At 74.9% G+C, this 40,867-nt stretch carries 37 protein-coding genes; 31 read left to right on the top strand and 6 right to left on the bottom strand.

All coding sequences use genetic code 11. The annotated features are described in order from the left end of the window. Positions 1-105: 105 nt before the first annotated feature. Positions 106-966: a PAC2 family protein gene (locus ACI8AF_RS24215; protein WP_456542326.1), complete on the bottom strand. Its 861-nt coding sequence runs from the start codon at positions 964-966 to the stop codon at positions 106-108. A 213-nt stretch (positions 967-1,179) separates the two neighbouring features. Between ACI8AF_RS24215 and metH the strand changes: the two genes are divergently transcribed. The 7 genes from metH (at position 1,180) to ACI8AF_RS24180 (ending at position 10,824) form a co-directional block, all read left to right on the top strand. Continuing rightward, positions 1,180-4,983: a methionine synthase gene (metH, locus tag ACI8AF_RS24210; RefSeq protein WP_456542325.1), complete on the top strand. Its 3,804-nt coding sequence runs from the start codon at positions 1,180-1,182 to the stop codon at positions 4,981-4,983. A gap of 269 nt (positions 4,984-5,252) precedes the next feature. Beyond that, the gene (locus tag ACI8AF_RS24205) at positions 5,253-6,173 is read left to right on the top strand and encodes an ABC transporter ATP-binding protein (RefSeq protein ID WP_456542324.1); all 921 of its coding nucleotides are present in this window, start codon (positions 5,253-5,255) and stop codon (positions 6,171-6,173) included. 26 nt (positions 6,174-6,199) lie between these two features. Beyond that, positions 6,200-7,000, top strand: coding sequence for an ABC transporter permease (locus ACI8AF_RS24200; protein WP_456542323.1), 801 nt, complete (start codon positions 6,200-6,202; stop codon positions 6,998-7,000). Positions 7,001-7,058: 58 nt separating this feature from the next. Continuing rightward, positions 7,059-8,258, top strand: a complete 1,200-nt coding sequence (locus ACI8AF_RS24195; protein ID WP_456542322.1) for a sensor histidine kinase — start codon at positions 7,059-7,061, stop codon at positions 8,256-8,258. Further along, on the top strand, positions 8,255-8,860 hold the full coding sequence (locus ACI8AF_RS24190; protein WP_456542321.1) for a response regulator transcription factor: 606 nt from the start codon (positions 8,255-8,257) through the stop codon (positions 8,858-8,860). The genes ACI8AF_RS24195 and ACI8AF_RS24190 overlap by 4 nt, the downstream gene beginning before the upstream one ends. Before the next feature lie 36 nt (positions 8,861-8,896). After that, on the top strand, positions 8,897-9,592 hold the full coding sequence (locus ACI8AF_RS24185; RefSeq protein ID WP_456542320.1) for an HAD family hydrolase: 696 nt from the start codon (positions 8,897-8,899) through the stop codon (positions 9,590-9,592). Next, positions 9,592-10,824 (top strand): glycoside hydrolase family 32 protein, encoded by a 1,233-nt coding sequence (locus ACI8AF_RS24180; protein WP_456542319.1) that lies wholly within the window; start codon positions 9,592-9,594, stop codon positions 10,822-10,824. The genes ACI8AF_RS24185 and ACI8AF_RS24180 overlap by 1 nt, the downstream gene beginning before the upstream one ends. A gap of 1 nt (position 10,825) precedes the next feature. Here ACI8AF_RS24180 and ACI8AF_RS24175 read toward each other — a convergent pair whose 3' ends face one another. Beyond that, positions 10,826-11,800, bottom strand: a complete 975-nt coding sequence (locus ACI8AF_RS24175) for a RecB family exonuclease (protein ID WP_456542318.1) — start codon at positions 11,798-11,800, stop codon at positions 10,826-10,828. 95 nt (positions 11,801-11,895) lie between these two features. On the opposite strand from ACI8AF_RS24175, the gene ACI8AF_RS24170 reads away from it, so the two are divergent. The 10 genes from ACI8AF_RS24170 (at position 11,896) to ACI8AF_RS24125 (ending at position 22,727) form a co-directional block, all read left to right on the top strand. After that, positions 11,896-12,741 carry a tRNA (adenine-N1)-methyltransferase gene (locus ACI8AF_RS24170; RefSeq protein WP_456542317.1) on the top strand — a complete coding sequence of 282 codons (846 nt, stop codon included), beginning with the start codon at positions 11,896-11,898 and terminating at the stop codon, positions 12,739-12,741. A 128-nt stretch (positions 12,742-12,869) separates the two neighbouring features. Further along, positions 12,870-14,648 carry a proteasome ATPase gene (gene arc, locus ACI8AF_RS24165; RefSeq protein WP_456542316.1) on the top strand — a complete coding sequence of 593 codons (1,779 nt, stop codon included), beginning with the start codon at positions 12,870-12,872 and terminating at the stop codon, positions 14,646-14,648. A 159-nt stretch (positions 14,649-14,807) separates the two neighbouring features. Continuing rightward, complete coding sequence (locus ACI8AF_RS24160; RefSeq protein WP_456542315.1) at positions 14,808-15,689, top strand: septum formation family protein; 882 nt, start codon at positions 14,808-14,810, stop codon at positions 15,687-15,689. Between the two features lie 38 nt (positions 15,690-15,727). Continuing rightward, positions 15,728-17,233, top strand: coding sequence for a depupylase/deamidase Dop (gene dop / locus ACI8AF_RS24155; protein ID WP_456542314.1), 1,506 nt, complete (start codon positions 15,728-15,730; stop codon positions 17,231-17,233). A 98-nt stretch (positions 17,234-17,331) separates the two neighbouring features. Next, positions 17,332-17,541, top strand: a complete 210-nt coding sequence (locus ACI8AF_RS24150; protein ID WP_456542313.1) for a ubiquitin-like protein Pup — start codon at positions 17,332-17,334, stop codon at positions 17,539-17,541. A gap of 344 nt (positions 17,542-17,885) precedes the next feature. Continuing rightward, positions 17,886-18,284 carry an endonuclease VII domain-containing protein gene (locus ACI8AF_RS24145; protein WP_456542312.1) on the top strand — a complete coding sequence of 133 codons (399 nt, stop codon included), beginning with the start codon at positions 17,886-17,888 and terminating at the stop codon, positions 18,282-18,284. 114 nt (positions 18,285-18,398) lie between these two features. Continuing rightward, positions 18,399-19,241 carry a proteasome subunit beta gene (gene prcB, locus ACI8AF_RS24140; RefSeq protein WP_456542311.1) on the top strand — a complete coding sequence of 281 codons (843 nt, stop codon included), beginning with the start codon at positions 18,399-18,401 and terminating at the stop codon, positions 19,239-19,241. A gap of 4 nt (positions 19,242-19,245) precedes the next feature. Then, a complete protein-coding gene (prcA, locus tag ACI8AF_RS24135; protein WP_456542310.1) occupies positions 19,246-20,172 on the top strand; it encodes a proteasome subunit alpha in 927 nt (308 codons plus the stop codon). A gap of 61 nt (positions 20,173-20,233) precedes the next feature. Next, on the top strand, positions 20,234-21,592 hold the full coding sequence (pafA, locus tag ACI8AF_RS24130) for a Pup--protein ligase (protein ID WP_456542309.1): 1,359 nt from the start codon (positions 20,234-20,236) through the stop codon (positions 21,590-21,592). 37 nt (positions 21,593-21,629) lie between these two features. Beyond that, positions 21,630-22,727 (top strand): FAD-dependent oxidoreductase, encoded by a 1,098-nt coding sequence (locus tag ACI8AF_RS24125; RefSeq protein ID WP_456542308.1) that lies wholly within the window; start codon positions 21,630-21,632, stop codon positions 22,725-22,727. Here the strand turns inward: ACI8AF_RS24125 and ACI8AF_RS24120 are convergent. Next, complete coding sequence (locus ACI8AF_RS24120) at positions 22,682-23,791, bottom strand: DUF3866 family protein (RefSeq protein ID WP_456542307.1); 1,110 nt, start codon at positions 23,789-23,791, stop codon at positions 22,682-22,684. The genes ACI8AF_RS24125 and ACI8AF_RS24120 overlap by 46 nt on opposite strands. A gap of 55 nt (positions 23,792-23,846) precedes the next feature. Here ACI8AF_RS24120 and ACI8AF_RS24115 point away from each other — a divergent pair, with 55 nt between their 5' ends. The 8 genes from ACI8AF_RS24115 (at position 23,847) to ACI8AF_RS24080 (ending at position 31,983) form a co-directional block, all read left to right on the top strand. Beyond that, positions 23,847-24,827, top strand: a complete 981-nt coding sequence (locus ACI8AF_RS24115; RefSeq protein WP_456542306.1) for a helix-turn-helix transcriptional regulator — start codon at positions 23,847-23,849, stop codon at positions 24,825-24,827. Further along, complete coding sequence (locus tag ACI8AF_RS24110; protein ID WP_456542305.1) at positions 24,824-25,819, top strand: helix-turn-helix transcriptional regulator; 996 nt, start codon at positions 24,824-24,826, stop codon at positions 25,817-25,819. Before ACI8AF_RS24115 ends, ACI8AF_RS24110 begins: the two co-directional genes overlap by 4 nt. Before the next feature lie 10 nt (positions 25,820-25,829). After that, positions 25,830-26,030 (top strand): hypothetical protein, encoded by a 201-nt coding sequence (locus ACI8AF_RS24105; protein WP_456542304.1) that lies wholly within the window; start codon positions 25,830-25,832, stop codon positions 26,028-26,030. A gap of 75 nt (positions 26,031-26,105) precedes the next feature. Continuing rightward, the gene (gene tatA, locus ACI8AF_RS24100; RefSeq protein WP_456542303.1) at positions 26,106-26,432 is read left to right on the top strand and encodes a Sec-independent protein translocase subunit TatA; all 327 of its coding nucleotides are present in this window, start codon (positions 26,106-26,108) and stop codon (positions 26,430-26,432) included. A gap of 25 nt (positions 26,433-26,457) precedes the next feature. Next, positions 26,458-27,393, top strand: a complete 936-nt coding sequence (gene tatC / locus ACI8AF_RS24095) for a twin-arginine translocase subunit TatC (protein WP_456542302.1) — start codon at positions 26,458-26,460, stop codon at positions 27,391-27,393. A 17-nt stretch (positions 27,394-27,410) separates the two neighbouring features. Next, positions 27,411-28,313, top strand: a complete 903-nt coding sequence (locus ACI8AF_RS24090) for a diacylglycerol/lipid kinase family protein (RefSeq protein WP_456542301.1) — start codon at positions 27,411-27,413, stop codon at positions 28,311-28,313. A gap of 90 nt (positions 28,314-28,403) precedes the next feature. Then, complete coding sequence (locus ACI8AF_RS24085) at positions 28,404-31,250, top strand: DEAD/DEAH box helicase (RefSeq protein WP_456542300.1); 2,847 nt, start codon at positions 28,404-28,406, stop codon at positions 31,248-31,250. 97 nt (positions 31,251-31,347) lie between these two features. Continuing rightward, on the top strand, positions 31,348-31,983 hold the full coding sequence (locus tag ACI8AF_RS24080) for a DUF4333 domain-containing protein (RefSeq protein WP_456542299.1): 636 nt from the start codon (positions 31,348-31,350) through the stop codon (positions 31,981-31,983). 21 nt (positions 31,984-32,004) lie between these two features. Here ACI8AF_RS24080 and ACI8AF_RS24075 read toward each other — a convergent pair whose 3' ends face one another. After that, positions 32,005-32,925 carry a 5'-3' exonuclease gene (locus ACI8AF_RS24075; protein ID WP_456542327.1) on the bottom strand — a complete coding sequence of 307 codons (921 nt, stop codon included), beginning with the start codon at positions 32,923-32,925 and terminating at the stop codon, positions 32,005-32,007. A 77-nt stretch (positions 32,926-33,002) separates the two neighbouring features. On the opposite strand from ACI8AF_RS24075, the gene ACI8AF_RS24070 reads away from it, so the two are divergent. From ACI8AF_RS24070 to ACI8AF_RS24055, 4 genes are read left to right on the top strand one after another with little or no spacing between them, the layout of a single operon-like run. Continuing rightward, a complete protein-coding gene (locus ACI8AF_RS24070; protein WP_456542298.1) occupies positions 33,003-34,148 on the top strand; it encodes a M24 family metallopeptidase in 1,146 nt (381 codons plus the stop codon). Next, positions 34,123-34,599: an Lrp/AsnC family transcriptional regulator gene (locus tag ACI8AF_RS24065; RefSeq protein ID WP_456542297.1), complete on the top strand. Its 477-nt coding sequence runs from the start codon at positions 34,123-34,125 to the stop codon at positions 34,597-34,599. Before ACI8AF_RS24070 ends, ACI8AF_RS24065 begins: the two co-directional genes overlap by 26 nt. A 1-nt stretch (position 34,600) precedes the next feature. Then, positions 34,601-35,056, top strand: coding sequence for a nitroreductase/quinone reductase family protein (locus ACI8AF_RS24060; RefSeq protein ID WP_456542296.1), 456 nt, complete (start codon positions 34,601-34,603; stop codon positions 35,054-35,056). Between the two features lie 45 nt (positions 35,057-35,101). Next, positions 35,102-37,222: an intein-containing Rv2578c family radical SAM protein gene (locus ACI8AF_RS24055; protein ID WP_456542295.1), complete on the top strand. Its 2,121-nt coding sequence runs from the start codon at positions 35,102-35,104 to the stop codon at positions 37,220-37,222. 7 nt (positions 37,223-37,229) lie between these two features. On the opposite strand, the gene ACI8AF_RS24050 is transcribed toward ACI8AF_RS24055, so the two are convergent. After that, a complete protein-coding gene (locus tag ACI8AF_RS24050) occupies positions 37,230-38,072 on the bottom strand; it encodes a hypothetical protein (protein ID WP_456542294.1) in 843 nt (280 codons plus the stop codon). 259 nt (positions 38,073-38,331) lie between these two features. Here ACI8AF_RS24050 and ACI8AF_RS24045 point away from each other — a divergent pair, with 259 nt between their 5' ends. Together ACI8AF_RS24045 and ACI8AF_RS24040 are read left to right on the top strand one after the other, a co-directional pair. Continuing rightward, entirely contained in the window at positions 38,332-39,507 is a 1,176-nt protein-coding gene (locus ACI8AF_RS24045) for a carboxylate-amine ligase (protein ID WP_456542293.1), read from the top strand. A gap of 9 nt (positions 39,508-39,516) precedes the next feature. Next, positions 39,517-40,377 carry a lysophospholipid acyltransferase family protein gene (locus tag ACI8AF_RS24040; RefSeq protein ID WP_456542292.1) on the top strand — a complete coding sequence of 287 codons (861 nt, stop codon included), beginning with the start codon at positions 39,517-39,519 and terminating at the stop codon, positions 40,375-40,377. 110 nt (positions 40,378-40,487) lie between these two features. Here the strand turns inward: ACI8AF_RS24040 and ACI8AF_RS24035 are convergent, their stop codons facing one another. Continuing rightward, the gene (locus ACI8AF_RS24035) at positions 40,488-40,709 is read right to left on the bottom strand and encodes a hypothetical protein (protein ID WP_456542291.1); all 222 of its coding nucleotides are present in this window, start codon (positions 40,707-40,709) and stop codon (positions 40,488-40,490) included. Positions 40,710-40,867 lie beyond the last annotated feature (158 nt).

The following is a 40,867-nucleotide window of genomic DNA, read 5'->3' as shown; positions in this document are numbered from 1 at the left end:
CCCCCCCCCGCCCCCCCCCCCCCCCGCCCCCCCGACCCCCCCCCCCCCCCCCCCCCCCCCCCCCCCCCCCCCCCCCCCGGGGGGGGCCCCGCCCCGGCGATCAGCTCAGTTCGCGGAGCCCCGCCGGCGGAGGTAGCGCTCGAACTCGCGGGCGATCGAGTCGCCGCTGGCCCGGGACAGGTCGTCCTCGGTGGCCCGCTCCTCCAGGGAGCGGACGTACTCGACGACCTCGGCGTCCTCCTGGGCCATCTCGTCGACGGTGCGCACCCAGTCCTCGGCCTGCTGGGGGAGCACGCCCATGGGCACGGTGAGCTCGAGGACCTCCTCGACCCGCTGCAGCAGCGCCACGGTGGCCCGCGGCGACGGCGGCTGCGAGACGTAGTGGGGGACGGCGGCCCAGAAGCTGATCGCCGGCAGGCCGGCCTGCACGCAGGCGTCCTGGAAGACGCCGAGGATGCCGGTGGGCCCCTCGTAGCGCGAGGTCTCCAGGCCCCAGCGCTGCGCGGCCTCGGCGTCGTAGGCCGAGCCGGTGACCGGCGTCGGGCGGGTGTGCGGCGTGTCGGCGAGCAGCGCGCCCAGGCCGACGACGGTGTGGACGTCGAGCTCGCGGCAGATCTCGATGAGCTCCTCGCAAAAGCCCCGCCAGCGCATGTTCGGCTCGATGCCGCGGATCAGCACGATGTCGCGCTGGCTGCCCTCGGGGCGGGCGACGGAGATGCGGGTCGTCGGCCACTCGATGCGGCGCGAGACGCCGCCGACCAGCGACACCGTCGGCCGGTTGACCTGGAAGTCGTAGTAGTCCTCGGGGTCGAGCGCGGCGAGGGGCGTGGCGTCCCAGATCAGCTCGAGGTGCTCGACGGCTCCGGTGGCGGCGTCACCCGCGTCGTTCCAGCCCTCGAACGCGACCACCGCCACCGCGTCGGTCAGCCGGGGGAGGTCCTCAGGGGTGGACTTGGGGTCGATCACCTCTCCGAGCCTACGTCGGCCGGACCCGCCCCACCGGGTCCCGTGAGGTGCGTGGGGCAGATGCCCGGGAAGGTTCGCCCGACAGGTGGACGGGAAGTGCGATCATGGGTGGGTTGTTCGGGGACGACGAGGCGCCGACCGCCCGTCGAAGTGCCGGAGCCCTGGCGCCCGATGCCGCAGTGGACACTGCCCGCACGACGACCGAGGACCACGATGCCCCCCTCCCCAGCCCTCCGACCGGATGCCACGGCGGAGCTGACCGCCCTGCTCCAGCAGCGGATCCTCGTGCTGGACGGCGCGATGGGCACGGCGATCCAGGCCGAGCGCCCCGACGAGGCCACCTACCGCGGGGAGCGGTTCGCCGACTGGCCGACCCCGCTGGCCGGCAACAACGACCTGCTCAGCCTGACCGCACCGCAGCTGGTGGCCGGCATCCACCGGCAGTACCTCGAGGCCGGCGCCGACGTGGTCGAGACCAACACCTTCAACGCCAACCGCATCTCGCTGGCCGACTACGGCATGTCCGCCCTCGCCGCCGAGCTGAACCTGGCCGCGGCCCGGCTGGCCCGCGCCGAGGCCGACGCGATGACCGCCCGCACCCCGGACCGGCCGCGCTACGTCGCCGGCGCCCTCGGCCCGACCAACCGGACGGCGTCCATCTCGCCCGACGTCAACGACCCGGGCGCCCGCAACGTCACCTACGACGAGCTCGTCGAGACCTACCTGGAGCAGGCGAACGCCCTGGTCGACGGCGGCGCCGACCTGCTGCTGGTCGAGACGGTCTTCGACACGCTCAACGCCAAGGCGGCGATCTTCGCCCTGGAGACGCTGTTCGAGGAGCGCGGCCGCCGCTGGCCGGTCGTCGTCTCCGGCACGATCACCGACGCCTCCGGGCGCACCCTGTCCGGGCAGGTCACCGAGGCGTTCTGGCACTCGGTGCGGCACGCGCGGCCGCTGCTCGTGGGCCTCAACTGCGCGCTGGGCGCCGCGGAGATGCGGCCCTACCTCGCCGAGCTGTCCCGGGTCGCCGACACGTTCGTCTCCTGCTACCCGAACGCCGGGCTGCCCAACGCCTTCGGCGAGTACGACGAGACGCCCGAGCAGACCGCCGCCGTCGTGGGCGAGTTCGCCGAGAGCGGCTTCGTCAACCTCGTCGGCGGCTGCTGCGGCACCACGCCGGCGCACGTCGCCGCGCTCGCCGCCGCGGTGGCCGGCAAGGCGCCGCGCACCCCGGCCGCGGCGCGACCCGCGCTGCGGCTGTCGGGTCTGGAGCCGCTGTCGGTCACCGAGGAGAGCCTGTTCGTCAACGTCGGCGAGCGGACCAACATCACCGGCTCGGCCCGCTTCCGGAACCTGATCAAGGCCGGCGACTACGCCACCGCGCTCACCGTCGCCCGCCAGCAGGTCGAGGCCGGCGCCCAGGTCATCGACGTCAACATGGACGAGGGCATGATCGACGGCGTCGCGGCCATGGACCGCTTCACCAAGCTCGTCGCCACCGAGCCCGACATCTGCCGGGTGCCGCTGATGGTCGACTCCTCGAAGTGGGAGGTCATCGAGGCCGGGCTCAAGACGACCCAGGGCAAGCCGATCGTCAACTCGATCTCCCTCAAGGAGGGCGAGGAGAAGTTCGTCCGCGAGGCCCGGCTGTGCCGCAAGTACGGGGCGGCCGTCGTCGTCATGGCCTTCGACGAGGACGGCCAGGCCGACAACTTCGAGCGCCGCACCCAGATCTGCCGGCGGGCCTACGACATCCTCACCCGGCAGGTCGGCTTCCCGGCCGAGGACATCATCTTCGACCCGAACGTCTTCGCCGTCGCCACGGGCATCGAGGAGCACGCCCGCTACGGCCTGGACTTCATCGAGGCCACCCGCTGGATCAAGGAGAACCTGCCCGGCGCGCTGGTCTCCGGCGGCATCTCCAACGTCTCGTTCTCGTTCCGCGGCAACAACCCCGTGCGCGAGGCGATCCACGCCGTCTTCCTGTACCACGCGATCGCGGCCGGCCTGGACATGGGCATCGTCAACGCCGGGGCGCTGGAGGTCTACGACGAGGTCCACCCCGAGCTGCGGGAGCGGATCGAGGACGTCGTGCTGGCCCGCCGGCCCGACGCGACCGAGCGGCTGCTGGAGATCGCCGGCGACTTCGCCGGCAACGGCGAGGTCAAGGAGGCCGCCGCCGAGGAGTGGCGGTCGCTGCCGGTGGCCGAGCGGATCACCCACGCCCTGGTCAAGGGCATCGACGAGTTCGTCGAGGCCGACACCGAGGAGCTGCGCGCCGAGATCAGCGCCCGCGGCGGCCGGCCGATCGAGGTCATCGAGGGCCCGCTGATGGCCGGCATGAACGTCGTCGGCGACCTGTTCGGCGCCGGCAAGATGTTCCTGCCGCAGGTGGTGAAGTCGGCGCGGGTCATGAAGAAGGCGGTCGCCTACCTCATCCCGTTCATCGAGGCGGAGAAGCAGCCGGGCGACGCCGAGCGCAGCAACGGCAAGGTCGTCATGGCCACCGTCAAGGGCGACGTCCACGACATCGGCAAGAACATCGTCGGCGTCGTCCTGCAGTGCAACAACTACGACGTCGTCGACCTCGGCGTCATGGTGCCGGCGCAGAAGATCCTCGACACCGCCAAGGAGGAGGGCGCCGACATCGTCGGGCTGTCGGGCCTGATCACCCCGTCGCTGGACGAGATGGTCAACCTGGCCACCGAGATGGAGCGGCAGGGCTTCGACATCCCGCTGCTGGTCGGCGGGGCGACGACGTCGCGCGCGCACACCGCGGTCAAGGTCGCCCCGCGCTACCACGGTCCGGTGATCTGGGTGAAGGACGCCTCCCGCTCGGTGCCGGTCGTGGCGTCGCTGCTCTCCGACGAGCAGCGGCCGACGCTGCTGGCGCAGGTCGAGGCCGACTACGAGGCGCTGCGCGAGCGGCACGCCGCGCGGGAGGACACCCGGGCGCTGCTGCCGATCGCCGCGGCCCGCGCGGCCGCCCCGCCGATCGACTGGAGCGGCTACACCCCGCCGCGGCCGCGCATGCTGCTGCAGCAGACCAGGGACGTCTGCACGGGCCCGGGCTGCGACCACCGGCACGGCGACGCCGCGACCCAGCACGTGCGGGTCTTCCGCGACTACCCGCTGGAGGAGCTGCGCGCCTACATCGACTGGCAGCCGTTCTTCCACGCGTGGGAGCTGCGCGGCCGGTTCCCCGACATCCTGCACAACCCGGCCAGCGGCGAGGCGGCGCGGCGGCTCTACGACGACGCGCAGGCGATGCTCGACCGGATCGTCGCCGAAAAGTGGCTGACGGCCAACGGCGTCGTCGGCCTGTTCCCGGCCAACGCCGTGGACGGCGACGACATCGAGGTCTACACCGACGAGTCGCGCACCGCCGTCCGGGCGACGCTGCACCAGCTGCGGCAGCAGACCGAGGGCCGCGACGGGTCGCCGCGCAAGTCGCTGGCCGACTTCGTCGCGCCGAAGGAGTCGGGCCTGCGCGACCACGTGGGGGCGTTCGCGGTCACCGCCGGGCTCGGCTCGGCCGAGCGGGTCGCCGAGTTCAAGGAGGCCAACGACGACTACAGCGCGATCCTGCTCGAGGCGCTGGCCGACCGGCTGGCCGAGGCGTTCGCCGAGCGGCTGCACGAGCGGGTGCGCCGCGAGTTCTGGGGCTACGCCGCCGACGAGCACCTGGCCAACGACGAGCTGATCGCCGAGAAGTACACCGGCATCCGCCCGGCGCCCGGCTACCCGGCCTGCCCGGAGCACACCGAGAAGCAGACCATCTGGGAGCTGCTCGACGTCGAGGCGAACACCGGCATCGAGCTCACCGAGAGCATGGCCATGTGGCCCGGCGCGGCGGTGAGCGGCCTGTACTTCTCCCACCCCGACTCGCGCTACTTCGTGCTGGGCCGCGTCGGCCGCGACCAGGTGGAGGACTACGCCCGCCGCAAGGGCTGGACGGTGGCCGAGGCGGAGAAGTGGCTCTCACCCAACCTCGGCTACCGCACCGAGGACGAGTGACCCGGCGGGCCGCCCGACGGTGAGACGGCGACCCGCGCGGTGCGGCCGCCACCCGCACCGCACGCCGCGAGGGTCGCGACCACGCGGCGCGGGTCGCCGCGGCGGGCGCGCACGGGCCCACCCCTGACACGTGTCACGGGTCGGCCGTGCCGACGGCGGTGCAGGTCGTGAGCGACGGCACCTGTGCCGGGCGGGAGCCGGCGGCAGTCTCGGGGTGACGGCAGGACCGGCCGGAGGAGCGCCGGCCCGCACGATCCCCAGGAGGCACGATGCGGCTCGTCGAGGACCCGGCCGTGGAGGTCCGCGACCTGCGCCGGCGGCACCGCGATTTCGAGGCGGTGCGCGGCATCTCGTTCGAGGTGGGCGCGGGTGAGGTGTTCGCCCTGCTCGGCGTGAACGGCGCCGGCAAGACCTCGGCGCTGGAGGTGGTCGAGGGGCTGGCGCCGGCCGCCGGCGGCTCGGTGCGCGTGCTCGGCGCAGACCCGCTGCGCGAGCGGGCCGCCGTCCGCCCGCGCCTGGGCGTGCTGCTGCAGAGCAGCGGCCTGCCCGGCGACCTCACCGTCGGCGAGACGGTCCGCACCTGGGCGCGCACGCTCACCGATCCGCAGCCGGCCGACGAGGTCCTCGACGCCGTCGGCCTGGCCGACCGCGTGGGCGTGCGGGTGCGCAGCCTGTCCGGGGGCGAGCGGCGCCGCCTCGACCTGGCGCTCGCCGTCCTCGGCCGGCCGCGGGTGCTCGTGCTCGACGAGCCCACCGCCGGGCTGGACCCGGAGAGCCGCCGCGCCGTGTGGGCGCTGGTCCGCCGGCTGGTGGCCGAGGGCACCGCCGTGCTGCTCACCACCCACCACCTGGAGGAGGCCGAGCAGCTCGCCGACCGGATCGCGGTCATGCGGGCCGGCCGGATCGTGCTCAGCGGCACCGCCGAGGAGATCGCGGCCAGCCGGCCGGCGAGCATCCGCTTCACCCTGCCGCCCGGCGCACCGCCGCTGCCCGGCCTGCCCGGCGCCGAGCTGGCGGCCGGCGCGCCGCGGGTCGAGCTGCACGCCAAGCACCTGCAGCCGGCCCTCACCGCGCTGCTGACCTGGGCCGAGGACGCCGGCGTCGCGCTCGGCGGCCTGCAGGCCCGCAGCGCCTCGCTGGAGGACGCCTTCCTCGCCGTCGCCGACGGCGCCGAGCCGGCCGCCGCCTGACCCGGGGCCCGAGAGGAGACGACGACATGACCACCCTGACCACCGCCGGCCCGTCCCGCGCGCGCCGCACCTACGCCCTCGCCGAGGCCGAGACCCGGCTGCTCGTGCGCAACCGCACGGCCCTGTTCAACTCCGTGCTGCTGCCCCTGCTGCTGGTCGCCGCCGTGCCGGCGCTCGGCCTGGAGGGCGACGGCCCGCTCGGCCCGCGGCTGGCGGTGAGCGCCGTCGGGATCACCCTGGTGTTCCTCACCTACTACAACCTGGTCACCACGTTCGTGGCGCGCCGCGAGGAGCTGGTGCTGCAGCGCATGCGCACCGGCGAGCTCAGCGACGCCGAGGTGCTGCTCGGCACCGCCGCGCCGACCCTGCTGGTCACCGTCGGCCAGGTCGCGCTCGTCCTGGCCGGCACCGCCGTCATCGGTGAGTGGGCGGCACCGGTGGACGTCGTCCTGCCCCTGGCCGCGCTGCTGGGCGGGGCCGCGCTGATGGTGCTCCTGGCCGCGGCCAGCGCCGCCTTCACCCGCACCGCGGAGAGCGCGCAGATCACCACGCTGCCGCTGGTGATGGCGGCGACCGCGCTGTCGGGGCTGTTCTTCCCGCTCTCCACGCTGCCGGAGCAGCTGGGCACGGTCGCGCGGCTGCTGCCGCTCACACCGGTCGTCGAGCTGGCCCAGCTGGGGCTGGCCGGCCGCACGTGGGACGGCGAGCTGGTGGACGCCGCCGGCGCCTGGGCGGCCGCGCCCCTGCCGCTGGCCGTGCTGGCCGGCTGGCTCGCCGTCGGCGCGGTGGTGGCGCCCCGCGTGTTCCGGTGGGCGCCGCGTCGATGAGGGTCGGCCGATGACGGCGGCGGAACCCGCGGGCGGTCGGTACGGCAGCATCCTCGCCGTGCCGACCGTCTCGCGCTGGTGGGAGAGCCGCTCCGACCCGCAGCGGCTGGACCTCTACACCCGCTGGTCGTTCTACGGCTGGCTCGGGCTCACCCCGCTGCTCGGGCTGCTCACCACGGCTCCCGCGGCCGCGGCTGCGGGAGCCGTGGCCGGGCTCTTCGTCGCCGGCTCGACGGTCGTCGGGGTGCTGGGCGTCCTGATCGCCCGCGCCGGCCTGGCGGCGCCGCGGGGGACGGCGGCGCCCCGCCGGCTGGTGGCCGGGGCCGCGGCCGCGGGGCTGGCCACCGCCGCGGTGGCCGTCGCGGCCATCCGCCACGCCGAGAACGGGCCCCTGGAGTGGGGCGTGGCCCTGCCGTGCGCGATGGTGCTCACCGCCTGCTCCCCGTTCTGGCCGGCCCGGCTGCTGGCATTGCTGGCCGCGGGGGTCGGCGTGCTGGTCGGCGGCGTCGCGCTGGCGACCAGGGGTGACCCCGCGGTCGCCGTCGTCCTCGCGGTGGTGTTCGGCACCACCACCGCCGCGGTGGCGACCGCGTTCCGCTTCTCCGTGTGGGTGCTCGACGTCGTCGTCGAGATGGACCGCACCCGCGGCGTGCAGCTGCAGCTGGCGGTGGCCGAGGAGCGGCTGCGGTTCGCGCGCGACCTGCACGACGTGATGGGCCGCAACCTCTCGGCGATCGCGGTGAAGAGCCAGCTGGCCGGCGAGCTGGTGCGCCGGCAGCGGCCGGAGGCCGCCGACGAGCTCACCGACATCAGCCGCATCGCCGAGCAGTCGCTGCGGGAGGTCCGCGACGTCGTCCGCGGGTACCGGACCGCCGACCTGGCCGGCGAGCTGGCCGGCGCCCGGTCGGTGCTCCGCGCCGCCGGCGTGGACTGCCGGGTCGAGGGGGAGGAGCACGGCGCCGGGCTGCCCGAGCCCGTGCAGACGGCGCTCGGGTGGGGGGTGCGGGAGGCGGTCACCAACGTGCTGCGGCACAGCCGGGCCGGGACGTGCACGATCACGCTGGCCGTCGACGACGGCACGGCGCGGCTGCGCGTCGTCAACGACGGGGTCGGGCCGGACGTCGCCCGGTGGGGCGACGGCCTCTCCGGCCTGGCCGAGCGGCTGGCCGGCGCCGGCGGACGGCTCGACGCCGCCGCGGCGGGCGACACGTTCGTCCTCACCGCCGCGGTGCCGGTGCACGGGCGGGTGACGGCGTGATCCGGGTGCTGCTCGCCGACGACGAGAACCTCATCCGCTCGGCCCTGGCGGCGCTGCTGGCGCTCGAGGACGACATCGAGGTGGTCGCCCAGGCCGCGTCGGGCGCCGAGGCGCTCGCCATGGCGCGCGCGCACACCCCCGACGTCGCCGTCCTGGACCTGCAGATGCCCGACCGGGACGGCATCTCCGTCGCCGCGGAGCTGGCCGGGCTGCTGCCCGGTTGCGCGTGCGTGATCGTCACCGGGCACGGCCGGGCCGGGCACCTCAAGCGGGCGCTGTCGGCCGGGGTCCGGGGCTTCCTCCCCAAGACCGTGCAGGCCGGCGTGCTCACCGACGTCGTCCGCAGCGTCCACCGCGGTGGCCGGTACGTCGACCCCGAGCTCGCCGCCGAGGCGATCAGCGCCGGGGACAACCCGCTCACGCCCCGGGAGGCCGACGTGCTCGAACTGGCCGCCACCGGGGCGCCGGTCGAGGAGATCGCCGCGCGCATCCACCTGTCGCCGGGCACCGTCCGCAACCACCTCTCGGCCGCGGCGACCAAGCTCGGTGCGCCCAACCGGCACGCGGCCGTGGCGGCCGCCCGCCGGCACGGCTGGATCTGAGGAGGCCGGCCGGGCGCATCCGTACCCTGGACGCCGATGAGCACCGCGCAGCCGCTCCGGGCGGTCCTGTTCGACATGGACGGCACCCTGGTCGAGAGCGAGGAGCTCTGGGGTGACGCGCTGGCCGCGCTGGCCCTCCGGCACGGGGGAGAGGTCTCGGCGCCGGCGCGGGCGCGCACCGTGGGCACGAGCATGCCGGTCGCGCTCGGCATCCTCTACGACGACCTCGGCCTCCCGGCCGACGAGGAGCAGCTGCTCGCCGACACCGAGTGGGTGGAGGACCTCATGGTCGAGCTGCTCGACCGCGACCTGCGCTGGCAGCCCGGCGCCCGCGAGCTGCTCACCGAGGTCCGCGCGGCCGGCATCCCGACCGCCCTGGTGACGACGACGCCGCGCCGGCTCGCCACCGCGGTGCTCGGCCGCATGTCCGACGACCTCGGCACCGACTTCGCCGTCACCGTCTGCGGGGACGAGGTGCCGGCCGCCAAGCCCGACCCCGCGCCGTACCGCCAGGCGATGGCCGCGCTCGCCGTCGCGCCCGAGGAGTGCGTGGTGGTCGAGGACTCGCACGCCGGGGCGAGCGCGGGCCTCGCGGCCGGCGCCGCGGTGCTCGGGGTGCCGTCGCTGCAGCCGCTGCGCCCGGCGCCCGGGCTGGTCCTGCGCTCCTCGCTGGTCGGCGTCGGCCTCGACGAGCTGGCCGACGTCCTCGCCGCGCGCGACCTGGCCGCCTGATGCCCGCCGCCCGGCCGCGCCTGCACTTCACCGCCGGCTCGGGGTGGATCAACGACCCGCTCGGCCTGACCCACCGGGACGGCACCTACCACCTCTGGTTCCAGCACGTGCCCGGCTCCGCGGAGTGGGGCCCGGCCTGCTCCTGGGGGTACGCCACCAGCCCCGACCTGCTCACCTGGTCGGAGGGCGCGATCGCCCTGGCGCCGGGGGAGGGGGACGGCGGCTGCTGGTCGGGCAGCGTGGTGACCGGCGCCGACGGCGGGCTGCGCCTGTTCTACACGTCGGTCGCCGAGCCCGACCTCGGCGTCGGCCGGGTGCGCACCGCCCGGCCGGCCGACGCCGCGCTCACCGCCTGGCGCAAGGACCCCGGCACCGCGGTGGAGCTGCCGCCGGGCGTGCGGGCCCGCCAGTTCCGCGACCCGTACGTGTTCGCCGAGGACGGGCGCTGGTGGATGCTCGTCGGGGCCGGCCTGGACGACGGCACCGCGACCGCGCTGACCTACGTCTCCGACGACCTGGTGTCCTGGCGGCACGTCGGCCCGCTCGCCGCACGGCACCGGGACGAGACCGACCCGGTGTGGACCGGCGCCATGTGGGAGTGCCCGCAGCTGCTGCGCGTCGGCGACCGCCACCTGCTGGTCGTCTCGGTCTGGGACGACGGCGAGCTGCACTCGGTGGCCTGCGCCGTGGGCCGCTTCGCCGAGGGCCGGTTCACCGCCGCCTCGTGGCACCGGATCGGCTGGGGGAGCGCCCACTACGCGGCCTCGGCGTTCCGCGACCGCGACGGCCGGCCCGGGCTGGTGTTCTGGCTGCGCGGCATCGCCGACCCGGCCGGCGGCTGGACCGGCGCGACCAGCCTGCCCTACCTGCTCGGCCTCGACGGCGACCGGCCGGTGCTCACCCCGCACGACGCGGTGGCCGAGCGCCGGACGGCGCCGGAGCCCGCGGCCGCGCTGGAGGCGGTCTGGCGCCCCGCGGCCGGCGGGGACGAGCTGCACCTCGCCGACGCCGACGGCGGTCCACCGCTGGCGCGGATGCGGTGGGACGGCGACCGGGTGGTGGTGGCCGGCGCCGTGCTGCCCCACGCCGGCGGCGAGCTGCGGCTGCTGCTCGACGGTCCGGTGCTGGAGGTCTGCGGACCGGCCGGCGTGCTGGCCGTGCCGGTGGCCGGCGGCTCCGGTGCCGCCCGGCCGGTCGGCGCCGGCGGCCTGACCTGGTGGACCCTGCGGTAGCTCAGTCGCGCTCGACGATCGGCAGGGTGGCCCAGCCGGCCCGCGCGGCGGCGTCGGCCGGGAACGGCGGAGGCGTGCCCCCGAACGACGGGCACAGCGCCTGGTGGTCGCACCAGCCGCACAGCCGGCTCGGGCTCGGCCGGAAGTCACCGGTGGCGACCGCGCGCTCGATCGCCGTCCAGATGGCCTGCAGGGTGCGCTCGAAGCGGACCAGCTCGCCCTCGTCGGGGGAGTAGGTCAGCGCGTCGCCGTCGCCGAGGTAGATCAGCTTGAGCTGGCTGGCGACGACGCCGCGCACCCGCCAGAGCACCAGCGCGTAGAACTTCATCTGGAACAGCGCCTTGGCCTCGAAGGCCTCGCGGGGCATCGCGCCGGTCTTGTAGTCGACCACCCGCAGCGCGCCGTTGGGCGCGACGTCGAGCCGGTCGACGTAGCCGCGCAGCAGCAGCCCGTCGGGCAGCGTCACCTCGACCAGCTGCTCGCGGCCGTCGGGCTGGATGCGGGTCGGGTCCTCCAGCCGGAAGTAGGTCTCGACCAGCCGGCCGGCCGAGGCCAGCCACGCCTCGAGCGGCTCGGCCGGCGCGTCGTCGCCGCCGCCCTCGGTGAAGAGGTCGGCGATCTCGGGATCGGCGCGCAGCTCCTCCCAGGCGGGCGCGATCAGCTCCTGGGCCGCGGCGGGCGTGCGCTGCGCCGCGGGCAGGTCGTAGAGCTTCTCGAGCACCGCGTGCACCAGCGTGCCGCGGACCGCCGCCCGGCTCCTGCGCTCGGGCAGCCGGTCGATCGTGCGGAAGCGGTAGAGGAGGGGACAGGTCTTGAAGTCGGCCGCCCGGCTCGGGGAGAGCGAGGGCCGGCGCGGGGTCGCCGTCGTGTCGACCGTCGGGTCGACGGGCGCGTCCGGGGAAGAGGCAGCGCCGTCCTCGGGCTGCCCGGTCTGCACTCGGCTGCCGTGCGCCGAGTCCTGCGCCATCGCCGTCATGCCTCCGAGGCTAGGTCGCGGCGCCGACAGTTCCGAGCCCCCGGGCCGCAGCAGGGGACAGGGGTCACACCCGCCCCGCCGTACGCTGGCCTCCCGTGACCACGGAGCAGGAGACCGTCCCCGGCTCGTTCGCCGCCGGCGACCGGGTGCAGCTGACCGACCCGAAGGGACGGCTGCACACCGTCGTCCTGCAGCCGGGCAAGCAGTTCCACACCCACCGCGGGGCGATCGAGCACGACGACCTCATCGGCGCCCCGGAGGGCTCGGTCGTCTTCTCGACGGCGAACACCGGCTACCTGGCGTTCCGGCCGCTGCTGGCCGACTTCGTGCTCTCCATGCCGCGCGGCGCCCAGGTGATCTACCCCAAGGACGCCGCCCAGATCGTCGGCTTCGGCGACATCGGCCCCGGCATGCGGGTGCTCGAGGCCGGCGCCGGCTCCGGCGCGCTCACCTGCTCGCTGCTGCGCGCGGTGGGCGAGCGGGGGTCGGTGACCAGCTACGAGCGGCGCGAGGACTTCGCCGACGTCGCCCGCGCCAACGTCGGCGCCTTCTTCGGGGAGGTGCCCGGCAACTGGTCGCTGCGCCTGGGCGACCTGGCCGAGCACCCGGCCGAGGAGGTCGTCGACCGCGTCGTGCTCGACATGCTCGAGCCCTGGGCGGTGCTGCCCACGGTCGCCGCGGCGCTGCGGCCCGGCGGTGTCCTGATCGGCTACGTGGCGACGACGACCCAGCTGTCCACCTACGTCGAGGCGCTGCGCGAGCAGGGCGTGTGGACCGAGCCGCACGCCTGGGAGAGCCTGCTGCGGCCGTGGCACGCCGTCGGGCTCGCCGTCCGCCCCGAGCACCGGATGGTGGCGCACACCGCGTTCCTGGTGACCGCGCGGCGGCTGGCCGAGGGCACCGTGGCCCCTCTGCGGCAGCGCCGTCCCCAAAGGAACTGAACGGTCCGCGGAACGCGGCGTAACGGTTCGGCGCAGGCGTCCCATCCCTGCGCGAGCCCCGGGCACGCTGTCGGTCGGCGTGTATAGATTTGCGTCCTGGCTCCCCCGAATGTGTGCGGAGGTGCGCGATGGGCCTGGGTCCCGAGGAACCGCGGGCGCGACGTGAGCGTGACGTCGCCAGCCTGCTGAGTCAGATCTCCTACCTGGAGGAGGAGATCGCCCTCCTGCGCCGCAAGGTCGCCGACAGCCCCCGTCAGGTCCGCGCCCTCGAGGAGCGGGTCGCCGAGGCCGAGGGACGGGCGGCGTTCCTGTCCGAGCGCAACGACAAGCTCGCCGGCACGCTGCGCGACGCCCGCGAGCAGCTGGTGACGCTCAAGGAGGAGGTCGACCGGCTCGGCCAGCCGCCGTCGGGCTACGGCGTCTTCCTCGGGCGCTTCGAGGACGGCACCGTCGACGTCTTCACCGGCGGCCGCAAGCTGCGCGTCTCGGTCTCGCCGAACGTCGAGCTCGACATCCTGCGCCCCGGCCAGGAGGTCATGCTCAACGAGGCCATGAACGTCGTCGAGGCGCTCGGCTTCGAGAAGGCCGGCGACGTCGTCATGCTCAAGGAGCTGCTCGAGCCGGTCGACGGGGTCACCCCGCGGGCGCTGGTCATCGGGCACACCGACGAGGAGCGGGTCGTCTACCTGGCCGACTCGCTCACCGACCAGCCGCTGCGGGTCGGCGACTCCCTGCTGCTCGAGTCGCGCTCGGGCTACGCCTACGAGCGGATCCCCAAGAGCGAGGTCGAGGAGCTCGTCCTCGAGGAGGTCCCCGACATCGACTACGGCGACATCGGCGGGCTGTCCCGGCAGATCGAGCAGATCCGCGACGCCGTCGAGCTGCCGTTCCTGCACGCCGACCTGTTCCGCGAGTACCAGCTGCGCCCGCCGAAGGGCATCCTGCTCTACGGCCCGCCCGGCTGCGGGAAGACGCTCATCGCCAAGGCGGTCGCCAACTCGCTGGCCAAGAAGGTCGCCGCCGTCCGCGGGGAGGAGAGCCCCAACTCCGGTCGCTCCTACTTCCTGAACATCAAGGGCCCGGAGCTGCTCAACAAGTACGTCGGCGAGACCGAGCGGCACATCCGGCTGGTGTTCCAGCGGGCGCGGGAGAAGGCCAGCGAGGGCACGCCGGTCATCGTGTTCTTCGACGAGATGGACTCGATCTTCCGCACCCGCGGGTCGGGCGTCTCCTCCGACGTCGAGTCGACGATCGTGCCGCAGCTGCTCAGCGAGATCGACGGCGTCGAGGGCCTCGAGAACGTCATCGTCATCGGCGCCTCCAACCGCGAGGACATGATCGACCCGGCGATCCTGCGGCCGGGCCGGCTCGACGTGAAGATCAAGATCGAGCGCCCCGACGCCGAGGCCGCCCGCGACATCTTCAGCAAGTACCTCAAGGCCGACCTGCCGCTGCACCCCGACGACCTGGCCGAGCACGGCGGCAACCGCGACTCCACGATCACGGAGATGATCCAGCGCACCGTGGAGCGCATGTACACCGAGAGCGAGGAGAACCGCTTCCTCGAGGTGACCTACGCCAACGGTGACAAGGAGGTCCTGTACTTCAAGGACTTCAACTCCGGGGCGATGCTGCAGAACATCGTCGACCGCGCCAAGAAGATGGCCATCAAGGAGCACCTGGAGACCGCCACGGCGGGGCTGCGGGTCGGCCACCTCATGCAGGCCTGCGTCGACGAGTTCAAGGAGAACGAGGACCTGCCCAACACCACCAACCCCGACGACTGGGCGCGGATCTCGGGCAAGAAGGGCGAGCGGATCGTCTACATCCGCACGCTCATCAGCGGCAAGGGCACCGAGTCCGGTCGCGCGATCGACACCGCGACCAACACCGGTCAGTACCTGTAGGAGGACCCTGCCGCAGGGCCGCTCCGGTGGCCCGGCTCCCTCCGCGGGGTGCCGGGCCGCCGGCGTCGCGAGCCGGTCACGTCGTGCGTGACCGCATTGCGCACCGACGCCGTCCGTGGTTGCTTGCCGGACGACGGGACGGCGACTCGGGGGACGGGCATGAGGCGGTCGGGCTGGACGCTGGCGGCGGCGGCCGTGCTGCTGCTGGGCGGCTGCACGAGCACCGTCACCGGGCAGGCCGCCTTCGGCGGGGAGGACCCCGCCAAGCCCGAGGTGCCGCCCGCCGGGCTGGGCGGCCCCGACCCCGGCGCCGACCCGGTGGTGGGCACCTGCTACACGATCGCGCCCGGCCAGCAGGACGACCCGCTCGACCCGCCGCCCCCGGTGGAGTGCGCGGGGGAGCACAACGCCGAGACGGCGGCGGTCGACGACGGCCCGTTCCAGGAGGGGGACCCCTACCCCTCGGCGGCCGAGGTCGAGGACCCCGACGGCGCGATCGCCACGGCGCTGGAGGACATCTGCACCTTCGACGTCCTCACCGAGTACCTCGGCGGCGACGACCTCGACGACCCGTACGCCTTCTTCGCCCCGTACCTGCCCAACCAGGAGCAGTGGGACGCCGGCGCCCGCTGGGTGCGCTGCGACGTCTTCTACGGCTACACCGAGCCCGAGCCGGCACCCGGCGTCATCGCCGGGGCGCTGGAGGGCAGCGACGCCGCCGCCTACCGGGCCTGCTTCGTCGGCACACCGGAGACGTGGGACGTCGTCCCGTGCTCGCAGCCGCACGACGCCGAGCCGATCGGGGCCTACGCCGACGTCGACGACGACGCGCCGTACCCGGCCGACGTCACCGCCCGGCAGGCGCTGGCCCAGCAGTGCACCGCCGACGCGCAGGCCTACATCGGCGGGACGATGCCGATCGGCTACGCCGTCGACGTCTACGTGGGCAGCCAGGTGGACTGGCAGGAGAGCGGCCCGCTGGCTCAGTGCGTGCTGGTGCCGGCGGGCGGCGGGCGGACCTCGACCAGCGTCCGGGGCTGAGGAGGAGCCCGGGCGGTGCGGCGGCCTAGGGTTGGGGCATGAGCGTGCGGCGGGTCATGGGCACCGAGGTGGAGTACGGCATCTCGGTGCCCGGTCAGCCGACCGCGAACCCGACGACGCTGTCCAGCCAGGTCGTGAACGCGTGGGCGGTGGCCGAGGCGCCGACGCCGCGCCGTCCGCGCTGGGACTTCGAGGAGGAGTCGCCGTTGCGCGACGCCCGCGGGTTCGACCTCTCCCCGGCGCAGGCGCTCGACCACACCGACCTCGACGAGGACTCGGGGATGGCCAACGTCATCCTCACCAACGGCGCCCGGCTCTACGTCGACCACGCCCACCCGGAGTACTCGACGCCCGAGGTGACCAACCCGCGCGACGTCGTCCTCTGGGACAAGGCGGGGGAGCAGGTGATGGCCGAGGCGGCCCGCCGGGCCGCGCGCGTGCCCGGCACCCAGCCGATCCAGCTGTACAAGAACAACACCGACGGCAAGGGCGCCTCCTACGGCGCCCACGAGAACTACCTGATGGACCGGCGGACGCCGTTCATCGACATCATCCGCGGGCTGGTGCCCTTCTTCGTGACCCGGCAGGTGTTCGCCGGCGCCGGGCGGGTGGGGATCGGCACCGAGAGCCGCACGCAGGGCTTCCAGATCTCGCAGCGGGCCGACTTCTTCGAGGTCGAGGTGGGCCTGGAGACGACGCTCAAGCGGCCGATCATCAACACCCGCGACGAGCCGCACGCCGACGCCGACAAGTACCGCCGGCTGCACGTGATCATCGGCGACGCCAACCTGTCGGAGCTGTCGACGTACCTCAAGGTCGGGACGACGTCGCTGGTGCTGGCGATGATCGAGGCGCGGGCGCTGACCGAGACGCTGGCGCTCGAGGAGCCGGTGGCCGAGCTGCAGGCGATCAGCCACGACCCGTCGCTGACCCACCGGGTGCGGCTGCGCGACGGCCGGCGGATGACCGGCCTGGAGCTGCAGTGGCTCTACCTGGAGCAGGCGCAGAAGTTCGTCGAGGAGCGGGGCGACGCCGACGAGCAGACCGGGGACGTGCTGCGCCGCTGGGCCGAGGTGCTCGACGACCTCGGCGTCGACCCGCTGCGCTGCGCCGACCGGCTGGACTGGCCGGCCAAGCTGCGGCTGCTGGAGGGCTTCCGCAGCCGCGACGCGCTGGCGTGGGGCGACGCGCGGCTGCAGGCGGTCGACCTGCAGTACTCCGACGTCCGGCCGGAGAAGGGGCTCTACCACCGGCTGGTGGCGCGCGGGTCGATGCAGCGGCTGCTGTCCGACGACGAGGTCGCGCGGGCGATGACGGCGCCGCCGACCGACACCCGCGCCTTCTTCCGGGGCGAGTGCCTGCGGCGGTACCCGGCCCAGGTGGCCGCCGCCTCCTGGGACTCGGTGGTGTTCGACCTCGGCCGGGAGAACCTGGTGCGGATCCCGACGATGGAGCCGCTGCGGGGCACCCGGGAGCACGTCGGCGCGCTGTTCGAGTCGACGTCGTCGGCCCAGGAGCTGGTCGACACCATCACCGGCGGCTGACGCCGGCCCGCTCCACCACCACGCTCGGGTGACCGTGGATGTCACCTGGGGCGGGTACGTTGCTGCTCTAGCACCAGCCACGAGCTACGGAGGCACCGATGGCCACCAGGGACACCGGCGGGCAGCAGCGGGCGACCAAGACGCGCGAGGAGACCGAGGAAGTCGAGGCCTCGGTCGACACGGAGGTCGCCGAGCGGCACAAGGAGGTGACCGAGGACATCGACTCGATCCTGGACGAGATCGACGAGGTCCTCGAGGAGAACTCCGAGGAGTTCGTGCGTAGTTACGTACAAAAGGGAGGGGAGTGACCAAGATCGTTTTCTGCGGATCTCGGTCACATGGAGACGAAGTTCTGCCGCGACTGCGGTGCTCACCGTCCCGTGTCCGAGTTCAGCAAGAACAAGCGGTCCCGAGATGGACTGGCGTTCTACTGCCGCGCCCACCTGGCGGAGCGCTCGGCGCGTAGTCGTGAAGCACGCCGCGTAGAACCTCGCAAACACCGCTTCGCCCCACCGGGACTTGCGATCCCGGAAGGCCACAAGTGTGCCCGGACTGCTCCTCCGTGAAGCCGCTGGAGCAGTTCCCACGCACCGTCGCCTCCCGGACGGGGCGAGCCACTTACTGCCTGCCCTGCCACAACGAGCGGGGCAAGGTGTCGAGGGACAAGGTCGGCGGTTCCCGGACCTACCACCTGACCCGCCGGTACGGGATCTCCGCGCAAGAGGCGGATCTGATGCTCGAGGCGCAGGGTGGCCTGTGCGCGATCTGCGAGCTCGCTCCGGCCGCGCATGTCGACCACGACCACGAGACCGGCGCGGTGCGGCAGCTGCTCTGCTTCAACTGCAACGGCGGTCTCGGCCAGTTCAAGGACGACCCCGCGGTCATGCGCGCGGCGGCGGCGTACGTCGAGCGGCACCGCGACCCGGCATCCGGGGCCGAGGAGGAGTCGGCCCGCCCTGCCCGAGCGCCCCGGCGGCGGGCCACGTGGCGGCAGTTCGGGATGTGCCGCCACGGGCTGTCGGACCTGTGGGAGTTCGAGCAAGAAGGCTGACCGGGCCTCCACCGCGCGTTCGCCCGAGGCGGACAGCCGCGTCGTCGGGCCGCCGGTAGGGTCGCTGGCGACACCACGAGGACGCCGGCGAGCAGCGGCGGGAGAGGCGGATGGGTGAGCGAGTTCGCAGGGGGAAGAGCCGGGTTCTCGCCCGTCTACCTGGACCGGGTGGGCTCGTCGTTCACCGACTTCCTCGCGGCCGCCGCGCCCGACCTGCTGCCCGGCCGCCGTCCGCTGCCCACCATGCCGGTCGGTGACCTCATCCCGCACGGCACCACGATCGTCGCGGTCACCTACGACGGCGGCGTCCTCATGGGCGGCGACCGCCGGGCCACGATGGGCAACCTGATCGCCCAGCGCGACATCGAGAAGGTCTACCCGGCCGACTCCTACAGCGTCATCGGCATCGCCGGCGCGGCCGGCATCGCCATCGAGATGGTCAAGCTCTACCAGGTCGAGCTGGAGCACTACGAGAAGATCGAGGGCCTCACCCTCAGCCTCGACGGCAAGGCCAACCGCCTGGCCCAGATGATCCGCGGCAACCTCGGCGCCGCCCTGCAGGGCCTCGCCGTGATCCCGCTGTTCGCCGGGTTCGACCTCGACGCCGCCGAGGGCACCACCCCGGGCCGGATCTTCGGCTACGACGTCACCGGCGGGAACTACGAGGAGCGCGGCTACTCCGCCGTCGGCTCCGGCTCGCTGTTCGCCAAGAACTCGCTGAAGAAGACCTGGCGGCCCACCCTCGACGGCGACGCCGCCCTGCGCGGCCTGGTCACCGCGCTCTACGACGCCGCCGACGACGACACGGCCACCGGCGGCCCCGACCCGGTCCGGCGGCTCTACCCGATCGTCTACCGGGTCGACGCCGAGGGCGCCGTCCGCCTGACCGACGCCGAGGTGGCCGCGGTCGCCGACGCGCTGGTCGCCGAGCGGACCGACAACGAGGGACGGGGCTGACGCCATGACCATGCCGTACTACGCCTCGCCCGAGCAGCTCATGCGCGACCGCTCGGAGTACGCCCGCAAGGGCATCTCCCGCGGCCGCAGCGTCGCCGTCGTCACCTACGCCGACGGGGTGCTGTTCATCGCCGAGAACCCCAGCTCCACCCTCCACAAGGTGGGTGAGCTCTACGACCGCATCGGCTTCGCCGCGGTCGGCCGCTACAGCGAGTTCGAGAGCCTCCGGGTGGCCGGCGTCCGGCTGGCCGACGTCCGCGGCTACTCCTACAACCGCCGCGACGTCACCGGCCGGGTGATCGCCAACGCCTACGCGCAGACCCTCGGCGAGATCTTCACGCAGCAGACCAAGCCCTACGAGGTCGAGCTCTGCGTCGCCGAGGTCGGCAGCACCCCCGAGGACGACCAGCTGTTCCGGCTGACCTTCGACGGCTCCATCGTCGACGAGCCCGACTTCGTGGTCATGGGCGGCCAGGCCGAGGCGGTCACCGGTCACCTGCGCGAGCACTTCCTCCCCGGCATGGGCCTGGCCGACGCGCTCAAGGTCGGCGTCCGGGCGCTGTCGGCGGTCAGCCCGGTCACCGCCGGCGCCGGCAACGGCGGCCCGAGCCAGCTCTCGGCCGAGCAGCTCGAGGTCGCCGTCCTCGACCGCCGCCGTCCCAAGCGGGCCTTCCGCCGCGTCGTCGGCGCCGCGCTGCGCCGGCTCCTCGGCGAGGAGCCCGCGGCGGCCCCCGAGGCGCCCGAGGGCGCCACCGCCGCCCCGCGGCCCAGCGTGCCGATGCCGGGCACCCCGGCCGGTCTCGGCGACCCCGCCGCGGCCGACACCGCCGGCGGCACGGAGGGCGGCGGCGAGGGCAGCGGCCCCCAGCAGGTCCCGGAGGACGGCGCGGGCGGCGGGACCGACGGCCGGTCGGACGACGCCACGGACTGAGCCGTCCTCTTCCGCGCGCTTCGTCCCGACTTCCGTCGCCGGGGGCGCCTAGTCTCGGACCGTGGACCGACGGATCTTCGGCATCGAGACCGAGTACGGCGTCACGTGCACCTTCCGCGGCCAGCGCCGGCTGTCCCCGGACGAGGTCGCCCGCTACCTGTTCCGGCGGGTGGTCTCGTGGGGTCGCAGCTCCAACGTGTTCCTCCGCAACGGCTCCCGGCTCTACCTCGACGTCGGCAGCCACCCCGAGTACGCCACCGCCGAGTGCGACGACCTCACCGAGCTCGTCGTCCACGACAAGGCCGGCGAGCGGATCCTCGAGGGGCTGCTCGTCGACGCCGAGCAGCGCCTGTCCGAGGAGGGCGTGGTCGGCGACATCTACCTGTTCAAGAACAACACCGACTCGGCCGGCAACAGCTACGGCTGCCACGAGAACTACCTGGTCGGCCGGCACGGCGAGTTCAGCCGGCTGGCCGACGTCCTCATCCCGTTCCTGGTCAGCCGGCAGATCGTCGTCGGCGCCGGCAAGGTGCTGCAGACCCCGCGCGGGGCCATCTACTGCGTCAGCCAGCGCGCCGAGCACATCTGGGAGGGCGTCTCCAGCGCCACGACCCGCAGCCGCCCGATCATCAACACCCGCGACGAGCCGCACGCCGACGCCGAGCGCTACCGGCGGCTGCACGTGATCGTCGGCGACTCGAACATGAACGAGACGACGACGCTGCTCAAGGTCACCATGACCGACCTGGTGCTGCGGATGATCGAGGCCGGCGTGCCGGTCAAGGACATGACGCTGGAGAACCCGATCCGCGCCATCCGCGAGATCAGCCACGACATGACCGGCCGCCGCAAGGTCCGCCTGGCCAACGGCCGGGAGATGTCGGCGCTGGAGATCCAGACCGAGTACCACAGCCGCGCCGTCGAGTACGCCGACCGCGAGGGCTTCGGCCCGGTGCACCGGCAGATGCTCGAGCTGTGGGGCCGGGTGCTCAAGGCCGTCGACAGCGAGGACCTCTCGCTCATCGACCGCGAGATCGACTGGGCCACCAAGTACTCGCTCATCGAGCGCTACCGGGCCAAGCGCGACCTGCCGCTGTCGCACCCGCGGATCGCGCAGATGGACCTCGCCTACCACGACATCAGCCGCACCCGCGGGCTGTACTACCTGCTCGAGCGCAACGGCCAGGTCGACCGCGTCGCCCACGAGCCGCGCATCTTCGAGGCCAAGAACGTGCCGCCGCAGACCACCCGGGCCCGGCTGCGCGGGGAGTTCATCCGCCGCGCCCAGGAGAAGCGCCGCGACTTCACCGTCGACTGGGTGCACCTCAAGCTCAACGACCAGGCCCAGCGCACAGTTCTGTGCAAGGACCCGTTCAAGGCCGTCGACGAGCGCGTGGACAAGCTGATCGCCTCGATGTAGCCGGAAGCCCGGCAGCCGGTCGAGCGTTCAACCGGCCGTGAGGGACGTCGACGTGGTGGTGATCGGCGCCGGCCAGGCCGGGCTGAGCACCGCCTGGGCGCTGCAGCGGCAGGGCTTCGTCCCGCACGAGGACCACGTGGTCCTCGACGCCGGGAACCGCCCCGGCGGCGCGTGGCAGCACCGCTGGGCCTCGATGACGCTGTCCGGCACCCACCGCGTGCACGACCTGCCCGGGCTGGCCTTCGCGCCGGCCGACGACACCGCGCCCGCCCGCGACGCCGTCCCCGCCTACTTCGCCGACTACGAGCGCCGCTTCGCGCTGCCGGTGCTGCGCCCGGTCCGCGTCCAGGCGGTCCGCCGCGCGCCCGGCGACCGCTTCCGGGTCGTCGCCGATGCGGGGGAGTGGCGCACCCGCGCGCTGGTCAACGCCACCGGCACCTGGACCGCGCCGTTCGTGCCCCGCTACCCGGGCCAGCAGCTCTTCGCCGGCCGGCAGCTGCACACCGTCGACTACCGCGACGCCGCCGAGTTCGCCGGGCAGCACGTGGTGGTGGTCGGCGGCGGGGCGTCGGCGGTGCAGCTGCTGGGCGAGATCTCGCAGGTCACCACCACCACCTGGGTCACCCGGCGGCCGCCGGTCTGGCGCGAGGGACCGTTCGGCGAGGAGGACGGCCGCGCCGCGGTCGCGCTCGTCGAGGCGGCCGTGCGCGAGGGCCGGTCACCCGGCAGCGTCGTCGGTGTCACCGGCCTGGTCGTCACCCCGTGGGTCCGCGACGCCCTCGACCGCGGTGCCCTGGAGCGGCTGCCGGTGTTCGACCGGCTCACCGAGCACGGCGTGGCCTGGGACGACGGCCGGGAGGTGCGGGCCGACGTCGTCCTGTGGGCGACCGGGTTCCGCGCCGCCGTCCGGCACCTGGCGCCGCTGCGGCTGCGCTCGGCCGGCGGCGGCATCCGGCTCGAGGGCACGCACGTGGCCGGCGAGCCGCGGATCCACCTGGTCGGCTACGGCCCCTCGGCCAGCACGATCGGCGCGAACCGGGCGGGGCAGGCGGCCGCCCGCGAGCTCCGCCGGCTGCTGCGGCCGTCAGGTCAGGAGGGCCCCTCCTCGGGCACCGGCACCCGCAGCGCGGCATAGCGGCCGGCCGCCGCCGCGGCCAGGAAGTAGGCGCGGTCCTCCTCCAGCCCGCGGCCCATCGTCGACAGCGGGACCGGCGAGAGCTTCAGCGCGGCGTCGAGGCCGTCGGTGTCGACCCAGACGACCTCGTTGCGCTCGGGCTGGCCGGCGAGGTCCTCGCCGATCTGCCCGCCCAGCTCCGAGGACAGCCCGCGCGGCGCCACCAGGGTCACCCCGCCCAGGGCCACCCGCCCGAACGCGGTCAGCGAGTGGTGCGAGACGCCGCGGTGCCGCGGCCGCGGGTCGGCCTCGGAGATCCGCAGCGCGCCGATCGCCTCGCCGCCCAGCACGGTCACCGCGTTGCACGCCTCGCCGGCCGCGACGCCGGAGAAGCCCCACGGCGTCCCGGTGCCCAGGTTGCCCGGCCCCTGCGCGACGATCGCGACGTCGGCGCCCAGGACGTGCCGCGCGGCCAGCAGCCCGGTGTGCAGCGTGACCGCCTCCAGGTCGCCGCCGAACGCCTGGCCGACGGTCACCGCGCCGACCAGCGAGGGCGCCAGGGCGTGCAGCGTGCGGGAGAAGCCGGCGACCAGCGCGCCGCCGTCGGTCATGACGTAGGCGACCTTGAGGTCGGGGTCGGTGGCCAGCACGCCGATCAGCACGGCCGGCAGCGCGGAGTGCAGGTCGGCCACGACCACCGGCATGCCGCCCAGGTCCTCGGCGTCGGCGATCGCCGCGTGGTGCTCGGTCTCCTGCTCGTCGACGCCCTGCACGGTCACCTGCAGCGGCGTGTAGCGCGCCTTGACCAGGTGCCCCGGCCCGTCGGGGTCGGGCGGCAGCCGGTCGGGGACGGCGACGACGAGCGCGTAGCCGCCGGTGCCGAGCTTCTGCGCCCAGGCGGTCGTGTTGAGCAGGACGTCGTCCCCGACCTCGGGCGTGCCCACCAGCGACGGGTAGGCCAGCGCCCTCATCTCGCCGTCGTCGGGCACCTCGACGGTGAGCTCGAGCGCGTCGCGCCAAGCCTTGCCGGTGGCCGTCACCCGGCCCCGGCGCCATCGGATCCGCGATCCCCCCGGTGTGCTCACGCAGGCAGGCTAGCCAGGCCGCTCGCCGCGCGCCGTCTCTGACTAGCCTGGGCGCGTGGCGGCGAAGCGCGCGGAGCGACTGGTGAACCTGGTCATCGCCCTGCTCGGCACGCGCCAGTACGTGACCGCAGCGCGGATCCGGGCCACGGTGCCCGGCTACGAGCCCGACGACGGCACCGAGCGCGCCGACGAGGCGTTCAAGCGCATGTTCGAGCGGGACAAGGCCGAGCTGCGCGAGATGGGCGTGCCGCTGGAGACCGGCCGCACCAGCGTCTTCGACACCGAGGACGGCTACCGCATCGCCCGCGCCGACTACGAGCTGCCCGAGATCACCCTGACCGGCGAGGAGGCCGCCGCCGTCGGGCTGGCGCTGCGGCTGTGGGAATCCGCGCAGCTGGCCGGCGCGGCGCACAGCGCGCTGGTCAAGCTCAAGGCGGCCGGGCTGGACGTCGACACCGGCCGGGCGATCCCGCTGCAGCCGCGGCTGGACGCCGGGGAGCCCGCCTTCGAGCCGGCCTACGCCGCCGCCCGCGACCGGCGGGTGCTGGAGTTCGACTACCGCCGTCCCGAGGACACCACCCCGGCCCGCCGCCGGGTCCAGCCGTGGGGCGTCGTCGCCTGGCACGGCCGCTGGTACCTGGTGGGCTTCGACCTCGACCGGCAGGCGCCGCGGCAGTTCCGGCTCTCCCGCGTGGTGGGCACCCCGTCGGTCGTCGGCCCGCCCGACGCCTTCGAGCCGCCGCCCGACGTCGACCTCGCCGAGATCGTCGCCGGCCAGGTGTCGGGGGAGGAGCACCTCGTCGTCGTCCGGGCCCGGCCGGGGACGGCGATCGGCCTGCGCCGCTGGGCCACCTCCCTGGGCCCGGCCGACGACGGCGACGACCGCCTCGAGCTGCGCACCGCCGACCCGCAGGGGCTGGCCGACCAGCTGGCCTCGTTCGGCGCCGACGTCGTGGTCGAGCACCCGGCGGAGGTGCGCCGGGCCGTGGTCGAGCGGCTCACCCGGCTGGCGGCGATGGACGGGGGAGCGGCATGAGCACCCCGTCGACCGCCGACCGGATGACCCGGCTGCTCACCCTCGTGCCGTACCTCCGGGCCCGGCCCGAGGGGGTGCCGCTGGCCGAGGCGGCCCGCGACTTCGGGGTGCCCGAGCGGCAGCTGCGCCGCGACCTCGAGCTGCTGTGGATGTGCGGGCTGCCCGGCTACGGGCCCGGCGACCTCATCGACCTCTCCTTCGAGGGCGACCGCGTGAAGGTCGTCTTCGCCGCCGGCATGGTCCGCCCGCTGCGGCTGACCACCGACGAGGCGGTCGCGCTCATCGTCGCGCTGCGCACGCTGCTGGAGCTGCCCGGCCTGGCCGAGCGGGACGCGGTCAGCCGCGCGCTGGCCAAGGTGTCCAGCGCCGCCGGGCACGCCGCCGAGCGGGTCACCCCGGTGGCGGTCAGCGTCGACGCCCGCGAGCAGGCGCTCGCCGTCGTCCGCGAGGGCCTGGAGCGCAAGCGGGCCCTGCACCTGACCTACTACGTGCCCACCCGCGACGAGCGCACCCAGCGCACCGTCGACCCGATGCGGCTGCTGCTGGTCGACGGCAAGTGGTACCTCGAGGCGTGGTGCCGCCGCGCAGAGGGCGTGCGGCTGTTCCGGCTCGACCGCGTCGACGACGTCGAGGTGCTCGACGAGCCGGCCGCCCCGCCCCCGCAGGCCCACGAGCGCGACGTCGAGGGCGGCGTCTACCAGCCCGCCCCCGGCTCGCCGGTCGTCCGGCTGCGCCTGGCGCACGGCGCGCGCTGGGTGGCCGAGTACTACCCGGTGGAGGACGTGCGCGAGGTGGACGACCCGCCGGGCGGCCTGGCGGTCACCGTCCGCACCGCCGACCTGGCCTGGGCCCGTCGGCTGGTGTCCTTCCTGGGCGGCGCGGCGACGGTCGACGAGCCGGCCGAGCTGGCCGCGCAGGTCGCCGCTGACGCCCGGGCGGCGCTGCGCCGGTACACCGACGACGCCCAGCCGGCACCCAGCCCGGCTGGCTAGGGTCGGTCCCGTGCTGCTGCTGGTCGTCTGGATCGCCGTCGGCGTTCTCGCGCTGGTCGTCCTGGGTTCACTGGCGTACCTGACCCTGGGGGCGCTGCGCCGGCTGGGCCGGGAGGCCGAGGCGCTCGACCGCGAACTGCGGCCCGTGCTCGAACAGGTCCAGCAGACCTCCGCCCGCGCCGCCGAGGCGCGCGGCGGGGCGTCCGACTGACCGGTCCGCGCCCCACCGCGGCGTAGCATCGCCCCTGCCCGCCCACCCCTGGAGGACCCGATGAACCTCGGCCCCGTGGAGATCGGACTGATCGTCCTGGCCGTCCTGCTGCTCTTCGGGTACAAGAAGCTGCCCGACGCCAGCCGCTCGCTCGGCCGCTCGCTGCGCATCTTCAAGGGGGAGATGAAGGGCATGAAGGAGGACGACGTCCGCACCAGGGACGCCGCCACCACCACGCCGGTCACCGGCGAGGTCGTGCCGCCGGCCACCCCGGCGTCCGGCGACCTCTCCAGCCGGCTGGCCGCCGAGGCCGCCGAGGCCGAGGCGAGGGCCGCCGAGGCGCGAGCCGCGGAGCTGCGCGCGCGGGCCGAGCAGGCCCGCGTGAGCGACGGCCGCCCCTGACCGTCCCGGAGGGACGACGACCGACGTGAGCGAGGGGGCCCGGCCGCGCCGACGGCGCCGTCCGCCGCGGGATCCGGCGGCGACGATGTCGCTGATCGCGCACCTCAAGGAGCTGCGCAACCGCATCGCCGTCGCGCTGCTGTTCATCCTCATCGGCACCGCCATCTGCTTCTGGTGGTACGACCACGGCCTCGGTGGGTTCATCCGGGCGCCCTACTGCGGGCTGCCCGACGACCTGCGCTACGGCGACGCCGGCGAGGGCTGCGGGCTGCTGGTCACCGACGTCTTCGGCGGCGCGCTGATCCGCCTGAAGATCGCCTTCATCGCCGGCGTGGTCGTCTCCGCGCCGTTCTGGCTCTACCAGCTGTGGGCGTTCGTCACCCCCGGCCTGAAGAGCAACGAGAAGCGCTACGGCATCGTCTTCGTCGCCGTCTCCAGCCTGCTGTTCGCCCTCGGCGCGGTGCTCGCCTACATCTCGCTGTCGGCGGGCCTGCGGCTGCTGCTGAGCCTGGCCGGGGACGGCGTGGTGGTCGCGCTGACCGCGCAGGACTACATCGGGTTCGTCATCTCCCTGCTGGTGGCCTTCGGCGTCAGCTTCGAAGTGCCGCTGCTCGCCGTGGCGCTGAACCTGGTCGGCGTCCTGTCCTACGCGGTGCTGAAGAAGAGCCGGCGCTGGATCTTCTTCCTCACCATCGTGTTCGCCGCGTTCGTCACGCCCACGCAGGACCCGTTCACGATGCTGCTGATGGCGCTGCCGATGTGCGTGCTGTTCGAGGTCGCCATCCAGATCGCCCGCGTCGTCGACAGGCGCCGCGCCCGCCGCGACGCCGCCGAGCACTTCCACGACCTGTCCGACGACGAGGCCTCGCCGCTGGACGCGCACCCCTCGTCGCTGGACGCGAACCCCTCCCGGCTCGACGAGCCGGCCGGCGTCGACCAGCCGACGTCGACGCGCGGCTGAGCGCCGCCGACCCGCCGGTGGACGTCGCCGTCCTCGTCCCCCCTGCCGCCGGCCGGGGCCGGGCGCGCGCGGCCGCGCACGGCGTCCTCGGCGCGCTGCGCGCCGCCGGCCTGGAGCCGCGGGTGCTCCCGGCCACGACCCGCGCCGCGGCGGAGCAGCAGGCGGCCGAGGCCGTCGCCGCCGGCACCGGCGCCGTGGTGGCGGTCGGCGGGGACGGCGCCGCGCACGCCGCCCTACAGGCGGTCGCCGGCACGACCACGCCGCTGGCGGTCGTGCCCGCCGGCACCGGCAACGACCTGGCGCTGGCCCTCGGCGTCCCGGTCGAACCGGTCGCCGCGGCGCACGCGGCGGCCGCCGACCTCGCCGAGGGGCGGACGACGACCGTGGACGCCGGGCGCACCGGGGACCGCTGGTGGGCCACCGTGCTCTGCTGCGGCTTCGACTCGGCGGTCACCGACCGGGCCAACCGGCTGCGCTGGCCGCGCGGGCGCCGCCGCTACGACGTGGCGATCCTCGCCGAGCTGGCCCGGCTGCGGCCGCACGAGCTCACGCTGACCCTCGACGGCGAGCGGACCACGGTGCCGGCCACGCTGGTCGCCGTCGGCAACACCCCGTGGTACGGCGGCGGCATGCGGGTGTGCCCGGGCGCCGACCCGGCCGACGGCCTGTTCGACGTCACCGTCCTCGGCCCGGTGTCCCGCCGCGAGCTGGTGCGCTCCCGTCCGCTGCTCACCGCGGGCACGCACGTCGCGCACCCCGCCGTCACGGTGCACCGCGCCCGCCGGGTGGAGCTGGCCGCGCCCGGGGTCACCACCTACGCCGACGGCGAGCCGGTGGCGCCGCTGCCGGTGACCGCGGAGTGCGTCGCCGGCGCCGTCCACGTCGTCGGCGCCGGCCGCACCGCGGCCCGCCCCCTCTGACCCGTCCCGCGTGGCCGCCGGCCGCGCGGTGTGCGGCGCGGGGGACGACCACACGGCGCGGTCCGACGGCGGACGCCTAACGTGGAGGACATGTCCAGCCCTGCGGAGCGGTACGCGGCCGCACGGCGGCGCACCGCCCACCCCACGCTCGCCGACTTCTCCGCCGAGCTCGGCTTCTCGCTGGACCCCTTCCAGGTCGAGGCCTGCGAGGCCCTCGACGAGGGCGCCGGCGTGCTGGTCTGCGCGCCGACCGGCGCCGGCAAGACCGTCGTCGGGGAGTTCGCCGTCCACAAGGCCCTGGCCGAGGGGCGCAAGGCGTTCTACACGACGCCGATCAAGGCGCTGTCGAACCAGAAGTACAACGACCTCGTCGACCGCTACGGCGAGAAGCAGGTCGGCCTGCTCACCGGCGACAACGCCATCAACGGCGACGCCCCGGTGGTGGTGATGACCACCGAGGTGCTGCGCAACATGCTCTACGCCGACTCCCCGGCGATCGACGGCCTCGGCTACGTGGTCATGGACGAGGTGCATTACCTCGCCGACCGGTTCCGCGGCGCGGTCTGGGAGGAGGTGATCATCCACCTGCCCCAGTCGGTCACCCTGGTCTCGCTGTCGGCGACGGTGAGCAACGCCGAGGAGTTCGCCGACTGGCTGGTGACCGTCCGCGGCCACACCAAGGTGGTGGTCAGCGAGGTCCGGCCGATCCCGCTGTGGCAGCACATGCTGGTCGGCGGCCGGGTGTTCGACCTGTTCAGCCTCCGCCCGGCCGCGCACGCGGGGGAGCAGGGGCTGGAGCCCCGCGCCCGGTCCACCCGCGAGCGCGGCGCCTCCGTCGTCGACCCCGAGCTGGTCCGCTTCGTCCGCGAGCACGAGCGGCGGGTCGAGGGGTGGGACGGCGGCGGCAACGGCCGCCGCGGCGGCGGGTTCAGCCACCGCCCCCGCTACCGCCCGCCGTCGCGGTCGAGCGTGGTGGAGCGGCTGGACCGGGCCGGGCTGCTGCCGGCGATCACCTTCGTCTTCTCCCGCAACGGCTGCGACCAGGCGGTGAGCGAGTGCCTGCGGTCGGGGCTGCGGCTGACCGACGAGGCCGAGCGCGCCGAGATCGCGCAGATCGTCGACGAGCGCACCGGCTCGCTGCCCGAGGAGGACCTGCACGTCCTCGGCTTCTGGGAGTGGCGCGAGGGCCTGCTCGCCGGGCTCGCCGCCCACCACGCCGGCCTGGTGCCCGCGTTCAAGGAGACCGTCGAGGAGTGCTTCGTCCGCGGCCTGGTCAAGGCGGTCTTCGCCACCGAGACCCTCGCCCTGGGCATCAACATGCCGGCCCGCACGGTCGTCCTGGAGCGGCTGGTCAAGTGGAACGGCGAGGCGCACGTCGACGTGACGCCGGGGGAGTACACCCAGCTGACCGGGCGGGCCGGGCGGCGCGGCATCGACGTCGAGGGGCACGCCGTCGTCGTCTGGGCGCCGGGCATGGACCCCGAGCTGGTCGCCGGGCTGGCCAGCACCCGCACCTACCCGCTGCGCTCGTCGTTCCGGCCCAGCTACAACATGGCGGTCAACCTGGTCGGCTCGTTCGGCCGCGCCCGGGCCCGCGAGCTGCTGGCCTCCTCCTTCGCCCAGTTCCAGGCCGACCGGTCGGTGGTCGGCCTGGCCCGCTCCGCCGCCCGGCACGAGAAGGACGCCGAGCGGTGGGCCGAGGAGATGGCGTCGGAGGCCGGCGACGTCGCCGGGTACGCGCAGATCCGCCGGGAGATCGCCGACCGCGAGAAGGCGCTGTCGCGCGACTCGCAGGCCAAGCGCCGGCAGGAGGCCGCCGAGGCCCTCGCCGCGCTGCGGATCGGCGACGTCATCCGCGTGCCCTCGGGCCGCCGGCAGGGCCTCGCCGTCGTCCTCGACCCCGGGGTCACCGACCTCGCCGAGCCCCGGCCGCTGGTGCTCACCGAGGACCGCTGGTCCGGCCGGCTCTCGGCGGTCGACTTCCCGACCCCGGTGACGGCGCTGGCCCGGGTGCGGGTGCCGAAGAACTTCAACCACCGCAGCCCGCACGCCCGCCGCGACCTCGCCTCGACGCTGCGCAACGCCCGGCTGGAGAACGACCTGGGCGCCCGCCGGGTGAAGGGCCGCTCGGCCGCCGCCGACGACCCGGTGCTGGCCGACCTGCGCCGCGCGCTGCGCGCCCACCCGGTGCACTCCCTGCCCGACCGCGAGGAGAAGGTCCGGCTCGCCGAGCGCTGGTACCGCGCGGTCAAGGAGGCCGACGCCCTGCAGCACCGGATGGCCGAGCGCACCGGCTCGCTGACCCGGCAGTTCGACCGCACCTGCGACGTCCTCGAGGAGCTCGGCTACCTGGTGCCCGAGACCGCACCCCTGGTCAAGGCCGACACCGAGGTCGTCCCCGCGGTGGACGACGTCCCGGTCGTCACCGCCGAGGGCCGCCGGCTGGCGCGCATCTGGTCGGAGGCCGACCTGCTCGTCGCCGAGTGCCTGCGCGCCGGTGCCTGGCGCGGCCTGGGCGCCGCCGAGCTCGCCGCCGCCGTCTCCGCGCTGGTGTTCGAGGCCCGCCGGGAGACCCCCGGCCAGCCGGCCGTGCCCGCCGGCAAGGTGGCCGGCGCGATCGCCGAGATGCGCCGCATCCGGCTGCGCCTGGAGGAGGTCGAGTCCGACCACGGCGTGCCGCTGACCCGCGACCTCGACCTCGGCTTCGCCTGGGCGGCGTACCGGTGGGCCGACGGGCAGAGCCTCGACCGGGTGCTCGCCGGCGCCGAGATGGCCGGCACCGAGCTCTCCGGCGGCGACTTCGTGCGCTGGGCCCGCCAGCTCGTCGACCTGCTCGACCAGCTGGGCAAGGTGGCCGAGGAGCCGGTGGCCGCCGTGGCGCGCAAGGCGGTCGAGCGGGTGCGCCGCGGGGTGGTCGCGGTCGCGGTCGGCGGCTGACCTGCGACGCGCTTGCCCTTCCGGAACGCATCCGTAGGGCACAATCCCCACGCCTGCGCGCACGCAGGCACCGGAGAGAGCGCGACCAGGAGCGACGATGACCTACCCACCGCAGGGTGGCAGCCAGCCGGGACAGCCCGGGCAGTACGGACAGCCGGGGCAGTACGGCCAGCCGCAGCAGGGCGGGTACGGGCAGGGCTATGGCCAGCCGGGCCAGCCGGGGCAGCCCGGCCAGCCGGGGCAGCCCGGCCCGTACGGGCAGCCGCAGTACGGCCAGGCGCAGCCGGGCGGGTACGGGCAGCCCGGGCCGCAGTACGGCCAGCCCCAGCAGGGCGGGTACGGCCAGCCCGGCCAGCAGTTCGGGCAGCCGCAGTACGGCCAGCCGGGGCAGCAGTACGGCTCGCCCTACGGCCAGCAGAAGCAGTCGAAGACCGGGCTGATCGTCGGATTGGTCGTCCTGGCCCTGGTGATCGTCGCCGCCGCGGTGATCCTGCCGCTGACGCTCGGCTCCACCGTGCTCGACCCGCAGGCCACCGCGAGCGACGTGCAGAGCCAGTTCGAGCAGCGCGAGGGCGTCGCCGTCGACCTGACCTGCGACGACGACATGAAGGTGGAGAACGGCGCCACCTACTCGTGCAGCGGCACCACCGCCGACGGCGAGGACGTCACGCTGACCATCACGATCACCGACGAGGACGCCGACCCGCCGGCGTACACCTGGTCGGAGTCCTGACCCGCCGGCCGGCGGGCCCGCTCAGTCGAGCGCGTCCGCCGGCCAGCCCAGGGCGGCGCCCAGCCGGCGCAGCGGCGACTCGAGGTTGTGCCGCTCGGCCAGCGCCGCCAGCGTCCCCGGGTCGACCGGCGCCGTCGGCAGTTCGCCCTCGACCGGCGGCAGGTCGATGTTCCGCTCCACGGCCACGACCACCGGCGCGGCGTCGAGGTAGTCCGAGGCGGCGAGCAGCTTCTTGAGGACGGCGCCGGTCAGCGGGGGCTTGGGGACGACGGTGCTCGCCACCGCCCGCCGGATGCCGGCGAGGTCCCCGAACGCCGTCACCAGCGCCGCCGCGGTCTTCGCGCCCACCCCGGCCACGCCGGGCAGGCCGTCGCTGGGGTCGCCGCGGAGGACCGCGAAGTCGGCGTACGCCCGTCCCGGGATGCCGTACTTGCTCTGCACGGCCGCCTCGTCGACCACCTCGATGTCGTTGATGCCGCGGGCGGTGTAGAGCACCCGCACGCCGCGGGAGTCGTCGACCAGCTGGAACAGGTCGCGGTCGCCGGTGACGACGTCGACCGGCCCGCGGGCGCGGGTGGCCAGCGTGCCGATGACGTCGTCGGCCTCGAAGCCCGGGGCGCCGACGCGGGCGATCCCGGCCGCGGCGAGCACGTCGACCAGCACCGGGACCTGCGGCGACAGCTCGTCGGGCACGACCTCCTCGGCGCCGTCGGGCGCCAGCCGGTGCGCCTTGTACGACGGCAGCGCGTCCACCCGGAACTGCGGCCGCCAGTCGTCGTCCCAGCAGGCCACCAGCCGGCTCGGCCGGTGCGCGGTCACCAGCCGGGCGGTCATGTCGAGGAACCCGCGGACGGCGTTCACCGGCCGCCCGTCGGGCGCGGTGACGCTGGTGGGGACGCCGTAGAAGGCCCGGAAGTAGAGGCTGGCCGCGTCCAGCAGCATGGTGGTCACGCCAGCGGACGGTAGCGGGCTGGTAACGGCTGCGGAGATCTCCTCCTCCGTGTGGTTGGCTGCCGGACGTGGGATCCGTCGTCGTTCCGCCCGGCCTGGTGAGCACCGACCGGCTGCACGCCGCGCGCGACATCGCCGGGGAGCTCGGTCTCGACGTCGTCGTCGTGACCCCGGGCTCCGACCTGCGCTACCTCTGCGGGTACTCCGCGCACGCCATGGAGCGGCTGACCGCGCTGGCCGTGCCGGCGCGCGGCGAGCCGTTCCTGGTCGTGCCCCGGCTGGAGGCGCCGATGGTCGGCGCGAGCCCGGCCGGCGGGCTCGGGCTGGACGTGCTCGCCTGGGACGAGACCGACGACGCGTTCGCTCTGCTGGCCGCCGCGGTGACCGCCCGCCTCGGCCGGGCCCCCGCCCGCGTCGCGGTCGGCTCCCGGACGTGGGCCGAGCACGCGCTCGGCGTCCAGCGGGCGCTGTCCGGGGCGGCGCTGGAGCTGGCGAACCCGGTCGTCGACCGGCTGCGGATGGTCAAGAACCCCGCCGAGGTCGAGGAGCTGGCCGCCGCCGGCGCGGCGATCGACCGGGTGCACGCCCGGATGGGCGAGTTCCTGACGGTCGGCCGCACCGAGGCCGAGGTGGGCGCCGCCATCGCCGCGGCGATCCTCGCCGAGGGCCACGTGGGGGTCGACTTCACGATCGTCGGCTCGGGCCCGAACGGCGCCAGCCCGCACCACGACGTCTCCGGGCGGGTCGTGGCGGCCGGCGACGTCGTCGTGGTGGACATCGGCGGGGAGACGGCGACTGGCTACCGCTCCGACTGCACCCGCACCTACGCGGTGGGGGAGGAGCCCGGCGCCGAGGTGGCCGAGTGGTACGGCGTGCTGCAGCGGGCGCAGGCGGCCGCCACCGCCGCCGTCCGCCCGGGCGTCAGCGCGCAGGAGATCGACGCCACCGCCCGCCGGGTGATCACCGACGCCGGCTGGGGCGAGTACTTCATCCACCGCACCGGCCACGGCATCGGGCTGGACACCCACGAGGCGCCCTACATCGTCGAGGGCAACGACCTGGCGCTCGTGCCCGGCATGGCGTTCTCCGTGGAGCCGGGCATCTACCTGCCGGGCCGCTGCGGCGCCCGCATCGAGGACATCGTCGTCTGCACCGAGGACGGCGTCCGGACACTGAACGGCGGACCTCGTGAGCTCGTCGTCCTCCCCGGGTGAGCCGGGCAGCGCCTCGGCCGACGTCGACCGGGCGCTGCTCGCGGCGCTGGCCCGCGACGGCCGCGCCAGCTACACCGACCTGGCCGAGCGGGTCGGCCTGTCGGTCTCGGCGGTGCACCAGCGGGTGCGGCGGCTGGAGCAGCGCGGGCTGATCACCGGCTACCGGGCGACGCTGGACGCCAAGCAGCTCGGGCTGCCGCTGACGGCGTTCGTGTCGATCACACCGATCGAGGCGGCGCAGCCCGACGACGCCCCCGCCCGGCTGGCGCACCTGACGGCGATCGAGGAGTGCCACTCGGTGGCTGGTGTGGAGAGCTACATCCTCAAGGTGCGGGTGGCCTCGCCGGACGCCCTCGAGGCGCTGCTGCAGGAGATCCGCGCGGCGGCCAACGTCACCACCCGCACGACCGTGGTGCTGTCGTCGTTCTACGAGCACCGGCCGCCGATCTGAGATGGCCCTCCGCAACGCGCTGACCAACCGGGTCGCCAACCCGGTGCTGCGCCAGCTGCTGCGCTGGCGGGCGGCCGGCCGGCGGCTGGGCCGGCACCTGGCGGTGATCCGCTACACCGGCGCCCGCACCGGGCAGCCGCACGAGCTGGTGGCCGGCTACGCCCGGGCGGGGGACGTCGTGTGGATCTGGGTCGGCGGCGCGGAGGTCAAGCGCTGGTGGCGCAACTTCCGCAGCCCGCGCGAGGTGGAGCTGTGGCTGGCCGGCGAGCACGTGGCCGCCCGCGCGGTCGCCGTGGAGGGCGCGCAGGACCCGGAGCGGTGCCGGGCGGGCGTCGTGACCTACACCGCCGGCATCCCCGGCGGGGCCCGGGCGATGCGCCTGCGCGGCGGGCCCGCCGAGCTGCCGGACGAGGCGCTGCGCGGGATCGTGCTGGTCCGGGCCGAGCCGCGCACCTGACCGCCGCGCTGGACACGCGCTCGAACGTGTGTTCGGATGGCTCGCATGCGGTGGGATGCGCAGCGGCTGGACCTGGTGGACGACGGGTCGCTGCCCGGCATGCCCTCGATCCGCGGCCTGCTGCGCAGCGTCCAGGTGCCGGAGTTCCCCGGGGTGACGCTGCACGAGGTGCGCAGCCGCAGCGCCCTCAACGCCGTCCCACCCGGCTCCCAGATGCCGTTCCAGTGGACGATCAACCCCTACCGGGGATGCGCCCATGCGTGCGTGTACTGCCTGAGCGGGGACACCCAGGTCCTGCTGGGCGACGGGAGGCAGCGTGCGATCGCCGACCTGACGGTGGGTGATCACATCGTTGGCACCGAGCGGCGCGGGACCTACCGGCACTACGTGACGACCGTCGTGGAGGCGCACTGGTCGACGGTGAAGCCGGCCTACAGGGTCACGCTCGAGGACGGGACCGAACTCGTCGCCAGCGGGGACCACCGGTTCCTCACGTCGCGAGGTTGGAAGCACGTGATCGGCGCCATGTCGGGTCCCGGTCAGCGGCCGTACCTGACGACGAACGACACGTTGATGGGCTTCGGTCGGACGCCGTTGCCCGCCGATGTCTGCGACGACTACCGACGCGGTTACCTCTGCGGAATGGTCAGGGGCGACGGCCACCTGAAGACCTACCGTTACGAGCGCGCGGGGCGGACCCACGGCGACGTTCACCGGTTCCGCCTGGCCCTCGCGGATACGGAGGCCCTGCGCCGTTCGCAGTACTACCTCGCAGAGGCAGGTGTGCACACCGACCGCTTCGACTTCGCAGCAGCCACGACCGAGCGTCGGGCCATCGCCGCCATCAGGACCTCGGCGGCAGCCGCGGTCGCGCACGTGGCGGACCTCATCGAGTATCCGACGCGGGCCTCACCCGCTTGGCAACGGGGCTTCCTCGCCGGCATCTTCGATGCCGAGGGCAGTCGTAGCCAGGGCGTGCTGCGGATGAGCAACACCGACGCGGAGATCCTGGCTCGGACGCAGTCGGCGCTTGCGGACTTCGGCTTCAACTCCTGCGTCGAGCAGCGCGGTCTCGCGAACGGCCTCGCCACTGTCCGGGTTCGAGGTGGGCTCAGGGAGCACATGCGGTTCATCCACCTCGTGGATCCCGCCATCAGACGCAAGTGCTCGGTCGAGGGCGTCGCCGTCAAGAGCGATGCCGCGCTGGGCGTGGTGGCCGTAGAGCCGCTCGGAATCGAGATGCCGATGTACGACATCACGACCGGCACCGGCGACTTCATCGCCAACGGCGTGATCAGCCACAACTGCTTCGCGCGGAAGACGCACGAGTGGTTGGAGCTCGACCGCGGCAAGGACTTCGACACGCAGATCGTGGTGAAGACGAACCTGGTCGAGGTGCTGGAGAAGGAGCTGGCCCGGCCGTCGTGGCGGCGCGAGCACGTGGCGATGGGCACCAACACCGACCCGTACCAGCGGGCCGAGGGCCGCTACCGTCTGATGCCGGGCGTCATCCGGGCGCTGGCCCGCTCGGGCACGCCGTTCTCCGTCCTGACCAAGGGCACGCTGGCCCGCCGGGACGTCCCGCTGCTGGCCGCGGCGTCCCGCGACGTACCGGTCGGGTTCGGCGTCTCGATGGCGATCTGGGACGACGACCTGCACGCCGCCCTCGAGCCCGGGGTGCCCAGCCCGCGGGCGCGGCTGGAGCTGGTCCGCACGCTCACCGAGGCCGGGCTGCCGTGCGGCGTCTTCCTCGCACCGGTGCTGCCCGGCCTCACCGACGACGAGGCGTCGCTCGACGCCGCGCTGGCCGCCGTGGCCGCGTCGGGCGCCACGGGGGTGACCGTGCTGGCGCTGCACCTGCGGCCCGGGGCGCGCGAGTGGTTCCTGGCCTGGCTCGCCGGCGCCCACCCCGAGCTCCTCCCGTGGTACCGGCAGCTCTACCGCCGGGGCGCCTACGTGCCGGCCGAGTACCGCGACGAGCTGACCCGCCGGGTGGCACCGCTGCTGGCCAGGCACGGCCTGGACCGGCAGCGCGGCGGCTCGGCCCGCGGGGTCGACGGCGGACCGGTGCGCGGGCTGCCCGGCGACGAGCAGGGCGCGTTCCCCGCCGGCAGCCTCCCGGCGGTACACCGCCCCGACCCGCCCGAGCAGCTGGCGCTGTGCTGAGCCGGCCTCAGCCGGCCACCCGGTGCAGCCGGTTGACCGCGCGGGCGGCCCGCACCGCGCCGCGGGCGGAGACCGGCGGCGCACCCGCCGCCAGCGCCAGCCGGCGGTAGGAGTCGTAGGACAGCACGGCGTACTCGGCGGCCAGCGCCTCGGCCCACGCGCGCCGCGAGGGCGCGGCGGTGGCGCGCAGGTGCTGGCCGGTGCGCACGGCGTGCTTGGCGAAGGTGACCTGCAGGGCCTGCGTGGACAGCTGCCCGCCCACCCGGGACCCGAAGCCCGGCCCGCGGCGCAGGGCCGGCAGCACCCACGGGCTGGCGGCCAGCACGGGGTAGCGGTTGCGGACCTCCTCCCAGGCGTGCCAGGCGGTCAGCGCGCCCGGGACCGCCCAGTCGCCGTCGTCGGTGCGCACCAGCAGCCGACGGGCGGTGGCGTGCACCTGGTCGCGGCGCAGCTCGCGGAACTGCCCCACGGTGCCCGGCCAGCCCAGGGCCAGCGCGCACCACGCCACCGTGCGCAGGTGCTCGGCGTCCTCCCGGCGGATCTGGGTGAGCGGGCGCAGGTCGAGGGTCTGCGGTGTGGGCTCCGGCGTCGGGACCGTGGGCAGGGCCAGCCCGCCGTAGCGGGCGACCTTGCCGTAGAGCGCCACGGTGGCCGGCTTCCAGCCGCGGGCCGCGACGACCGGGTCGAGGCCGGTGGCAGCCAGGTCGTCGGGCCCGAGGCCGAGCTCGAGCGCCGCGTCGACCAGGCGCCGCCACTGGGCCTCGTAGCCCTCGGGCGGCGCGATGCGGCGCCACGCCCGCTCGGGGGGAGGGGCCGGCATGTCCGGCAGGGCCTGCTGCCACGTCGCCACGCCGCAATTCTACCGTTATCCCCAACAATTTTGCGACCTCCGGTCGTCGGCTTCTGCCGTAGACATCGGCAGGACGGCGCCCTCCGGGCGCCATGGCGGCAATCGCGGGAGCTCGCGGTGCGGCCGGAGGGGGAGCGAGGGGAGCAGGCGCAGCCGGCCTCCCTCAGTAGGGAGATCTGACTTGGGCATAACGGTGCGTCGGTGCGCGATCGGGTGAGCTCGTCCTGCGCCGTCGCCCAGCTCTGGTGATCATGGGCGCGTGCGGACGGTCGGGGTCGAGGAAGAGCTGCTGGTCGTCGATCCCGACGGCCGGCCCGTGCCGCTCGGCCCCGAGGCGCTCGAGGTGGCTGCGCGGCGGGGCGAGGGCGAGACCGTCGAGCAGCACGACCGGGCCGACGACGACGGCGCCGCGGAGGGGGCGCACCTCGTCCCCGAGCTCAAGGCACAGCAGGTGGAGCTGGGCACCCGGGTCTGCCGCACGCTCGACCAGGTGACCGGGGAGCTGCGCACCTGGCGGGCGCGCGCCGACTCCGCGGCCCGCGCCGTCGGCGCCCGGGTGGCGGCCCTGGCCACGTCCCCGGTGGCCGTCGAGCCGGTGCCGAGCGAGGGGGAGCGGTACGCGCGCATCCACGACGTCTTCGGCCGCATCGCCGCCGAGCAGCTCACCTGCGGCTGCCACGTGCACGTCTCGGTGGCCGACGACGAGGAGGGCGTCGCCGTCCTCAACCGGATCCGCGTCTGGCTGCCGGTGCTCACCGCGCTGACCGCCAACTCGCCGTTCTGGCACGGCACCGACACCGGCTACGCCAGCTACCGCTCGCAGTCCTGGAGCCGGTGGCCGTCGGCCGGGCCGAACGGCGTCTTCGCCGACGCCGCCGAGTACCACCGCCTCGTCGACGACGTCCTCGCCACCGGCACGGCCGTGGACACCGGGATGGTCTACTTCGACGCCCGTCTGTCGGCCCGGTGGCCCACCGTGGAGGTGCGCGTCGCCGACGTCGCGCTGCGCGTGGAGGACGCGGTCACCCACACCGGCCTCGTCCGGGGGCTGGTCGACACCGCCGCCGCGGAGTGGCGGGCCGGCCGGCCGGTGCCCGAGGTCCGCCCCGAGCTGCTCCGGCTGGCCACCTGGCGGGCCGGCCGCTCCGGGCTGACCGGCGAGCTGGTGCACCCCCGCACCGGCCGGCCGGCGCCCGCGGCCGAGGTGGTCGGGGCGCTGCTGGAGCACCTGCGGCCGGCGCTGGCCGCCGCCGGCGACGAGCAACGGGTGGCCCACGGGGTGGCCCGGCTGCTCGCCCACGGCACCGGCGCCGACCTCCAGCGGCGGGTCCACGCGTCCTCCGGCGACCTCGCCGAGGTCGTGCGGGCCGCCGTCGCCGTCACCGCCGGGGAGCCCGCCCGGACCGCACAGGCCGCTCTCACCGAAGGCAGCTAGGGTCCGGCCATGTACACGGCCAGCACGCGCGACGTCGTCCGCCGGGACCTCTTCGGTGCCGCGCCCGATCCCCGCGACCGGCCCTACCGGTTCGTCGTCCGCCTGGCCCTGGTCGTCTTCCGGCTGTTCGGCTTCCGGTTCGACGTCCGCGGCTCGGAGCACGTGCCGGCCACCGGCGGCGCGATCATCTGCAGCAACCACGTCAGCTTCTTCGACTTCACCTTCCTCGGCCTCGCGGCGCTGCCGCGGCACCGGCTGGTGCGCTTCATGGCCAAGGCCGCGGTCTTCTCGCACTGGTTCGCCGGGCCGTTCATGCGCGCCATGCGGCACATCCCGGTCGACCGCAAGGCCGGGGCGGCGGCCTTCGAGTCCGCCGTGCGGGCCCTCAAGGACGGCGAGGTGGTCGGCGTATTCCCCGAGGCCACGATCAGCCGCAGCTTCACCGTCAAGGAGCTCAAGGCCGGCGCGGCGCGGATGGCCGTCGACGCCGGCGTGCCGATCATCCCCGCGGCGGTCTGGGGCGGGCAGCGGATCGCCACCAAGGGGCACAAGGTGGTGCTCCGCCGCGGCGTCCCGGTGACCGTCGTCCTCGGCGAGCCGATCGTCGCCGGGCCGGGGGAGCGCCCCCAGGCCCTGCTGCGCCGCACCAAGGCGGCCATGGAGGCGCTGCTGGACGAGGCGCAGCGCAGCTACCCCGACGCGCCGTCCGGGCCCGACGACCGGTGGTGGCAGCCGGCCCACCTGGGCGGAACGGCGCCGACGCCGGAGGAGGCCGCCGGGGAGGACGCCGTCGACGCCGCCGGCCGCCGCGCGAAGCTGCCCCGGCCGCACCCCGTCGCGCGGCTCAGGAAGCTGGTCGCCCGCCGCTGACCGGCGCCCCGCACCGGGCCGCGTTCGCCGCGGAGCTCTCGATCCCGACCGCGGCCCGGCGCTCGTCGAGCCGGTCCGGGTCGACGCACGGCACCGGCACCGGCACCAGGTCAGCGCAGGACGTCGCCGGCGACGTCGGTGACGATCGCCCGGAAGGTGGTGGTGTCCACCTCGTCGTCCACGGTGACGCGGACGATGTCGGCGACCTGCTGCACGTCGACCGGCCGGACGGCGGCTGCGCGGGCCGAGGCCACGAGGTGGAGGTAGCGCACCCGGTCGGGGTCGCAGGCGGAGCGGGAGGAGGGCAGCCCGGAGGCCGGCTGTCGGTGCATGCGCCGACGGTAGGCAGCACCGCCCGGGGGTGCGGGGGACCACCGCCGGGGGGGGGGGGGGGGGCCCGCCCGCCCCCCCCCCCCCCACACCGGCACCCCCCCCCCCCGCCCCCCCCCCCCCCCCCCGCCGCCCCCCCCCCCCCCCACGCCCTCCCCAC

The sequence above is a fragment of the Blastococcus sp. SYSU D00669 genome (assembly GCF_054050715.1).
This window is presented reverse-complemented; position numbering and strand designations above follow the sequence as displayed.

Coding starts and splice junctions, on each gene's coding strand:
- metH (WP_456542325.1), top strand. CDS start 1,180: ATGCCCCCCTCCCCAGCCCTCCGACCGGATGCCACGGCGGAGCTGACC.
- ACI8AF_RS24205 (WP_456542324.1), top strand. CDS start 5,253: ATGCGGCTCGTCGAGGACCCGGCCGTGGAGGTCCGCGACCTGCGCCGG.
- ACI8AF_RS24200 (WP_456542323.1), top strand. CDS start 6,200: ATGACCACCCTGACCACCGCCGGCCCGTCCCGCGCGCGCCGCACCTAC.
- ACI8AF_RS24185 (WP_456542320.1), top strand. CDS start 8,897: ATGAGCACCGCGCAGCCGCTCCGGGCGGTCCTGTTCGACATGGACGGC.
- ACI8AF_RS24180 (WP_456542319.1), top strand. CDS start 9,592: ATGCCCGCCGCCCGGCCGCGCCTGCACTTCACCGCCGGCTCGGGGTGG.
- ACI8AF_RS24175 (WP_456542318.1), bottom strand. CDS start 11,800: ATGACGGCGATGGCGCAGGACTCGGCGCACGGCAGCCGAGTGCAGACC.
- arc (WP_456542316.1), top strand. CDS start 12,870: ATGGGCCTGGGTCCCGAGGAACCGCGGGCGCGACGTGAGCGTGACGTC.
- ACI8AF_RS24160 (WP_456542315.1), top strand. CDS start 14,808: ATGAGGCGGTCGGGCTGGACGCTGGCGGCGGCGGCCGTGCTGCTGCTG.
- dop (WP_456542314.1), top strand. CDS start 15,728: ATGAGCGTGCGGCGGGTCATGGGCACCGAGGTGGAGTACGGCATCTCG.
- ACI8AF_RS24150 (WP_456542313.1), top strand. CDS start 17,332: ATGGCCACCAGGGACACCGGCGGGCAGCAGCGGGCGACCAAGACGCGC.
- prcA (WP_456542310.1), top strand. CDS start 19,246: ATGACCATGCCGTACTACGCCTCGCCCGAGCAGCTCATGCGCGACCGC.
- ACI8AF_RS24110 (WP_456542305.1), top strand. CDS start 24,824: ATGAGCACCCCGTCGACCGCCGACCGGATGACCCGGCTGCTCACCCTC.
- ACI8AF_RS24085 (WP_456542300.1), top strand. CDS start 28,404: ATGTCCAGCCCTGCGGAGCGGTACGCGGCCGCACGGCGGCGCACCGCC.
- ACI8AF_RS24080 (WP_456542299.1), top strand. CDS start 31,348: ATGACCTACCCACCGCAGGGTGGCAGCCAGCCGGGACAGCCCGGGCAG.
- ACI8AF_RS24075 (WP_456542327.1), bottom strand. CDS start 32,925: ATGCTGCTGGACGCGGCCAGCCTCTACTTCCGGGCCTTCTACGGCGTC.
- ACI8AF_RS24060 (WP_456542296.1), top strand. CDS start 34,601: ATGGCCCTCCGCAACGCGCTGACCAACCGGGTCGCCAACCCGGTGCTG.
- ACI8AF_RS24055 (WP_456542295.1), top strand. CDS start 35,102: ATGCGGTGGGATGCGCAGCGGCTGGACCTGGTGGACGACGGGTCGCTG.
- ACI8AF_RS24040 (WP_456542292.1), top strand. CDS start 39,517: ATGTACACGGCCAGCACGCGCGACGTCGTCCGCCGGGACCTCTTCGGT.
- ACI8AF_RS24035 (WP_456542291.1), bottom strand. CDS start 40,709: ATGCACCGACAGCCGGCCTCCGGGCTGCCCTCCTCCCGCTCCGCCTGC.